Genomic DNA, 54,233 nt, shown 5'->3' with positions numbered 1-54,233 from the left:
GCGCCGCACTGGTGCTGATCGCCTTCGTGATGGCGCTCAACCTGGTCGCCAGGGCCATCGCCCGCTGGCGCTCGCCCAAGTCCGGTCACTGACACTCCGACTGACGCCCGAGAAGACACGAGAGAAGAACGATCATGGCCAAGCGCATCGACGTCAGCGGACTGTCCGCCTTCTACGGCACCACCAAGGCCATCGAGGACATCTCGATGACCGTCGAGCCCCGCTCGGTGACGGCCTTCATCGGCCCGTCCGGCTGCGGCAAGTCCACCTTCCTGCGCACCCTGAACCGGATGCACGAGGTGATCCCCGGCGCCCGGGTCGAGGGCAAGGTGCTGCTCGACGACGAGAACCTGTACGCCTCCGCGGTCGACCCGGTGGCCGTCCGCCGTACCGTCGGCATGGTCTTCCAGCGGCCGAACCCGTTCCCCACCATGTCGATCTACGACAACGTGGCGGCCGGGCTCAAGCTGGCCGGCGTGAAGAAGAAGTCCGTGCTGGACGGCGTGGTGGAGAAGTCGCTGCAGGGCGCCAACCTCTGGAACGAGGTCAAGGACCGCCTGAACAAGCCCGGCGCCGGTCTGTCGGGTGGTCAGCAGCAGCGGCTCTGCATCGCCCGTGCGATCGCGGTCGAGCCGCAGGTGCTGCTGATGGACGAGCCCTGCTCGGCCCTCGACCCGATCTCCACCCTCGCCATCGAGGATCTGATCGGCGAGCTGAAGTCGCAGTTCACCATCGTGATCGTGACTCACAACATGCAGCAGGCGGCCCGGGTCTCCGACCGCACCGCCTTCTTCAACCTGGCCGGGGTCGGCCAGCCGGGCAAGCTCGTCGAGCTCGACGACACCCAGCGGATCTTCTCCAACCCCTCGGTCCAGGCCACCGAGGACTACATCTCCGGCCGCTTCGGCTAGACCAAGGACTGCTCCGCGGCGCTGCATGGCGGTGCCGCCGCGGAGCCGGAAAAAGGGCCCGCCCCCGTGATGTGGGGGCGGGCCCTTGCCGTGTGTCGGGGCCGGTCAGCCGAAGACCAGGTGGATGGCCCAGTACATCAGCGCCGCGACGATCGCGGCGGCCGGCATGGTGATGAACCAGCCGAGCACGATGTTCTTGGCCACGCCCCAGCGCACCGCGCGGATCCGCTTGGTGGCACCCACGCCCATGATCGCCGAAGTGATCACGTGGGTGGTGGAGATCGGCGCCTTGAAGACGAACGACGTGATGTACATGATCGTCGCGGCGGTGGTCTCAGCCGCGAAACCCTGCGGCGGGTCCAGCTCGATGATCTTGCGGCCGAGGGTCCGCATGATCCGCCAGCCACCGGCGTAGGTGCCCAGCGAGAGCGCCGTGGCGCAGGAGATCTTCACCCAGACCGGGATGTCGCTGCCGCTCTGGTGTCCCGAGATGGTGAGCGCCATCACCACGATGCCCATCGTCTTCTGGGCGTCCTGCAGACCGTGCGCGAGCGCCATCGCGGCGGCCGAAGCCGTCTGCGCGACCCGGAAGTTGCGCTTGGCCCGGTGCGGGTTGGCCCGCCGGAAGATCCACAGGATGGCCAGCATCACCAGGAAGCCGGCCACCAGGCCGATGACCGGCGAGACGAACATCGGGATGACGATCTTGTCGAGCACGCCGGACCAGATCACCTCGGTGCCACCGGCCAGGGCCGCGCCCACCATTCCGCCGAACAGGGCGTGCGAGGAGGAGGACGGCAGACCGAAGTACCAGGTGGTCAGGTTCCAGGCGATCGCGCCGACCAGGGCGGCGAACAGGATGCCCATGCCCTGGTTGCCGGTCGGGGTCTCGATGATCCCCTTGGAGACGGTCTTCGCCACGCCGCTGCCGAGGAAGGCACCGGCCAGGTTCATCACCGCGGCCATCGCCAGGGCCACCTTGGGGGTGAGCGCCCGGGTGGAGACCGAGGTGGCGATGGCGTTCGCCGAGTCGTGGAAGCCGTTGGTGTACGTGAAGAAGAACGCCACCCCGAGGACGGCGATGAGTGCTGCCGTATCCACGCTGGTCAGGACTCCTTGACGGCGATGGTCTCCACCGTGTTGGCCACGTGCTCGAACGCGTCGGCCGCCTCTTCGAGGACGTCCACGACCTGCTTGAGCTTCAGCACCTCGATCGCCTCGTACTGACCGCTGAACAGGTGGGCGAGCAGCTTGCGGTGGATCTGGTCCGCCTGGTTCTCCAGCCGGTTGATCTCGATCCAGTACTCCGTCAGCTTCGTCATGGTGCGCAGCTTCGGCATCGCCTCGGCGGTCAGCTCGGCGGCCCGGGCGAGCACCTCGATCTGCTGCTCGACACCCTTCGGCAGGGTCTGGATGTCGTAGAGGACGACCAGGTCGACCGCCTCCTCCATGAAGTCCATGATGTCGTCCAGCGAGGACGCGAGGCTGTAGATGTCCTCGCGGTCGAAGGGCGTGATGAAGGAGGAGTTGAGCTGGTGGAACACCGCATGGGTGGTGTCGTCGCCGGCGTGCTCGGCGGCGCGCATGCGCTCGACGATCTCCGCGCGGGCCGACACGTCTGAACCCAGCAGTTCCAGCAGGAGCTTCGATCCCACGACCAGGTTCTCCGCGGCTGCGGCGAACATGTCGTAGAAGCTCGTCTCCTTCGGGGTCAGGCTAAAACGCACGGAAATCTCCGATGTGCGGGGTAGGGACTGAACGATGCTAGGCGCAAGGCGTCAGAAGTACGCAAACGGGGTGACGTTCGAGGAGCCGGAGCGTCCGGTTCCGCACTTCGGCCCGCAGCGGTTCGGTCGGGTCCGCACACCGGCGTGCGGACGTGAGCCATCAGTCTGACGGAACACCGCCCCGATTGCGCCCCTGCTGCGCTCGGAGATCGGTCGCGCCGCTCGTACGGAGGAACAGACCGGAGGTCCGTGGTGTTGGACACTTGAGCCCTACGGACAGGTGAGCACCGAGACATAGGCGGACGGGATGACCAGCGTCGGGACACAGGATGCCGAGCACCAGCAGGAGACCGGGCACGGGCCGCACGGGTACAGCTCGCAGAAGGCGGAGCACCTCAAGCGGCTGCGCCGGATCGAGGGTCAGGTGCGCGGCCTGCAGCGGATGGTCGACGAGGACGTCTACTGCATCGACATCCTGACCCAGGTCTCGGCCAACACCAAGGCGCTGCAGGCCTTCGCGCTCTCGCTGCTCGAGGAGCACCTGCGGCACTGCGTGGCGGCCGCCGCCGAGGCGGGCGAGGGGGAGCTGGACGCCAAGGTGGCCGAGGCCACCGCCGCCATCTCCCGCCTGCTGCGGACCTGAGAGTCAGTCAGCCGACTCCTCGTCACCCGCCAGCAGCACCTCGTCGATCCGCTCGGGGGCGAGCCGCTCGCACTCGCTGTCGGAGGCGGCGATCATCAGCTCACCGGTCAGCTCGATCTCGTCCAGGGCGGTCTGGTCGTGACCGCCGCCACGGGGCCCCGAGGACGCCATCACCCGTTCCACCCCCATGGACCCGTCCGACCGGTGGCGTGCCGCCCCCGACTCCAGCGTAGGGAGCCCGGGCACACGACCGCATGGCACGGACGGGCCATCTCTGCCCACCATCCGGGCGGTTACTTCGGTGGCGCGGACGGCTTCATCGAGTAGATCTCGTCCGGCGTGGGCTCCGCCGCCTGCACCGGCTTGCCGAAGTCGGACAGCGACAGCACCGAGACCACCCGCACCTGGTCCTTCGGCAGCTTCGAACCAGCCACCCCCGAGAACCCGAAGGTCTGCACCACCTTACGCAGCCGGCCCTGCCCGTCCAGCCAGGCCTCGTACGGGATCTCCTTCACCGTGAACGTCTGGGCGGCCATCCGCAGACCGTCCCCGCCGCGCCCACCGGTGGCCTCGGCGGCCTTGGCCAGGTCGAGCAGGCCCTTGTAGTGCTTGAGCTCCACCCCGCCGGCCGACTCGGTGCCGACCAGCTCGGCCTGCTGCGCCCCCCGCAGCGCCCCCGCCGCACTGGCCGGATCGGTCGCACCGCTGCTGACCAGGTTGCCGTCCGGGAGCTGACGGATGTCGAGCTTCACCCACTTGCCCTCGGGGATCTTCGCCCCGCTGTTCTGCAGGTAGACCGTGCCGGGCAGCACCACCTCGACGATCTTCCCGGTGGTGGCGGCGCCCGGCGGGACGGTGATCTCCAGCCGGCCGACCCGCTTCACGTAGTCGTAGCCGCCGGCGCCGTGGAACACCGCCTTCTTGTCGGCGGACTCGGTGGTCAGCTCGGTGACCGCCTGGGCGGAGCCGGTACGTCCGGTGATGTCGGCCGAGCTGCGGACGGCGGTCAGCGGATCGGCCGAGAGCTGGTCGGCGGAGCCACCGGCCGGGTGGCCCGAGCCGCCTCCGCAGGCGGTCAGGGCGGCGGCGAGCACCGCCGTGGCGGTAGCGGTACGAGCGGACTTCTTCACGACAGCGACAACCCCCTCGGGCCGGGGCCCGGCAAGCAGCCACCCCGGATGGGCAGAGCTCTTGCGTGGCAAACGAGTTGGCGGTTCGGGGGTTACGGGTGGACCGGCGCGCAGTGTTCATTTCGCGCCGGTCGGGGGAGCGGCTACCGTGGCAGGGTGTCCAGCGAGCATGAGGTGGCGGTCGTCGAACGCGGCTCCTTCGCCATCGCCCACTGCACCTGCGGCTGGTCCGCCCCGGCCCGCCGGTCCCGCGACCTCTCCCGCCGCGACGCGGAGGCACACGGGTCGGAGGACGGCGGACCGGAGACCCCGGACGCCGGGAACAGGGCCTAGACCCCGGGGCACCTCACGCGGCGAGGTCACGCTCGGCGTGGTTGCGGCTGCGGCGGCGGGGCTGAGGGGCGATCAGGAGCGGGCGCAGCGCGGTCCGTCCGAGCGCGTGGCAGAGCGGGACCAGCACGGCCATCGCGAGCGGGGCCAGCAGCAGCACCACGGCGGCGGCGAGCGCGTACCCGCCGAGCACGTCGGTCGGGTAGTGGACCCCGACGTACAGCCGGGCGAAGCCCTGGAACAGTGCGAGCACACCGGCGACCAGGCCCAGCCTGCGGTTGACCAGGAACAGGGCGATCGCGATGCCCATCGACATCGCCGAGTGGTCGCTGACGAAGGAGAGGGTGCCCTCCTTGCCCGCCACCAGGACGTCGAGGTCGGGGTGGTCGACGAACGGCCGGGGCCGATTCACCAGCGCGGAGATCGGCAGGTTGGCCAGCTCGCAGAGGGCGACGGCGAGCGGTGCCCAGAGCAGGCCCGCGATGGCGACCGGGGCGTCGGGGCGGCGGCGGGCCTGAAGCCAGGCGACCACGCCGATCATGGCCAGGCCGAGCAGGATGCCGTACTCGCCCAGCCAGGCGACGGCGCCGTCGATCCAATTAGGGGCGGATCTGGCCAGACCGTTCACCGCGCGCAGCAGCTCCAGGTCGGGCCCGGTCGTGTCGCCGAGCAGCGTCGACACGCCACACCTCCGTTGGGATCCGATTGTTCGCCACCGGACACAACGTCAGAACCGGGGTGCCGGGTTCCGGGGCCCGGGCGGAGTTATGAAAAATTGACTGACTGTCCACTTCACGGCCACAGACCTCTGAACCTGATCAGCTCCGCACGGTGCCCTGGCCGCTGCCGGTGATGGTGCCGTCCGCGTTCCGGACAGGGAGGGCGACCGCGCCGTCCGGGGTGACCCGGGTGGCGCCGAAGTACTTGGCGCGGTCGATGCTGTCGTAGCGGATCACCGCGCCGGTGTGCGGCGCGTTGATCATGTAGCCGCCGCCGACGTAGATGCCGACGTGGTCGATGGAGCGCGGGTCGCTCTGGTCGGTGGCGAAGAAGACCAGGTCGCCCGGGCGGAGTTGGTCCCGGCTGGGGTGCGGGCCCGAGTTCCACTGGTCGTTGGCGACCCGGGGTAGCTCGATGCCGACGCTGGCGAAGGCGGCCTGGGTGAGGCCCGAGCAGTCGAACCGGCCGTCCTGGGAGGCCCAGCCGTTGCCGCCCCAGAGGTACGGCGTGCCGAGCGTCTGCTGGGCGTAGTAGATCGCCCCGGCGGACTGGGCGGACATCGCGAGCGAGCTGCCGACCGCGGGCGCGGTGAAGCTCACCGCCAGCGACCTGATGCTGCGGACGTAGCCCTGGGTCTCCTTGTAGGGCGGGACGCCGTTGTACTGGATCACCGCGTACGGGCCGGCGTTGTAGGCGGCCAGCAGGTTGCTCTGGTGGTCGCCGGGAACCTTGGCGACCTCCTTGGCCAGCGCGCAGTCGTAGGTGGCGGCGGAGGCGATGGCGTCCGCCGCGTTCCAGATGTCGGCCTTGCCGTCGCCGTTGCCGTCCCGGCCGTAGGAGGCCCAGGTGCCCTCCAGGAACTGGGCCATGCCGTACGCCTTGGCGGGGCTGCGGGCCGCCGGGTCGAAGCCGCTCTCCTGGTAGAGCTGGGCGGCCAGCATCGGCGGCGAGATCTCCGGGCAGAGCGTGCCCCACTGCTCGATCAGCGGCTGGAACGCGGCCGGCACCGAACGGCTGGAGAGCGAGAGGTTGTTCGTGGCGGCGGAGGGGGCTCCGCTGGCGGCGTACGTGCCGAGCACGATCACGCCGACGAGGCCCGCGGCGAGTGCGCCGGTGGCGGCTGCGGCGGCCTTGGCCTTCCCGAGTAGCATCAGCACCGTCCCGACGAGGCGTCAGTTTCCTGTGTCCGAGAAGGCATTGCTCAGCGCAATCATCGCAGATACAAAGAGTGAGCGGTATCATTCGTACGGTGGACATCCTGGCGTACGTGTCCCATCCCCCACGACCAATCCGCGAGAAGCAGCCAAGTCGGCATCAGATCTGGCCAAGAATGGGTAGCGGCCCTTCGCGCAACCCTGGTCCGGGGCCTTGAATTTGCCTGATCGGGCGGTGAGATGGAATGAACCTGAGCAGCGTGCAGAGTGACCGGATCGGCTTCCTGGCCGATGACCCCAAGAAGGCCGGCATCGACACCATCATCGGCGGCATCGCCCCGGACTGGGGGCCGTTCGCCAGCCTCGGAGCCGAGGCCAGGACGATGGTCCAGGTGGTGATGGCGGTCGCCATCCTGTCCTGCCTGGGCATCGCCGTCTGGGGTGCGGCCAAGCAGCGGATCGGCGCGACCGCGATGCGGGACACCTTCGGGGCCGAACAGGGCAAGGGGCTGATCGTCGCGGGGCTGACCGGCGTGTTCATCATCGGATCACTCGGCACTCTGTTCACCATTGTGTACGGCATGGCCATCTGACGATCAGTAAGTCCTACCCCGGTGGTGCGGCCAGGTGGCCGTCGACCACCGGGCTGTCGCGCATCCGAACCCGTCCAGGGTCTCAGTCCACGCTCGGGCGCCCCCTCGGGCTCCCCGTACCAGGAGGGCCGCCGTGCCGGTGTCCGACGACCAGCCGCACACCCGTACGCGGTTGCCGGTCGGCGAGCAGTCCGTCTACCAGCCGACGGGCCGTCAGCCCCGGCCGCTGCGCACCCTCCTGACCGTGCTGCTGGTGGTGGCCCTGCTGGTGGTGGCGATCTCCATCGCCAACCGGGACAAGCCCGACCCGACCGGGACCACCTCGGCCGACCAGGCGGCCACCCCGCAGGCCGCCGCCACCGCGCCGACCGGCCAGCTGCCGGTCTCCACCGCCTCGAACGGCATCGGCGTCGGCCACCCGCACACCGACCAGGGCGCGCAGTCCGCCGCCGCCAACTACGCGGTGGCGCTGGGCTCGGCGGAGATGCTCCGCGCCGAGGGCCGTCGCACCGTGCTGGCCACCATCGCCGACAGCACCAGCCAGGCCGCGCTGGCCGCCCGGCTGGACGCGGCGTTCAGCAAGGAGACGCTGACCAAGCTCGGCCTGGACGACAAGGGCAAGGCCCCGAAGGGGCTGACCTTCGTCAGCCGGACGGTCCCGGTCGGCACGAAGACCACCAACTCCGCCGACACCGCCACCGTGGTCGAGGTCTGGTGCACCGGCCTGCTGGGGCTGGCCGGGCCCGGCTCGGTGCTGCCGGTCACCGAGAACTGGTACACGCTCACCGTCACCATGCGCTGGACGGGGGCCGACTGGAAGTTGACCGACTTCGCCCGGCGCACCGGTCCGGCCCCGCTGCCCGGCGACCAACAGGCCGCCACCGCCGAGGAGATCACCGGCGCCGTCCAGGACTTCGGAGGCTTCCGCTATGCCCGTTGACGGTCACCGACTCCGCCGGGCGGCCACGCTGCTCGGCACCCTCCCAACCCTGTTGCTGCTGACCGCCCAGCAGGCCTGGGCCGATCCGGTGGTGCCCTCGCCGACGCCCAAGTGCGACGTGCCGCTGCCAGGGGCGAGCAACGTCTGCACGCCGCCCTCCGGCGTCGCGGTGGTCCCTTCCGTCAACGGCGGCACCATCGGCGGCGGCATCACCGACCCGCTCGGCTCGCTGGCCAAGGGCTGCGCCCAGGCCGCCGCGTACGTGGTGCGGGCGCTGTCCGGTGCAATCGACGGCACCACCCAGGTGGACTTCACCAACGCCGCCTTCCTCCAGCAGTACGCGGTGGTGTTCGCGGCCTCCACGGTGATCACCCTGGTGCTCTGGCTGCTCGCGGTGACCAAGCGCGCGGTCCGCGGCGCCTCGCTGGCCGGCGCCATCTCGGAGGCGATCGGCTTCCTCTGGCTGACCGTCATCGCCTCCGCCTTCACCCCGCTGATCCTGTACACCCTGGTCTCCGCCACCGACGGCCTGACCGACGCAATCTCGGCCGGCACCAAGTCCGACACCGGCACCTACCTGGGCGGGTTCGCAGACACCCTGGAGAAGGGGTCGATCGGGGGCGGGCCGCTGATCCTGATCATCATCTCGCTGGTCGCGGTGCTGGCCGCGGCGGTGCTCTGGATCGAGCTGCTGATCCGGGCCGCGATGCTCTACGTCGGAGCGCTGCTCGGCACCGCCGTGTACGCCGGGCTGGTGGACAAGCAGCTCTGGAAGCACGTCCGGCGCTGGGCCGGGGTGATGCTCGCGGTCGACCTGGCCAAGCCGATCATCGTGATCATCCTCGGCCTGGCCGGTGCGGTGGCCACCGGCGCCGGGGCCACCGACGACTTCTCCAAGGTGATCTCGGGCCTCGCCATCCTGTTCCTGTCGATCTTCGCGAGCGCTGCCGTCTACCGCTTCGTCCCCGGCTTCGGCGACGAGATGATGCAGCTGCGGAACGCCCGGGCGAGCGCCGTCTCGGCCGGCTCGGCGATGATCAACGGGCCGGCCAACCTGGTCAAGCAGGGCATCTCCACCCACGGCTCGCGCGGCGGCCCGCAGACCGCCAACGCCTCCACCGGAGCCGGCGGCGGTTCGGTCGCCCCCGGTATCGCCGCGCACGCCTCCCGTACCCCGGCTCCGCCGGCCCAGGCCCCCGCCCCGACCACCAACCCCGTGAAGGGAGCGTGACCGGCCCGTGAGCAGCGAACAGTACGGCGGAGGTTCCTACGCCCAGCCGTACGTGCACCAGCGCCGCACCTATCTGATCGGCAAGTCCCGCCCGAACGCGCCGATCGGGCGCAACCGGGAGTCCGGGGAGATCGTGCTGATCATCTTCGGCGCCTTCCTCGGCATGGTGTGGGGCCTGGCGATGCCGGTCCTGCCGCTGCGGATCGCGGGCCTGATCGGCCTGCCGCTGCTCGCCGTGATGGCGGTCTACGTGCCCTACCGGCGCCGGACGTTCTACAAGTGGGTGGAGATCAACCGCACCTACCGCCGCACTGTGCGCAGCGGCCGGGGGCTCTGGCGGTCGGACGTGGTGGACGCGGGGACGCGGCTGGACGGCCGGGAGATCGAGGTCGGTCCGCCGCCCGGTGTCGGGCGGCTGCGCTGGCTGTCCGCGCCGTTCGGTCCTGACGAGGTCGGGGTGCTGATGCACCTGGAGCGCCGTACGGTGACGGCCGCGATCGAGATCGAGGGGCCGGGCGTCGGGCTGCGCGACTCGGAGGACCAGGAGGCGCTGGTCGACCGGTTCGGCACGCTGCTCAAGCACGTCGCCAACGGGGACGGCTTCGTGACGCGGCTCCAGATCCTGGCCCGCACCCTGCCCGCCGACCCGGACGCGCACGCCAAGGACGTCGAGCGGCGCGGCGATCCGGCCGCCCCCGGCTGGCTGCAGGACAGCTACGACCAGCTCCAGTCGATGGTCTCCACCTCCTCCGAGCAGCACCGGGCCTACCTGGTGGCCTGCATGCACTACACCCGCGACCTGGCGGCCGAGGCGCACGCGATGGGCCGTACCTCCGGTGCCCGGCGGGCCAGGGACGACGAGGGGCTGGCGGCGGTGATGGCCCGTGAGCTGACCGACATCTGCGCCCGGCTGGCCGAGGCCGACATCCGGGTCAGGCAGCCGCTCGGTCACGCCAGGCTGTCCTCGCTGCTGCACTCGATGTACGACCCGGACCACCCGATCGACCACATCCAGGCGATGAGCCAGCGCAACGCCTGGCCGGCCGAACTCGACGCCACCCACCCGCAGTTCCTCCAGGCCAAGACCCGGGAGTCGGCCACCAGGGAGCCGTGGTGCCACGCCACCGCCTGGGTCAAGGAGTGGCCGCTCACCCCGGTCGGCGTCAACTTCCTGGCTCCGCTGCTGGTGCACACGCCGGACGTGATCCGGACCGTCGCGGTCACCATGGACCTGGAGCCGACCGACGTCGCGATCGAGCGGATGCTCACCGAGAAGACCAACGACGAGGCGGAGGCCAGCCGGGCCGCCAAGATGAACCGCACCGTGGACCCGCGCGACCTGGCGCACACCGGCCGGGTGGACCAGCGCGGCGACGACCTGGCCTCCGGCGCGGCCGGGGTCAACCTGGTCGGGTACATCACGGTCTCCTCGCGCAGCCCCGAGGCGCTGGCCCGCGACAAGCGCACCATCCGCGCCTCGGCGGGCAAGAGCTACCTCAAGCTGGAGTGGTGCGACCGCGAGCACCACCGGGCCTTCGTCAACACCCTCCCGTTCGCCACGGGCATCCGCCGCTGACCTGCACCAGGGAGGACCACCGATGGCCATCGGAAGCCTGACCGACGCCTTCACCAGTCTGATGTTCGGCAAGGTGGAGACCGCCCGGCTGCCCGTGCGCACCTCCACCGGCCAGGCCCAGGCGGTGTACCTGCCCACCGCCGCCCCGGGGTTGGGCGACTCCGGCGTGATCATCGGCCGCGAGGTGTACAGCGGCAAGGGCTACGTCTACGACCCCTTCCAGCTGTACGGGCAGCAGCTGCCCGCGCCGCACTGGCTGGTGCTCGGCGAGTCCGGCAACGGCAAGTCGGCGCTGGAGAAGACCTACGTGCTGCGTCAGCTCCGCTTCAAGGACCGCCAGGTGGTGGTGCTGGACGCGCAGGGCGAGGACGGGGTCGGCGAGTGGAACCTGATCGCGAACGCGCTGGGGATAAAGTCCATCCGGCTCGACCCGATGGCCGCCAGGGACGGTGGCGTCAAGCTCAACCCGCTCGACCCGGCGATCACCACCACCGGCCAGCTCTCGCTGCTGCGTACCATCATCGAGGTGGCGATGGGGCGCGGCCTGGAGGAGCGGGCGGGCTTCGCGCTGAAGGCCGCGCACGCCCATGTGCTGGCGACCGTGACGGACCGTCAGCCGGTGCTGGACGACATCATCACCACCCTCCGCAGCCCCGAGCTGGGCTCCATCGCCTCGCTCGGGGTCGAGGTGCAGGACGTCCAGTCCTGGGGGCTGGACGTCGCGCTGGTGCTGGACCGGCTGGTCGACGGTGACCTGCGCGGCATGTTCGACGGCTCCACCACTGACGGCATCGACCTGGACGCGCCGTTGATCGTCTTCGACCTCTCGCACATCGACCGGAACTCGATCGCGATGCCGATCCTGATGGCGATCGTCGGGGTCTGGCTGGAGCACACCTGGATCCGTCCCGACCGGAAGAAGCGGATCTTCCTGGTCGAGGAGGCCTGGCACATCATCAACAGCCCCTTCGTGGCCCAGCTGTTCCAGCGGCTGCTGAAGTTCGGCCGCCGGCTCGGGCTGTCCTTCGTCGCGGTGGTCCACCACCTCTCCGACGTGGTGGATGGGGCGGCCGCCAAGGAGGCCTCGGCGATCCTCAAGATGGCCTCCACCAGGACCATCTACATGCAGAAGGCCGACGAGGCCAGAGCGACCGGCCGGGTGCTGGGCCTGCCGCGCTGGGCGGTGGAGATCATCCCGACCCTCTCGCCCGGCATCGCGGTCTGGGACGTGAACGGCAACGTCCAGGTGGTCAAGCACATCATCACCGACGCCGAGCGCCCGCTGGTGTACACCGACCGCGCGATGACCGAGGACGCGGTGGCGGAGCGGGACCGGGCCGAGCGACACCTGGAGGCCGAGCCACGGCGCTGATGCCGTGTCAGGCCCTCTCCCGGCCGTCTTCACGAAACCCTCTCGTTACCTCAGGGGTCCTGACAGCTACGCGCGTTGACTCTAGGCTGCATCGGGTCACACCACCCTCGGCTCCCCCACAGCGGAGCCCCAAACGGTGCAGGGGAAACCTCATGCCCAATGTCGGTCAGCTCGGCCGCTTCCGTCGGCCCGCGTACGCCGCGGCCGTCGCCGTCGGCCTCTTCGGGACGTTGCTGGTGCCGAGCGCAGCCCAGGCTCATGGCTGGGACTGGGACTGGAACTGGCACCAGCCGAAGACCGAGGACCTCCAGATCCTCGCCATCAACGACCTCCACGGGAACCTGGAGCCGCCGGCCGGCTCCTCGGGGAACATCAAGGAGGTCGACCCGGCGACCGGCAAGGTGGTGGACACCCCCGCCGGCGGCATGGAGTACCTGGCCACCGCACTGCGCCAGGCCCGCGAGGGCCACCGCAACACCGTCACCGTCGCGGCCGGCGACCTGGTCGGCGCCAGCCCGCTGGTCTCGGCGCTGTTCCACGACGAGCCCACCATCGAGGCGATGAACAAGATCGGCCTCGACGTCACCAGCGTGGGCAACCACGAGTTCGACGAGGGCTCCAAGGAGCTGCTCCGCCTCCAGAACGGTGGCTGCCACCCGACCGACGGCTGCTACGAGAAGGGCCGCAAGTTCCGCGGCGCCGACTTCGAGTACCTGGCCGCCAACGTCACCGACGAGAAGACCGGCCGCCCGATCCTCAAGCCGTACTGGGTGAAGAACGTCCACGGCGTCCGGGTCGGCTTCATCGGCGCGACCCTGGAGGGCACGCCGAACATCGTCACCGCCGAGGGCGTCAAGGGCCTCAAGTTCGGCGACGAGGTCGAGACCATCAACAAGTACGCCAAGGAGCTCAAGCGCCAGGGCGTGGACTCGATCGTGGCGCTGATCCACGAGGGCGGCTACCCGGCCTCCAGCACCTACAACTACGACTGCGGCGCGGCCGGCCAGGGCATCTCGGGCCCGATCGTGGACATCGCCAAGGGCCTCGACCCGGCGATCGGCGCCATCGTCACCGGCCACACCCACAACGCGTACGCCTGCGCCATCCCGGACCCGAACGGTGTGCCGCGCTCGGTCACCAGCGCCGCGTCGTTCGGCCGCCTGTACACCGAGATCGACCTGAAGCTGGACAAGCGGACCGGCGCCATCGTCCGCCCGTCGGTCACCGCCGCCAACCACGTGGTGCGCCGCACCGTCGAGAAGGCGCCGGACATGACCGCGCTGATCAGCCGGTACAGCAAGCTGGCGGCCCCGATCGCCAACCGCTCGCTCGGCTTCATCGGTGCCGACATCAACGGCCGCGGCTCCAGCGCCTTCGAGAAGCCGCTCGGTGACGTGATCGCCGACGCCCAGCTCGCGGGGCTCGCCCCTGCCGACAAGGGCGGCGCGCAGATCGCCTTCATGAACCCCGGCGGCATCCGGTCGGACCTGGTCTACAAGGCCAGCGGGACCGAGGGCGACGGCGTGGTGACCTACGGCGAGGCGTTCACCGTCCAGCCGTTCACCAACATGATGCAGGTCAAGACCCTGACGGGTGCTCAGGTCGTGCAGCTGCTCAAGGAGCAGGTCAGCGGCGGAAACACCGCCGCCCCGAAGATCCTGCAGAACTCCAAGGGCCTGACCTACACCCTGGACCTCAACAAGGCCGGTGCCGACCGGGTGCTCGCCGACTCGGTCAAGCTGAACGGCGCCCCGATCAACCTGACCGCCAACTACCGGGTCGCGGCCAACGAGTTCCTGGCCGGCGGCGGTGACGGCTTCCCGACCTTCGCGGCGGGCACCGACAAGCTGGTCGGCGTCTCCGACCTCGACCTGTTCGCCGCCTACCTCGGCGCGAACTCCTCCGCGACCGCCCCGCTGGCGGTCCCGGTGCAGGACCGGATCAAGATCATCGGCGTCGGCGAGGACCTCGACTAGTCGCCGTCCGATCGACGCCGAAGGGCAGGGCTCCCACCGGGGGTCCCGCCCTTCGGCGTGCTCAGGGTCGGTCCGACTGACCGGGGAGGCGGACGGTGGCCAGCGTGCCGAGCCCGTCCGGGGGTGCGCCGAGGGCCACTTCGCCACCGGCGTCGCGGACGGTCTGGGCGACGATCGACAGCCCGAGCCCGGAGCCGGGCAGCTGGCGGGAGGACGGGGAGCGCCAGAACCGGTCGAAGACGTACTGGAGTTCGTCCTGCGGGATGCCCGGGCCGTGGTCGCGGACGGTCAACCTGCCTTGCTGGAGGGCGACTTCGACGGTGCCGCCGGGTGGCGAGTACTTGACCGCGTTGTCCAGCAGGTTGATCACGGCACGTTCCAGCGCGGGGGCGTCACCGTGGACGTACCAGGGGTCGATCGCGAGCTCGAAGTGCAGCCCCGGCCCGCGGAGCCGGGCCCGTTCGACCGCCCGGTCGGCGATCTCGTGCAGCGCCACCACGGTGGGGTTCTGCCCGGGGCGGGGCGAATCCGGGCGGGAGAGCTGGAGCAGGTCGCCGATCAGCAGGGTCAGTTCCTGCATCTGCGCCTTCATGTTGCCGAGCAGCTTGGTCCGGGTCGCCTCGGGGAGGGGGCGGCCGGTGTCGTTGGACCGGATCAGCAGGTCGACGTTGGTCCGGAGGGAAGTGAGGGGAGTACGGAGCTCGTGCCCGGCGTCGGCGATCAACCGGGTCTGCCGGTCCCGGGAGTTGGCGAGGGCGGTCGACATCGAGTTGAACGAGGAGGAGAGCCGGGCGATCTCGTCGTCCCCGTGCACGGGGATGGTGGTGCCGACCTCCTCGGTACGGGCGATGTGCTCCACCACGTCCGTGAGCCGGTCGACGGGCTTCAGCGCCGAACGCGCCACCAGGCGACCGGTGACGCCGGCGCCGACCACGCCGAGGGCGGCGACGCCGAGCAGCAGCAGGGCCAGCTGCTGTAGCGACTCCTCCACGTTGTCGACCGACACGGCGGTCAGCAGGGTGACGGTGTGCCGCCTGCCGTCGACGTTGACCGTTCGCAGGTCGAGACGCACCATGGCGGGTTCGCCGTCGGAGTAGCTGCCGTCGCGGTAGGTGGTGTCGGTGATGGTGAAGTCGGACGGACGGGTCTTGATGACGCGGTCGGCGCCACTCGGGAAGCAGACGAGACCGTCGGCGTTGGCCAGTTGTACGTCCCACTTGTTGCCGGGGAACCGGCCGGCGTTCGGGGCTGCCTGCGCCTGGGAGAGTGCCCCCGTCACGGAGGAATCGCAGTAGACGAGGGGATTCGGTGGGAGGTTGGCTCCGACCAGGGTGTCGTGGACTTGCTGGTACAGCCGGTCCTTGACGACGAACCAGCACGCCAGTGCCGACAGCGCGATCGCGACAGCCACCGCGGCGGCGGTGAGCATGGCGAGCCGGCTCCGGAGGGAGCGGCTGCGGAACCAGCTCGTGAGTCGCTTCACGCTGCGGTGCCGGTCGGGGACCGGAGTGCGTAGCCGACGCCGCGGACGGTCTGGATCAGGCGGGGCATGCCGCCTTGTTCGGTCTTGCGTCGCAGGTACATCACGTACACGTCCAGCGAGTTGGAGGAGGGCTCGAAGTCGAAGCCCCAGACCGCCTTGAGGATCTGCTCCCGCGTCAGCACCTGGCGCGGGTGGGAGAGGAACATCTCCAGCAGCATGAACTCGGTGCGGGTCAGCTCGATCGGCTTGCCCTCGCGGGTGACCTCGCGGGTGGCGGTGTTCATCCGCAGGTCGGCGAAGGCGAGCACCTCGGTGTCCTCGGCCTCGACCGCCGCGCGGGCTGCGGCCTCGGAGGCGAGGGCGCTGCGGCGGAGCAGGGCCCGTACCCGGGCCAGCAGTTCGTCGAGTTCGAACGGCTTGGCCAGGTAGTCGTCGGCGCCGACGTCCAGGCCGGTGACCCGGTCGCCGACCGCGTCGCGGGCGGTGAGCATCAGGACCGGGGCGGTGTCGCCCCTGGCCCGCATCCGGCGGACGGCGGTGAGGCCGTCCATCCGGGGCATCATGATGTCGAGCAGGACCAGGTCGGGGTGATCGCGTTCGACGGCGTCCAGCGCCTCGAAGCCGTCGGTGGCGGTGGTGACCTCGTAGCCCTCGAAGGCCAGGCTGCTCTCCAGGGCGTCCCGCAGGGCGGGCTCGTCGTCGACCACGAGGAGCCGGGCCGTGCCGGCCGGGGTCTCGGCAGAGGTACGGTCGTCGGCGGGGGGTGTCATCGGGGCGGGACCTTTCCTAGTCCGGTCGTACGGTCATTGTCCGGCTCAGAGCCGCTGGCCGGCCTGCAACTTCGGCAGCACGTTCTTGATGTCGTCGATCGGGATGGCGAAGCCGAGGCCGACGCTGCCCGCCGTGCCGGAGCCCGCAGTGGAGCTGGAGCCGCTCGCCGAGTACATCGCGGAGTTGAGGCCGATCACCTGGCCGGCGGCGTTGATCAGCGGGCCGCCGGAGTTGCCGGGGTTGAGCGCGGCGTCGGTCTGCAGGGCGTGGTAGCTGGCTGTGTCGCCGGACGGCGCGGAGCTGCGCCCGCCGGGCAGGTTGGGGAAGCCGAAGCCGCCGTTGCCGCTGGTGGTGGGCTCGTCGACCTGGACGGTGACCGGGCGGTCCTTGGCGCTGATGATGCCGGAGGTGACGGTGCCGGTCAGGCCCTCGGGGTTGCCGATGGCGACCACCGAGTCGCCGACCTGGACGCCCGCCGAGTCACCGAGGGTGGCGGTGGGCAGCCCGCTGACCCCGGACGCGGTGATCACGGCGACGTCCAGCTTGGCGTCGGTGCCGGTCACGGTGGCGCTCTTGGTGGAGCCGTCCTTGAAGGTGACGGTGAGCTGGCCGCCGCTCACGGCACCCGCGATGACGTGGTAGTTCGTCAGGATCTGGCCGTTCGCGGTGAGCACCACGCCGGTGCCGGTCGCGGTGCCCGAGCCGGACGTGACGGTGATCTGGACGACGCTCGGCGAGACCGCCGAGTTGATCGACGCGACGTTCGCGGTGCCGTCGGAGTTCGAGGAGACCGGGCTGACCAGGGTGCTCGAACCGCTGGAGCGCTCACCGGCGGCGACCACCCCGCCGGTGACGCCGCCGAGCAGCGCGGCCACCGTGGCCACCGCCGTGACCAGGGCGAGCCGGCCCTTGAGGAAGCTCCTGCGGGCCTGGCTCGCCGGCGGCGCGGGCACACCGGGCGGCGCGGTGAAGTCCTCGCGGTACGGGCCGTGCGGGAGCACGGTGCCCTCGATCGCGTGGGCGGTCGGCGGTTCGGTCGGCTGCGGCGGGGTCCAGCCCCGGGAGCCGTACGGACCCTGGTCTTCGGAGGTGCGGTGCTGGTCGCTCATGGATCCAACGTCCGCCCGGCCGATGAGAGCCGGATGAGAGCGCGGTCAGAGCCACCCGAGAAGCCCGTTGACTTCTCATAAAGCCTGGTCAGCCCTCGGAGGGCGCTCCGCAGCCGCAGGAACGGCGGATGACCAGCCGGGACGGGAACTTCCGCACCCGCTCGGTGTCCGAACCGGGGACCATCAGCGAGTCGTCCAGTACCAGGTCGACGGCGGCCCTGGCCATCGCGTCCCGGTCCGAGGCGACGGTGGTCAGCGGCGGGTCGGCCAGCGCGGCCTCGGGGATGTCGTCGAAGCCGGCCACCGCCAGGTCCTCCGGCACCCGCAGGCCGACCTCGCGGGCGGCCCGGAGCACGCCGATCGCCTGGTCGTCGGTGGAGCAGAAGATGGCCGGGGGGCGCTGCGGGGAGCGCAGCAGCGCGACCGCGACCTCGTAAGCGCCGTAGCGGTGGAACGGGGCGTCCACCAGGTTGGGTTCGACCGGCAGGCCGTGCGCGTCCATCGCACGCTGCCAGCCCTCGACGTGGTCGATCACCGGGTCGCCGGGAGCGGGCTGCTCGACCGGGCCGCCGAAGCAGACCACGTACGGGTGCCCGTGCACCTCCAGCAGGTGGCGGACGGCGGTCTCGGCACCGCCCACGTCGTCGGTGACCACCGCGACGTCGTCGATCGCCTCGGGACGGCGGTGCAGCAGCACCACCTTGGCCCCCTCCATCGCGGCGAACTCCTCGGCGGCCCGCTGCGAGGGACCCTGGCTGACCAGGATCAGCCCGGATACCCGCATGCCGAGGAAGGCGCGGACGTAGTGCACCTCGCGGTCGTCCACGTAGTCGGAGTTGCCGATCAGCACCAGCTTGCCGCGCTCGGAGGCGGCCCGTTCGACCGCGTGCGCCATCTCGGCGAAGAACGGCTGCCGGGCGTCGGGCAGGACCATGCCGACCAGGTTGGTGCGCCGGGAGGCCATCGCCTGGGCGACGCTGTTCGGCCGGTAGCCGAGCTGCTCGATCGCCGCGAGCACTTTCTCCTTGGTCGCGGGCGCGACCGGGCGCGGCCCGTTGTTGATGACGTAGCTGACGACCGCGGTCGAGGTCCCAGCCAGTCGGGCTACATCGTCACGCGTCACCTTGGCCACGGGGGGAGTCTACGCGGGTGGCGCAAGGGGGGTGCGGGGCATACCCGCACGGTGCCCGACCCGCCCCGGACAGGCCGGGGCGTAGTCGGACAAGCCGGACCGGAGGTCAGAGCTCCTGGGTGGCGGCGGACCGCTGCTCCAGGCCGGGCCGCTCGCCCTTGTCCGGCTTCTCCGGGATCACGAAGCGGTAGCCGACGTTGCGGACGGTGCCGATCAGCTGCTCGTTCTCGACGCCGAGCTTGGCCCGCAGTCGCCGGACGTGCACGTCCACCGTCCGGGTGCCGCCGAAGTAGTCGTAGCCCCAGACCTCCTGGAGCAGCTGGGCCCGGGTGAACACCCGGCCCGGGTGCTGGGCCAGGTACTTCAGGAGCTCGAACTCCTTGAAGGTCAGGTCGAGCACCCGCCCCTTGAGTTTGGCCGAGTAGGTGGCCTCGTCGACGGTGAGGTCGCCGTTGCGGATCTCCAGCGGGCTGTCGTCCGAGGTCACCTGGAGCCGGCCCGTCGCCAGCCGCAGCCGGGCCTCGACCTCGGCCGGGCCTGCGGTGTCCAGCAGGACGTCGTCGATGCCCCATTCGGCGGTGACGGCGGCCAGGCCGCCCTCGGTGACCACCAGGATCAGCGGGCAGCCGATGCCGGTGGAGCGGAGCAGCTGGCAGAGGCTGCGGATCTGCGGCAGGTCCCGTCGGCCGTCCACCAGGATGACGTCGGCGCTCGGGGTGTCGACCAGGGCGGAGCCCTCGGCCGGGGCCACCCTGACGGTGTGCAGCAGCAGGCCGAGGGCCGGCAGCACCTCGGCGGAAGGCTGCAGTGCGTTGGTGAGCAGGAGGAGAGAACTCATACCCGGTAGTCCCCTTTCCGGGTCGTCGCGGTCGCAGCCGGCCGGCCGGAAGGCCGGTGGGTGGCTGCGGAGAAGGTGGGGGAGCGGACGTCCGAAGCGTGAGATCCGACCGGTTCGTGAGCGCGCAGCACGGGCCGGGGCGTATGGCCGGGGTCCCGCAACCCCTCACGCTCCGTCTCAGTCCTGCTCATCCGCGAACCTTCCGGTCTGCTCCCGCTGTACTGCCGCCCGGCCGGGCTCCCGCACACCGTTGTGCGGCTCCGGTCGAACGGTCCTCGCCGAGGGCGGTGCGGGTGGCGCACCGTTCGGGGAGGCCGTCGTACGTGGCGTCCTGAAAGCACAAAAGGACCCGGGGGCGACTCTGCCCAGGTCCCTCACGCCACGAGAATAGCCGACCACTCCCCGCACGGGGAGGCCCTCGTAGCGGGGGTTGGCCACATCGGGCCACTCCGGGCGTGACTCCCGCCACGTCCGGAGCGTTCACCCAGGGGCAGGACCACCAGGGTCGTTGCGGCATCCGGGGCCGTCCGGTCCATCATGGGAGCCGCACCGGCCGCACACCGTACGTGTACACCTTTGGCGTGGGTGCCCCGGCAGCAGAGCCGGCGCACCGCACCGGGCGAGGACGACGAGGAGGGCTGCCATGGCAGCGAACACTTCCACCGCACGAGCGACGGCAGCGGACGGCATCCGGGTGACCGGCACCATCCGGTACTGGGCCGCGGCGAAGGCCGCCGCCGGCGTCGCGGAGGAGCCGTACGAGGCCGCGACGCTCGGCGAGGCGCTCGCCGAGGTGCGGGCGCGACACGCGGACAATCCGAAGCTGCTCCAGGTGCTGGCGCACTGCTCCTACCTGGTCGACGCGCAGCAGGTGGGCTCCCGTGACCACGCCACCGTTCCCCTCACCGAGGGGGGCACCATCGAGGCCCTCCCGCCCTTCGCCGGTGGCTGAACCAGTCGGCATCCGGTGCACCAGGGGCCGGCCGAGCGCCTGCCAGCAGCACTGCCCAGATTGGAACCCCCGATGGTTTTGACCGCCGCCCCCGCGAAGAGCGGCTCGCCGATCGTTGCGCCGGGTTTGCGGCCGGCGCTGCTCACGGCCGGGCTGTGCGCCCTGCTCGCGGTGGCCACCCGCCACGGCCTGACGCCCGCGCTGATGGTGGCTCAGGCGCTGACGGCGGTGGGCTGGTTCAGACTGCACGGGATGTGGCCGGCCCGGCAGGGGATCGCGGGGGTGGCGGTGGCGGGCTTCGCCGCCGACGCCGGTGCCCTGGCGGGCGGCACCGCCGGGCTCGCCGCAGCGCTGGGCGCGGGTCTCGTGGTGGTGCTGGTCTGGCAGACGTTCCGGCCGGCCGATCGTTCGGAGCGGTTCTACGCGCTGACCGTGCTCGGTTCGGGCGTGCTGCTGACCGGGCTGATGGCGTCGCTGCTGCTCGCGTCGCACGTACCGGCCGCCGTGCTGGTGGTCGCGGTCACCGCGCTGCTCGCGGCGGCCCCGGTCCCCGGGGTGGTCGGGCCGGCCGCCGCGCTGCTGCTGGGGGCGGCCGCCGGAGTGCTCGCGGGTGCTCCGCCGGCCTTGGCGGGGCTGGTGGCGGTCGGTGCGCTGACCGGGCGCCGGGTGGCCTCGTACGACTTCCCGTCCCGGTTCGTGCACTTCACGGCGGGGGTGGCGCTGCCGCTGGCGGTGGCCGCGCCGCTGGCCTGGATCGGGTCCCGGCTGATCGGCTGATGTCCGCTCCGCGAGACGCACTGTCCAGCAGGGCCACCTGATGGCCGGGGCGCCAGGGCCCCCGCACGGGGGCGGAGCAGGCGCCGACCCGGCGGGAAACCGGTAAATCTCAGCATTCGATCTGAACCGTCTCAGTATCCGACACGCTGATGACAGCAGCCCGTCCGAGTCCCTAGCATCGTCGGCATGAAGCGACAGGCGGACCTCACGAAGCGGCGGGCGGTAGACCTGTGCCGCGTGGCCGCCTGCCTGTGTCGAATGCGCTGAACGGGCGGTTCTGACCGGTACTTCCGGCCCTGCCCACTCCCTGCCGATGGCTCTGACCAGGCAGCTTTATGCCTTGGACCGCCTCGGCGCCCCTGACTCCAGCTCGATCCCGGCCACCCCGCGCCGTCTCGGTATTCGGACAGAATTCCGAAACGACCGGTGCCGGGCACCTCGCACCCCCTTCCGCAGTACCGCCCCCGGATGGAGACAACCACCATGAGCCGCAGTGACGTCCTGGTCGACGCCGACTGGGTCCAGGAGAACCTGGACAACCCGAAGGTCGTCGTCGTCGAGGTTGACGAGGACACCGCCGCGTACGAGCTGAACCACATCCGCAACGCCGTCCGGATCGACTGGAAGCAGGACCTCCAGGACCCGGTCCGCCGCGACTTCGTGGACCAGGCCGGCTTCGAGGCGCTGCTCTCGAAGAAGGGCATCGCCAACGACGACACCGTGGTGCTGTACGGCGGCAACAACAACTGGTTCGCCTCGTACGCCTACTGGTACTTCAAGCTCTACGGCCACGGTGACGTCCGCCTGCTCGATGGCGGCCGCAAGAAGTGGGAGCTGGACGCCCGCGAGCTGGTAACCGAGGTGCCCGAGCGCGACACGACCGACTACAAGGCGCAGGAGCAGGACAAGTCGATCCGCGCCTTCCGCGACGACGTGGTGAACGCGATCGGCACCCTCAACCTGGTCGACGTCCGGTCGCCCGACGAGTTCGCCGGCCGCCTGCTCGCCCCGGCCCACCTCCCGCAGGAGCAGTCGCAGCGTCCGGGCCACGTCCCGTCCGCCCGCAACATCCCGTGGGCGAAGAACGCCAACGACGACGGCACCTTCAAGTCGGACGAGGCGCTCAAGGAGCTCTACTCCGCCGAGGGCGTCGACCTGGCGAAGGACACCATCGCGTACTGCCGGATCGGCGAGCGCTCCGCGCTCACCTGGTTCGTGCTGCACGAGCTGCTCGGCCAGGAGAACGTCAAGAACTACGACGGGTCCTGGACCGAGTACGGCAGCCTGGTCGGCGTGCCGATCGCCCTCGGCGACAACTGAGCCGCGAACCGTAGGAAGAGGGAAGACATCATGTGCGGTGCGAAGGCCGGTGGCCCCGATCTGGCAGGAGTTGACGTGGCCAAGGAGACGATCATCCAGGGTTCGGTGACCCGCGACGGCGAGCCCGTCAACGGTTACGTCCGGCTGCTGGACGAGGGCGGCGAGTTCACGGCCGAGGTGCCCACCTCGGCGACCGGGCAGTTCCGCTTCTTCGCCCGTCCGGGCAAGTGGACGCTGCGCGCGCTGGTCCCGGGCGCGACCGTGGACCGGGTCGTGGTCGCCTCCCAGGGCGCCCAGACCGAGGTCGCGATCGCGGTCTGACGACCCGACAGCTCCCCGACGTACGACCGAGGGCCCCCTGCCGCGCAGGGGGCCCTCGGTCGTACCGTGGAAGAGTGCAGCAGCGGCGGAGGCATCTCTACTACTTCGTCATGATGGGCGTCTGCCTGACGATGTTCGTCCTGGCGTGGGGAGTGGTGCGGTTCTTCTCGGTGGGCGCCGCGATCGGGATGTGCGTGGTCGCCATGGTGATCCCGCCGACCGCCGCGATCTTCGCCAACAAGCGCGACCCCGAGGACGACTGGTGGCGGGACCCGCGCTGGGACGACCCGGAGTGGGACGAACCCGGCCACGACCGGGACCGCCCGGATCAGTAGACCAGCGCCTGCACGTCCTCGGCCATGATCTCCTGGACGAAGAGCTGCGCCCCGGCGATCCTGGCGCCCTCGATCAGGTCCTGCTCGACGATGCCCCGGCGCACCGCGCACTGGGTGCATACGGTGACCTGCCCGGACGCGAGCACCGCCGCCAGCAGGTCCGGCAGCGGCGCGGCGTGCGGCAGCTCGAAGTCCGCCGCCCGGCCCGGCAGCGCGAACCAGGTGGACTCGCCGGTGAGCCAGAGTGAGACCTCCACCCCGCTGGCGACCGCGACGGCGGCCACCGTGAAGGCCTGCGAGCAGCGCTCCGGCGCGTCGGCTCCGGCGGTGACCTTGACGACCAGCTTCTTCGGCATGGTGACACCTTATAGACGACGTGGCGGGGCTCACCGAGACCGGCCCATACCGGGCCGATAGACTCAGCCCGTCCTGCTCTGTACCGCAATGCCGCAATGGGAGCGCCCCGTGTCTCTGGAATACTTCTTCGACGGTCTGCTCATCCTGATGGCCGTGTTGATCACCTGGTTCGCCATCTTCGCCGTGATGAAGCTCTACCAGGGCCAGCGCTGACCCCGACTGCCGTACGGTTGACGCAGTCCCCCACCGACGACAGCGACCAGGAACATGATCGAGATCCCTTCTGACCTCCACAAGGACGTCGTCCCGTTGGCCTTCCTCCTCGGCACCTGGGAGGGCGCGGGCGTCTACGACTTCCCCGGTACCGAGAAGTGCAACTTCGGCCAGGAGATCGTGTTCCGGCACGACAGCCGGCCGTTCCTGGAGTTCCGTTCCCGTAGCTGGGTGCTGGACAACGAGGGCGAGAAGGTGCGCCCGCTGGAGACCGAGCACGGGTTCTGGCGGATCACCAGCAACCAGCACGGCACCAGCGGCGAGCGCGAGATCGAGGTCTCCTCGGTCCGCGACGACGGCACCGTGGAGATCTGGTACGGCAAGCTGCACGACGGCAAGCCGCAGATCGACCTGGCCACCGACGCGGTCGCCCGGATCGAGGGCGCGGCCCCGTACACCGGGGGCAAGCGGCTGTACGGCATGGTCGCCGAGGAGCTGCTCTGGGTCGGAGAGAAGGCCGCCCCCGAGGTCCCGCTGCGGCCCTACATGTCGGCGCAGCTGAAGAAGGTGCTGAACCCGGCGAAGCTGATCCAGGACATCGCGGACCTGCCGGACGACGGCATCGCCTTCTTCCGCTGAGCCAGTGGTGCAACGTAGGGGCCGGCCCGGGGGTCGGTCCCTACACTTGTCGCACGACCTAGACCCGGGCAGGCATCGTGGCGAACACCGAGACCCCCTCCGACTGGAAGGCCGACCTGCGCGAGCGCGGGTACCGGCTCACTCCGCAGCGCCAGCTGGTGCTGGAGGCCGTGGACGCGCTGGACCACGCCACCCCGGACGAGCTGCTGCACGAGGTCAGGAAGACCGCCAGCGGCGTCAACATCTCCACCGTGTACCGGACCCTGGAGCTGCTGGAGGAGCTCGGACTGGTCTCGCACGCCCACCTGGGCCACGGCGCCCCGACCTACCACCTGGCCGGGCGGCACACCCACCTGCACCTGGTCTGCCGGGACTGCGAGAGCGTCACCGAGACCGACACCGCGATCGCGGCGCCGCTGGTCGACAGCCTGCGCGCGGAGCACGGCTTCGACACCGATCTCAAGCACTTCGCCATCTTCGGCCGCTGCGCCGACTGCACCGCGAAGCTCCAGGAGGAGCAGTCGTAAGCTTGCTGTCATGAAGAGTCCGCTGCTTGCCCTGCCCGGTGCCGTCCCCGCCGAAGGAGCCGACGAAGGGGTGGCCGCGCACTACGGCGGCCTCTTCCCTGAGCAGCGTGAACTGGCCGCGGGCCGGGGCTTCGTGGACCTGTCGCACCGGGGCGTGCTCACCGTCACCGGTCCGGACCGGCTGTCCTGGCTGCACCTGCTGATCACCCAGCACGTCAGCGCACTGCCGCCGCAGCAGGCCACCGACGCGCTGGTGCTCTCACCGAACGGGCACGTCGAGCACGCGCTCTACCTGGTGGACGACGGCGAGACCACCTGGGCGCACGTCGAGCCGGGCACCCAGCAGCCGCTGATCGCCTACCTGGAGAGCATGAAGTTCTTCTACCAGGTGGAGGTCGCCGACGCGACCGGGGACTACGCCGTGGTGTTCCTCCCGGCCGGCTCCGAGGTCTCCGCCGAGGGCGCCGCCGCCGTCCGTGAACTCCCGTACGGGCGGGACCTGTTCGTGCCGCGTGCGGAGCTGGCCGTGCTGACCGCGGGGTACGGGCCGGCGGCCGGGGTGTGGGCGTACGAGGCGCTCCGGATCGAGGGTCACCGGCCCCGGCTGGGCTTCGAGACCGACCACCGGACGATCCCGCACGAGGTGGACTGGCTGTCCACGGCGGTGCACCTGCAGAAGGGCTGCTACCGGGGCCAGGAGACGGTCGCCCGGGTGCACAACCTGGGGAAGCCGCCGCGCCGGCTGGTGCTGCTCAACCTGGACGGCACCGAGGAGAAGCTCCCGGCGCACGGGGCCGAGGTCCTGCGGCCCGGCCAGGACCGCCCGGTGGGCTTCGTGACCTCCTCGGCCAGGCACCACGAGCTGGGCCCGATCGCGCTGGCCCTGGTGAAGCGGAACACCCCGGTGGACGAGGTGCTGCTGGCGGACGGCGTGCCGGGCAGCCAGGACGTGATCGTTCCGGCGTAGCACCCCGCCGGGCGCGGTACTAGATCTCCAGCAGGACGGTGAACGGGCCGTCGTTGACCAGGGACACCTTCATGTCGGCGCCGAACCGGCCGGTCTCCACCGTGGCGCCGAGCGCCCGGAGTTCGGTCACCACGGTGTCCACCAGCGGCTCGGCCAGCGGGCCCGGGGCGGCCGCGTTCCAGGTGGGGCGGCGGCCCTTGCGGGCGTCGCCGTAGAGGGTGAACTGACTGATCACCAGCAGCGGGGCGTTCAGGTCGGAGCAGGACAGTTCCGTCTCCCCGTTGTCGAAGAGCCGCACCGACCAGAGCTTGCGGGCGAGTTGGGCCGCGTTCTCGGGGGTGTCCTCGTGGGTCACCCCGACCAGGACGCAGAGCCCGGGGCCTTCGATCGCGCCGACCGTCTCGCCGTCCACCGTCACGGCCGCCTCGGCGACCCGCTGCACCACTGCTCGCATGGCCTCATTCTGCCGGAGGGCCGGGGCCGTTCCGGCGGCGCGTTCCTGGCACCGTTCCAGGGGCGCGCGGCAGGGGCGTACGCGCCGGGGGTGCGTTGTGTGCGCCGTCGGCCGGGTGGTGCGGCCTGCGGATTGTTCCCGTCGTATCAGCCACCCCCCTTCGCCAGGGGGCCGTTCGGGTGCACGGGCGGTGCGCCCGCCGGTCCCGGATGGCACGCTGTGGGCGACGCGTGGACGAGCACCCATGCGGGGGTTCGGAATTCCGGGGTCGCTCGCACGGGTGGAGTCGCTGCCCGGTGGGAACCCCCGGCGCCGGGCGGGCGTGCACCAGACGGGGCGTCCGGCGGCGGAGAGCCAGCGGGGGATTCAGTGACCGGTACAGCGGCAGGTGGTTGGTTGATGGACGCGAGCAGCACGGCCCACGAGCGGGAGTACGGCCTCACCGGCCTCGGGTTGGACCAGCTCCGGCTGCTCCGCCGGGACGCACAGGACCAGGAGGCCGACCTCTCGTACCTGCGCCGGCTGCTGCACGGACGGCTGGACATCCTGCGGGCCGAGCTGGCCCGCAGGATGTCCAACGAGCCCGGGGCCGACGGACTGTCGGACGCCCTGCTCGACCAGCTCCCGGCGATCCTGGCGGACACCCCGTCACCGGTCCGCCGCCCGGCTCGCCACCTGCGGCTCGGGCCGCCGCGCGGGGAGCGCTACCAGCGGGAGGCGGACGCCCTCATGGGTGACGTCCAACTGGCCGATCTGGAGGCCCACCAGACCGTCGAACTGGTGGCCGCCGTCGAGCGCCTGACGGTGCATGAGCGGGAGGTCTCCGGGCGGCGGCAGGCGCTCCAGCGGCGGGCGGACGATTGCAGCGCGGAGATCACCCGGCGCTACCGCGAGGGCGAGGCCAGGGTGGACGACCTGCTCACCGGCGGGTGAGCGTGCGGGAGCCGGCCGGCTGGGGCACGGTGGACCGGGGACGCATCGATGGGAGACAGCCATGAGCGAACACGTGTACCGGGTCACCGAGATCGTCGGCTCCTCGACCGAGGGGGTCGACGCGGCGATCCGCAACGGGGTCGGCCGCGCCTCACGGACGCTGCGCAACCTCGACTGGTTCGAGGTGACCCAGATCCGCGGGCACATCGAGGAGGGCGGGATCGCGCACTTCCAGGTGGGGCTGAAGGTCGGGTTCCGGCTCGACGACGAGGACTGAGCAGGGCCCGGGCCGGGGGAGCGGAGTACGGAACCGGCCGGGGCGGGCATCTCTGCCCGCCCCGGCCGGGGTGGCCCACAGGGCCGTTCGCGGTGCCGGGCTCAGTGGCCGGCGTCCGCGAGGCGCTTGATCGAAGCGGTGATCTCGGCCTCGGCCTCGGCGCGGCCGACCCAGTCGGCGCCCTCGACGGACTTGCCGGGCTCAAGGTCCTTGTAGACCTCGAAGAAGTGCTGGATCTCCAGGCGGTCGAACTCCGACACGTGCTGGATGTCCTGCAGGTGCTCCCAGCGCGGGTCCGTCGCCGGGACGCAGAGCAGCTTGTCGTCGCCGCCGGCCTCGTCCGTCATCTTGAACATACCGATGGCGCGGCACTTGATCAGGCAGCCGGGGAAGGTCGGCTCCTCCAGGATGACCAGCGCGTCCAGCGGGTCGCCGTCGTCCGCGAGGGTGCCCTCGACGTAGCCGTAGTCGGCCGGGTAGCGGGTCGAGGTGAAGAGCATCCGGTCCAGACGGAGGCGACCGGTCTCATGGTCGACCTCGTACTTGTTCCGCGAGCCCTTCGGAATCTCGATCAGGACGTCGAACTCCAACGGTTCCTCCAAGGTAGGGACTGACAGAATCCAAGTGTCTCCTACGGGAGGGTGTGCTCAGGAAAGGGGCCGGTCGGTGCAGCGAGGTGCAGGGGTGGGGCGGGGCCGCAGGGTGGCGGTCGCCGGGATGCTCGGGGTGGCGCTGACGGCGGGCGGGCTGAGCCCCGCGTGGGCCGAACCCAGTCCGGGCCGGACCGGCAGCGGTGCGCCGCAGCCGCCGACTGCCCTGGGGCACAAGGCGATCGCCACCGGTGGGGCCGTCCTCGGGGCCGGCACGACCGGGGCGGAGGGCCTGCCGACGACCGCCGGGCTCCAGCGTGACCTGGCCGCACTGCTCCAGGACAAGGCGCTCGGCACCCTCAACTTCGCCGTCACCGACGGCGCCACCGGGCAACTGCTGTACGGCGCGGGCGAGAACACCCCGGCCACCCCCGCCTCCACCACCAAGCTGCTCACCGCACTGGCCGCACTCGAACTGATCCCCGGCGATGCCCGGCTCACCACCAAGGTGGTCAAGGGCGCTGCGGCGGACGAGATCGTGCTGGTCGGGGGCGGTGACCCGACTCTGTCCACGCTCCCGGCCGACCAGGTCAGGGTCGGCGGCCTGCCGGTCGACACCGAGACCGCCCCCGCCACCGTGGCCGACCTGGCCAGGCGCACCGCCGCCGCCCTCAAGGCCGCCGGGGTGGCCTCGGTCAAGCTCGCCTTCGACACCTCGATGTACACCGGCCCGCTGAACCATCCACAGCACGACGCGATGAACATCGCCACCGTCGTCCCGCTGATGGTCAACGAGGGCCGGGTCGACCCGAAGTCCACCGACGAGGGCCCGGCGCGGGTCTTCGACCCGGCCGGCCAGGCCGCCGACGCCTTCGCCGCGGCGCTGGGCGCCGAGGGTGTGACCGTGCAGGGCAAGCCGAAGCCGGGCGCGGCCGCCGCCGGGGCCCAGCAGCTCGCCGCCGTCGAGTCACCCACCGTCGCCCGCCTGATCGAACGTCTGCTCACCACCTCGGACAACACCCTGAGCGAGGCGATGGCCCGTCAGGTCGCGATCGCCGCCCAGCAGCCGGCCAGCTTCGACGGTGCCTCCGCCGCCACCCGGCAGACCCTGGAGAAGCTCGGGGTGCCGATGGCGGGCGTGGTCCTGCACGACGGCAGCGGCCTGCACACCGGCAACCAGCTCTCCCCGCTGGTGCTCTCCAAGGTGCTCGCGCTCGCCGCCTCGCCCGAACACCCCCGGCTGCGGCCGGTGCTCACCGGCCTGCCGATCGCCGGCTTCACCGGGACGCTGCTCAGCCGGTTCGGCGCCGCGACCCGCGCCCAGAACGGCATCGGCATCGTCCGGGCCAAGACCGGCACCCTGGGCAGCAGCGGCATCCACACGCTGGCCGGCACCGTGCTCGACGCGGAGGGCCGGGACCTCACCTTCGCCCTGATGACCCACACCACCGCCACCCCGGACGCGGCCCGCGCGGCGGTCGACCGCATCGTCGGGCAGCTGGCCACCTGCGGCTGCCACTAGGTCCTGTCGACCGAGTACACCTAGGGCCTGCCTTTTGAATCCCGCCGGGCGGGCGGCGCCCGGCCACGTGCCCTCCTGCCCGGTATCGGGCAGGAGGGCACGTGGCCGGGCTGTCGTCGGTCGCCGATGCGCTGCATCAGGCTTCCTCCTCCGCACCGCGGATGCACGCACCCGAACACCGCCCGCTGATCCGACGGGATTTCAAGAGGCAGGCCCTGGGCGGGTGCCTTCGCGGTACTGCGGGGCAGTTCCCCGAGCCCCTGACCGGTGACCGCTCACGCAGTACGGTGAGGGCATGACGAGCGCGAGCGGCGGGGCTGGGATGGTCGACTGGGATCTCGCGGTCGCGACGGCGACCCGGTTGGCCCGGTCGGGTCCCGAGGTGACCCGGGGCGAGGCGCGGGAGGTGGTCTCGGAGCTGCGCCGGCACGCGCTGGAGGCGGAGGAGCACGTCCGCGCCTTCACCCGGATGGGATCCACCAGCCTGCTGACGGCGGACGCCACCCCGGTGCTGGTGGTGAACCGGCCGGGCTGGATCAGGGCCAACGTGGCGGGCTTCCGCACCATCGTCCGGCCGCTGATGGAGAAGTTGCAGGCGCGCCGCTCGGAGCTGCCCGGTTCGGCCGCGTTCGGCTCGCTCGGCGAGAAGGCCACCGGCGTTGAGGTGGGCGCGGTGCTGGCGTTCCTGTCGGGGAAGGTCCTGGGTCAGTACGAGACCTTCGCCGCGGCCGAGTTCCCCGGTGCGCTGCCGGAGGCGCCGGACACGCCGGCGGGCATCCTGGACACGCCGCGCCGGGCCCTCCGGCCGCCGACGCCGGGGCGGCTGCTGCTGGTGGCGCCCAACATCGTCCAGGTCGAGCGCGAGCTCGACGTGCACCCGCACGACTTCCGGCTCTGGGTCTGCCTGCACGAGGAGACCCACCGGACCCAGTTCACCGCCGTGCCGTGGCTGCGCGACCACCTCCAGTCCGAGGTGCAGTCGTTCCTCGGGCAGATCGACGTCGATCCGGCGGCGCTGCTGGAGCGGGCCAGGGACTTGCTGTCCGGACGGGGTGAGGAGCGCCGGGGCTCGCTGCTGGAGGCCGTCCAGTCGCCGCGGCAGCGGGAGACGCTGCACCGGCTGACCGCGGTGATGTCCCTGCTGGAGGGGCATGCCGATGTGGTGATGGACGGGGTGGGACCGGCCGTGGTGCCGAGCGTGGCGGAGATCCGGGAGAAGTTCCAGCGGCGGCGGGCCGGGGGTGCGGGCCGGCTGGACCTGGTGGTCCGGCGGCTGCTCGGGATGGACGCCAAGCTGCGCCAGTACCAGGACGGCGCGGTCTTCGTCCGGAGCGTGGTGGACCGGGTCGGGATGGACGGCTTCAACCGGGTCTGGACCTCGCCGAACACGCTGCCCACCCCTGAGGAGATCCACGACCCGGCCGCGTGGGTGGCCCGGATGACGTCCTGAGGCCGTCCTGCGCCGACCCTGAGCCCGTCCCGGGCCGGTCCTGAGCGAACCGCCTCGTCCGCGCGTTCGCACTGGTTGCGCCGTTGGCTGCGGATGAACGTTTCTTCATTCACTCGTACGTGGGACGGTGGTCGTACCGGTGGCGCGGGTGGCGTAGCCGGTGCCCGGATTCTGCGACCATCTGTGAGCACCCGGTGACCGTGAGCTGACGCCGCGTCACCATCTGCTCCGCCTCTCCGCCAAGGAGTGCATACCCGTGGGACCACACCCCGCTGTCGCGGCGATACGCCTCGCCGTCCGCCGTACCCTCGCCGAGCTCGCCGCCGATCTGGGCGAGACCACCCCGGCCGCCCGGGCGCCCCGCGGCCGCCCGTCCGAACTCGCCCTGAGCGGCGCCGCCGGCGCCACCACCCTGATCGGCAACGCCCGCCGACACCCCTCGGGACTGCCCCGTACGCCCGCAGCTCCCGGCTCCCCACTGGTGCTGGTCGCGGTCAGCGGCGGTGCCGACTCGATGGCGCTGGCCATCGCGACCGCCTTCGAGGCGCCCAAGCTCGGCCTCCGGGTCGGTGCGGTGACGGTGGATCACGGCCTGCAGGCCGGTTCCGCCGAGCGGGCCCAGCAGGTGGCCGAGCGGCTGCGCGAGCTGGGCCTCGACCCGGTCGAGGCGGTCCAGGTGCTGGTGGGCCGCCAGGGCGGCCCGGAGAATGCCGCCCGGGAGGCCAGGTACGCCGCGCTGGACGAGGCCGCCGACCGGCTCGGCGCCGAGGCCGTCCTGCTCGGCCACACCCGGGACGACCAGGCGGAGACCGTGCTGCTCGGCCTGGCCCGCGGTTCCGGCTCCCGTTCGCTGGCCGGGATGCCAGCGCAGAAGGGCCGCTACCGCCGCCCGCTGCTGGAGCTCGACCGGGCCGCCACCCGGCAGGCCTGCTCCGCCCAGTCCATCCCGGTCTGGGACGACCCGCACAACAGTGATCCCGCGTACACCCGCTCCCGGGTCAGGCACGAGGTGCTGCCGGTGCTGGAGAAGCACCTCGGCGCCGGCGTGGTCGAGGCGCTGGCCAGGACGGCCCGGCTGTTCCGGGACGACGCCGACGCGCTGGACCAGTGGGCCGCGCTGGCCGAGCGCGACCTGCGGACCGCCGACGGGGCGCTGGACGTCGCGAAGCTGGCCGAACTGCCCTGTGCCGTCCGCCGTCGGCTGCTCCGCCGGGCCGCGCTCCGGGCGGGCTGCCCGGCCGGGGATCTGTTCGCCCGCCACCTGGAAACGGTGGACCTGCTGGTGACCGGCTGGCGCGGCCAGGGGCCGTTGCACCTACCCGGTGGCGTGGAGGTCACCCGTAGGTGTGGCACGCTGGTGTTTCGGCGACAGAGCGACTGACGAGTGAACACCAGGTCGCAGGGCCGCCGCCGACACAGGACCCCGAACGTTTGAGGACGTATCCCCGGTGGATCACAACGACATGGGCGCCGACCTGGCGAAGGTGCTCATCAGCAAGGACGAGATCGACGCCAAGCTGCTTGAGCTGGCCGAGCGGATCGACCGGGACTACGCCGGGCGGGATCTGCTGATCGTCGGCGTGCTCAAGGGCGCCGTGATGGTGATGGCCGACCTGGCCCGCGCGCTGCACTCGCAGGTGACGATGGACTGGATGGCGGTCTCCTCCTACGGGATGGGCACCAAGTCCTCCGGCGTGGTCCGCATCCTGAAGGACCTCGACACCGACATCGCCGGCCGCGACGTGCTGATCGTCGAGGACATCATCGACTCCGGCCTGACGCTCTCCTGGCTGCTGGGCAACCTGGGCTCGCGCGGCCCGGCCTCGCTGGAGGTCTGCACGCTGCTCCGCAAGCCCGACGCGGCCAAGGTCGAGATCGACGTCAAGTACGTCGGGTTCGACATCCCGAACGAGTTCGTGGTCGGCTACGGCCTGGACTACGCCGAGAAGCTCCGCAACCTGCCGTTCATCGGCACGCTGGCCCCGCACGTCTACGGGGGCTGACGGACCGTCGGAAGACAGCTGCCCCAATCGGGCGACGGGCGGGAACAGTGCGATGTTCCCGCCCGTTGTGCCGGGGTAGGAAAATACGTCGTAGTCGTGGTGCTCCCGCCTCGGGCGGAGAGGACTGCGGTACGGTCCCATTAACCGCTCTTCTGATGAGCACATACCCGGAATGCGCCGACGGCCCCCAGCCGTGCAGCGCCGTTGAGTGGCAGGAGGGACGGGGCGGCAACGCCCCGCATGGATGGACGTCAAGCGATACTTCCGTGCGCCGATCATGTGGATCGTGCTGGCCGTCCTAGCCGTCATTGTGCTGATGCAGGTCGTCTCCGACTCGAGCGGCTCCAAGACGGTGGACACCAGCCAGATCGTGGCTGCGATCAACAACAATCAGGCGAAGTCGGTGCAGATCACCACCGGCGACTCGAATCTGATCAAGGTCGAGCTGAGGGACGGTCAGAAGCTGCCCGTGGGCAGCAATGGCAAGGTTCCCTCCGGCTCCAAGTTCCAGGCCTCGTACATCGGAGACCAGGGCGCCGCTGTCGCGGCCGACCTGAGCAAGAACACCGGCCTGGTTCCCAACGGTTACACCGTCGTCCCCGAGAAGCAGTCCACCTTCGTCAGCGTGCTGCTGTCGATGTTGCCGATCGTCATCATCGTGCTGGTCTTCCTCTTCCTGATGAACCAGATGCAGGGTGGCGGCTCGCGGGTCATGCAGTTCGGCAAGTCCAAGGCCAAGCTTCTGACCAAGGACACCCCGAAGACCACCTTCGCCGATGTGGCGGGTGCCGACGAGGCGGTCGAGGAACTCCACGAGATCAAGGAGTTCCTGCAGGAGCCGGCCAAGTTCCAGGCGGTCGGTGCCAAGATCCCGAAGGGCGTGCTGCTGTACGGCCCGCCCGGGACGGGCAAGACCCTGCTGGCGCGTGCCGTGGCCGGCGAGGCGGGCGTCCCGTTCTACTCGATCTCCGGCTCGGACTTCGTCGAGATGTTCGTCGGTGTCGGTGCCTCCCGGGTCCGTGACCTGTTCGAGCAGGCCAAGGCGAACGCCCCGGCGATCGTCTTCGTCGACGAGATCGACGCGGTCGGCCGCCACCGCGGGGCCGGCCTCGGCGGCGGTCACGACGAGCGCGAGCAGACCCTCAACCAGCTGCTGGTCGAGATGGACGGCTTCGACGTGAAGGGCGGCGTCATCCTGATCGCCGCCACCAACCGCCCGGACATCCTGGACCCGGCGCTGCTGCGCCCCGGCCGCTTCGACCGCCAGATCGCGGTCGACCGTCCGGACCTGATGGGCCGCCTGGAGATCCTCAAGGTGCACCAGAAGGGCAAGCCGGTCGCGCCGGACGTCGACCTCAAGGCCGTCGCCAAGCGCACCCCCGGCTTCACCGGTGCCGATCTCTCCAACGTCCTCAACGAAGCCGCCCTGCTGACGGCCCGTTCGGACAAGAAGCTGATCGACAACAACATCCTGGACGAGGCCATCGACCGGGTGGTCGCCGGACCGCAGAAGCGTACCCGGATCATGTCCGACAAGGAGAAGAAGATCACCGCGTACCACGAGGGCGGTCACGCCCTGGTCGCGGCGGCTTCCCCCAACGCGGACCCGGTGCACAAGATCACCATCCTGTCCCGCGGCCGGGCCCTGGGTTACACCATGGTGCTCCCGGACGAGGACAAGTACTCGACCACCCGTAACGAGATGCTCGACCAGCTGGCGTACATGCTGGGCGGGCGCGCGGCGGAGGAGCTGGTCTTCCACGACCCGACCACCGGCGCCTCGAACGACATCGAGAAGGCCACCGCCACGGCCCGCGCCATGGTCACCCAGTACGGGATGACCGAGCGGCTCGGGGCGATCAAGTTCGGCACGAGTGACTCCGAGCCGTTCCTGGGCCGCGAGATGGGCCACCAGCGCGACTACTCGGAAGAGGTCGCCGGGCTGGTGGACGAGGAGGTCAAGAAGCTGATCGAGAACGCGCACAACGAGGCCTGGGAGATCCTGGTCGAGAACCGCGACGTGCTCGACAACCTGGTGCTGGAGCTCCTCGAGAAGGAGACCCTGAACAAGGAGCAGATCGCCGAGATCTTCCGCTCCATCGTCAAGCGCCCGGCCCGGCCGGCCTGGACGGGCTCGTCCCGTCGTACGCCGTCCACCCGCCCGCCGGTGCAGTCCCCGAAGGAGCTGGCGCTCACCAACGCCGCTCAGCCGGAGATCGCGACCCCGGTGGTCGACACGGTCAAGCACCCGGAGTCCCCGGCCGAGAGCTGACCGACCGGTACGGAATGGATGCCGCGCCGCCAGGGTTTGTACCCTGGAGGCGCGGCATCCGTGCTGCTCGGCCCTTCACCCTTGAACCAAGCGAGGCACGCATGATCGACCCGGTGACCCTGGAGCAGGACGCCACCGCCATCGGGACGTTCGACCAGAAGCGTGCCGAGAACGCGGTCCGCGAGCTGCTCATCGCCATCGGCGAGGACCCGGACCGCGAGGGCCTGCTGGAGACCCCGGCCAGGGTCGCCCGCGCGTACCAGGAGATATTCGCCGGGCTCTGGCAGGAGCCGGAGGACGTCCTCACCACCACCTTCGACCTCGGCCACGACGAGATGGTGCTGGTCAAGGACATCGAGGTGTTCTCCACCTGCGAGCACCACCTGGTGCCGTTCCGCGGCGTCGCGCACGTCGGGTACATCCCGTCCGCCAGCGGCAAGATCACCGGCCTCTCCAAGCTGGCCCGCCTGGTCGACGTCTACGCCCGCCGCCCCCAGGTGCAGGAGCGGCTGACCAGCCAGGTCGCCGACTCGCTGATGCGGATCCTGGAGCCGCGCGGGGCCATCGTGGTCATCGAGTGCGAGCACATGTGCATGTCGATGCGCGGCATCCGCAAGGCCGGCGCCAAGACCATCACCTCCGCGGTCCGCGGGCAGCTTCGCGACCCGGCCACCCGCGCCGAGGCGATGAGCCTGATCATCGGGCGGTAACTGCTCCGCTGGTGCTCAGCCGTCTACGGCCAGGGGCTCGGGCCCTGCCGATGTGCGGCTCCGCCGCGTGGGCGAAGCCGACCCTTGCAAGGTGATCATCGCGTAGGTGGTCAGGCACTTCTGCCCGTGACCCCGGCGCCAGATCTCCTCGCAGTTCCCCGGGCCCCTGGCATGTGCCACTCGGGCATGTGCCTAGCCCAGGGCGTTGCGTTTGGCGGGCATGGTGAGGGAGACCATCCGGCGCCAGCCGACGGCGCGTTCGTAGAGGTAGAGCACGTGCAGGCCGGCCGCCAGCAGGAGGCGCTGGTAGCGGGGCCAGCCGAGGATGCGGCCCATCGCGGCCATCACGGCCAGCCCGACGTCGCGGTGGGTGCGGATCTCGGCCCGGGCGATGGACTCCAGGGTCCGGCGGATGTACGGCCCGTGGCCGGCCGCCGCGAGCCGGAGCAGCTCCTCGTGGCAGTAGGCGAGGTGGTTGTCCTCGTCGGCAGAGATCATCCGCAGGGCCTTGTCGAGCTCGGGGTTGGCCTCGTACGCCTTCACCAGCTGCCGCATCTGCTCCGAGGCGCGCTGCTCGGTAACCCGGCTGTGGGCCAGGTACGTGATGATCTCCCGGTCGTCGAGCGGGGCGGTGGACCTGAGGCGGCTGTGGGAGAGGCCGATGCCCTGGCGTTCGAGCAGCATGCAGTAGTCGGTGTCGAGCGGGATCGAGACCTTGCTCAGGCCGCGCTTGCTGAGCAGCTGGGTGAAGATCCGACCGTGCTTGCGCTCGTCCGCGCCGTGCCGGGCGATCTTGGGGGCCAGCACCGGGTCGGTGGTGAGTTCGGTGATCCGCTCGTTCTCCCAGCCGCCCTGGTCCTCGCCGCCCGCCGCGACGCTGCAGAAGAGCTGGTACGCCTCGTCGTGGTCGTAGATCTGCTGGAACAGTGCGCGGGTACTGAGCATGGTGCTCTCCTACTGAACGTCCGTCAGCGCGGCGGGGGTCACCGACCATCGTGCTGCGGGCGGCCGGGGCCGAGCCACCGGGCCTGCGCCGGACGGGTAGCCGCCGAGGGTGCTCCTGGGCCGCAACCGAGGGCCTAGAATGCGGCGTCCACCGTGTGCGGCGCCGACCCGCGCCCCGCGTGCTCCACCCAGCCGTACCCGCCGTTCGGCGGGTGCGGCACACCCGTCCCCAGGGCTGTGCCGTCGCCGGGCGCTCCGCCAACTTCGGTTGCGGGGCTCCAACTTGACGGTCCGATTGCCAGATCAAGGATTTGTCATGAAGGTTCACCACGACTCCTCCTCCGGAGTGACAGAACGGACCGCAACAGCATCTACGCTGACTCTCCATGAGCGTTCCCGTGCCCGTTGAGCCGTCCGCCGAGGCGCCCCAGGAACAGCCGCGCCGTCGGTTCCAGAACCTGCGCAACCAAGCCGCTGCGGTGCCCCGCGCCTGGCTCCCCGGTGCGGTGGGGTACGCCGCCCTGCTGATCGGCCTGGTCGACATCGCCTGCGCGGTGTTCCCCAAGCTGCGCAACACCCGGATGCACTGGCTGGCCGGGCAGCTCCCGGGCGGCACCACCACGCTGGCCGCGGCGGGCACCCTGATGGTCGGCCTGCTGCTGGTGATACTGGCGCACGCGCTGCGCCGCCGGAAGCGCCGGGCCTGGCGGGCGGTCTGCGTGCTGCTCCCGATCGGCGCCGGCCTGCACCTGCTGCGCTGGCACCAGGTGGGCCCGGCGGTGATCTCGCTGGTGCTGTTCGCCGTGCTGCTGGTGCACCACCGCGAGTTCTACGCCAAGGCCGACCCGCGCACCCGCTGGCGCGCGGTGGTCGCGTTCGTCCTGCTGACCCTGGTCAGCGTCGGGCTCGGACTGCTGATCGTCGGGGTCAGGCAGGGCGCCGAGCTCGGCGACCCGAGCCTGTTCGAGCGGCTGCAGCACGTGGCGTACGGCCTGTTCGGCTTCGAGGGACCGATCGACTACCGCTCGGAGAAGGTCGCCTGGTACGTCGGCTACTCGCTCGGCGCGCTCGGGCTGCTCACCGCGGGCACCACGGCGTACCTGGCCCTGCGGCCGGAGAAGCCCCAGCCCGAGCTGACCGCCGAGGACGAGGTCAGGGTCAGGGCTCTGCTCGCGAAGCACGGCGAGCGGGACTCGCTGGGCTACTTCGCGCTGCGCCGGGACAAGAGCGTGCTCTTCTCGCCGACCGGGAAGGCGGCGATCTCCTACCGGGTGGTCTCCGGCGTGATGCTCGCCTCCGGTGACCCGGTCGGCGACTACGAGGCCTGGCCCGGGGCGATCAAGCTCTTCATGGCCGAGGCCCGCGAGCGGGCCTGGGTGCCGGCCGTGATGGGCTGCAGCGAGCTGGGCGGTGAGATCTGGACCCGCGAGGCGGGCCTGGACGCGATCGAGCTCGGCGACGAGGCGATCGTGGACGCCACCACCTTCTCGCTCTCGGGACGGGCGATGCGCAACGTCCGCCAGATGGTGAAGCGGATCGAGCGCAACGGCTACTCCTGCCAGGTCCGCCGGGTCGGTGACCTGACGCTGGAGGAGAAGCGCCGGATCGGCGACGCCGCGGCCCGCTGGCGCGGCACCGACACCGAGCGCGGTTTCTCGATGGCACTCGGCCGCTTCGGCGACCCGGGCGACGACGACTGCGTGGTGGTCACCGCCCACAAGGCACCCGAGGAGGGCGAGAGCGGTGACGACCTCAAGGCCTTACTGCACTTCGTGCCTTGGGGGTCCGACGGGATCTCGCTGGAGCTGATGCGACGGGACCGGGCGGCCGATCCGGGGCTGAACGAGCTGCTGATCGTGGCGGCGCTGCAGGCCGTGCCGGCGCTCGGGGTGCGGCGGGTCTCGCTCAACTTCGCGATGTTCCGCTCGGCACTGGCGCGTGGTGAGCGGATCGGGGCCGGGCCGGTGCTGCGGGCCTGGCGGGGGCTGCTGGTGTTCTCCTCGCGGTGGTTCCAGATCGAGTCGCTGTACAAGTTCAACGCGAAGTTCCAGCCGGAGTGGGAGCCGCGGTTCCTGGTGTACCCGCAGACCAGGGACCTGCCGCGGATCGGCTTCGCCGCGATGCAGGCGGAGGCGTTCATCACGCTGGGGATGCCCAGGTTCGGGCGCAAGCGGCAGCGGCAGGGGCTGATGCAGGAGCCTGCGGCGCTCACGCAGGCCGCTTAGGCAGCAGGGCAAGCTGCGATATCCAGGGGCTCGGGGAACTGCGAGGAGGTCTGGCGTTCGGGTCACTGCGAAAGTTCCTGACCAGCTACGCGACGATCGCGTTGCAAGGGTCGGCTTCGCAGTTCCCCGAGCCCCTGGTGGCTGATGCGTGCGTCGATAATGGCGGCATGAACAACCTGCCCGGCCTCCCCGACCTTGACCGCTGCGCCGTGATGGGGGTGGTCAACGTGACCCCCGACTCGTTCTCGGACGGGGGGCTGTGGCTGGACCCGGCGGCGGCCGTGGCGCACGGGTTGGCGCTGACCGCACGGGGGGCCGACCTGGTCGACGTCGGGGGCGAGTCGACTCGGCCGGGGGCGCGGCGGGTGACCGAGCAGGAGGAGCTGCGGCGGGTGATCCCGGTGGTCCGGGAGCTGGCGGCGGCGGGGGTGGTGGTGTCGGTGGACACCATGCGGGCGGCGGTGGCCGAGCAGGCGGTGGCGGCCGGGGCCCGGTTGGTGAACGACGTCTCGGGCGGCCTGGCCGATCCGGAGATGGCGGGGGTGGTGGCGGCCACCGGGGCGCCGTTCGTGGTGATGCACTGGCGCGGGCAGTCCGAGGACATGGACCGGCTCGCCGTCTACCAGGACGTGGTGGACGACGTGGTGGCCGAACTGACCGTCCGGGTGGCGGCGTTGACCGCGGCGGGGGTGAAGGAGGAGCAGCTGGTGCTCGATCCGGGCCTCGGCTTCGCGAAGACTCCGGAGCACAACTGGGCCCTGCTCGGGCGGCTGGACGAGCTGACCGCGCTCGGGCGCCCGGTGCTGGTGGCCGCTTCGCGCAAGCGGTTCCTGGGTACGCTGCTGGCCGACCCGGAAACCGGGGAGCCGCGCCCGGCCAGGCAGCGGGACGACGCCACCGCGGCGGTCTCGGTGCTGTCGGCCCAGGCGGGCGCTTGGGCGGTCCGGGTGCACGACGTGTCCGGCACCGCGGACGCCGTACGCGTGGTCGCGGCCTGGGAACGGGCCGCGCGGAGGGGGCGCTGAGACGGGCCCCGGAGAGGACGCTGGTTTGGCATTCCGGAGGAAGCATGGCGGGTGACGGCAGGTCGACCGATGACCGGGCGACGGCGGCGGCGTTGGACCGCGAAGCCGTGCTGGCGGCCAATCAGGCGCTCTACGAGGCACTGGAGAACGGGGACCTGGAGGGCGTCGAGGCGGCCTGGCTGGGCCCCGGTGAGGCGGACGACAAGACCGGGGCGGTCTGCGTGCACCCTGGCTGGCCGGTCCTGCGCGGTCGGGCCCAGGTGACCCGTTCGTACATGTTGATCATGATGAACACGGAGTACATCCAGTTCTTCCTGACCGACGTGGAGTGCGAGGTGCAGGGCGATGTGGCCCTCGTCACCTGTACCGAGAACATCCTCTCCGGCGGGGAGGCCGAGGAGGAGGGCGAGCTCGGTCCGCTGGTCGGCGGGAAGGTGGTCTCGACGAACCTGTTCCGCCGGACGCCGGCCGGCTGGAAGCTCTGGTCGCACCACGGATCACCGGTGCTGACCAGCGGTGACGACGAGGACGAGGACTGACAGCGGGTCAGGGCGGCCGGGAATCCGGCCGGGGTCGGGAGTGTTGCCGCGACGTGCACCTGATGTTCACGTCAATGGCCGTTCCGGCGTGCGTGGCGCCGCGCGGTGCCGGGTAGGACGGTCGGGGTTCGTCGCCGCCCGCAGGTAGATTCGAAGGTCGCGGGCGACGAGGCCCGGTGCCCCGCCCTGTGCGGGGCCTGTTCACATGGGAGAAGTGACTTGCTGGACCGCGTCACACTGCGGGGCCTCCGCGCCCGGGGCCACCACGGCGTCTTCGAGCGTGAGCGGATCGAGGGCCAGACCTTCGTGGTCGACCTGGTGCTCTACCTGGACACCCGCCCGGCGGCCTCCGGCGACGACCTGACCCGTACCGCGCACTACGGCGTGGTGGCCGAGGAGGTCACCGCGATCATCTCCGGCGAGCCGGTCGACCTGATCGAGACGCTGGCCCAGCGGATCGCCGACCAGTGCCTCGCGCACGACGCCGTCGAGGAGGTCGAGGTGACGGTGCACAAGCCGGACGCCCCGATCACCGTCCCGTTCGACGACGTCACCATCACCATCCACCGGGGCCGCGCGTGACGTCCGTGGCCCGTCCCGCCCCCGAAGCCGCAGAGGGATCTCGATGAGCACCAGCGACCCGACCGCCTCGCCGACCACGTTCGACCTGGAACGCCGGGTCGACTCCGCCGACTCGACCCTGCACGACCCGCGCCGCGCCGTGGTCGCCCTCGGCAGCAACTTGGGCAACCGCCTGGAGACGCTGCAGGGGGCGGTGGACGCACTGGAGGACACTCCCGGGATCCGGATCACCGCCGTCTCCGCGGTGTTCGAGACGGAGGCGCTGGGCGGCCCGGACGAGCAGCCCAGCTACTTCAACGCCGTCGTGGTGCTGCGCACCACCCTGCCGCCGAGCTCGCTGTTGGAGCGGGCCAACGCCGTCGAGGACGCCTTCGGCCGGGTCCGCACCGTCCGCTGGGGCCCGCGCACCCTGGACGTCGACATCCTGGCGTACGAGGGCGTCACCAGCGACGAACCCGAGCTGCTGCTGCCGCACCCCCGTGCGCACGAGCGGGCCTTCGTGCTCGCCCCCTGGCAGGATGCCGACCCGGATGGCGAGCTGCCCGGTCGGGGCCGGGTGGAGGACCTGCTCAAGGAGATCGCCGACCAGCCGGGCCAGGGCGTCCGCCGCCGGGACGACATCCAGCTCCGGCTGCCGGAGTAGGAACTTCCCGATCCCGTCGGCCGTCCGACCGGGTGGGCGCCGGTACGGTGGGCTGACCGGCCGTCAGGATCCCGTGCCGCCCGCCCACCCACCCGGGGAAGGACCTCAGTGAAGCCGCTCCGCCTCCGCCTGCTGCTCGCCATCGCCGCCGTGGCGACGGCGCTCGCCTGGGCCGGTGCCCGGCTGTGGGACTCGCTGGGCCATCTGCCCGGCGTGCCCACCGCCGCTCCGATCGTGCTCGCGGCCGTCGCGGTCGTCCTGTTCGCCACCGCGTTCTCGCTCCGCTCCCGGCTCAAGGCGGTCCGCGAGCGGCAGCCGGGCGCCAAGGGCGTGGACCCGCTGGGTGCCGCCAGGGCGGTGGTGCTGGCGCAGGCCAGTGCCCTGGTGGCGGCCCTGATGACCGGTGTGTACGCGGGCACCGGCATCCACCTGCTGAGCCTGCTGGACAACCCGGCGCGTTCCTCGCAGGCGATCACGGCGGGTTTCGCCGTGCTGGCGGGCGTGGCGGTGGTCGCGGCCGCGCTCTGGCTGCAGCACGTCTGCCGGCTCCCGGAGGACCACGAGGGTCCGACCGGGCCGACGCCCTCGCCGCGCTGACGGGGTGTCGGCCGGTGGTCACCAGCGGTGGCCGTGACCAACTGTCAAGAGCCGAAACCCGACCCAGGCTGACAGCGCCCCGATTCGCACGCTAGTTTCTTTGGCATGTCTCGCGGACGCCACCGGCACTCCTCCGTCCTCGGCCGCTCTGTGCCGCCGATCGCCATCGGCGTACTCGTCGTCGCCGCCCTCGGCGCACTCGCGGCCAGTCCGGACACCCTCGTGGTGCGTTCGGTCGGGATCGCGGCGGTGCTCGTCGCGGTCGGCATCGGCGTCGTGCTGCGCCAGCGCGACCGCACCGCCCGGGTGGCCGCCGAACTGGCCGCCACCCGCCGGATGCGGTCCGAGGAGCGCTTCGAGGAGCAGCTCGCCGAGGCCGAGTACGCCGCCGAGGTGGCCGAGGAGCGGGCCACCCGCTTCGGCCGCCGGCTGACCGCGGAGAAGTCCCGGCTCGCCAAGGCCGAGACCGAGATCGCCCGGCTGCTCCGCGAACGGGCCGTGAGCGTCGCGGAACAGGCCCTCAAGGAGGCGGAGGCGCACCAGCGGGCCCTGGCCGCCGCCCGCCCCAAGTACCCCGCCTCACCGGCCGCGTACGTCCGCGCCGCGTCCGTCCTGCGGCAGCTGGAGCGGGAGGCCGAGCGGGCCGAGGCCCGTCGCGAGAGCAACGAACGGGCCGCCGTCGCGCTCCGCCCGGCGGCGCTGCCGGAGACCGTCCCGACGGTCCGTCAGCTCGGCGCCGCGCCGGAGCGTCCGGTGCTGTCCGCGCCCGGTGCGGCGGCCGACTCGGTGGTGGCGATCCGGCAGCGGGCCAGGCCCGCCTCGCGGGTGCCGAACTTCAGCTTCTTCGGCCGCAGCGGTGCGGCCGGCGCCGCCGTACGGGCTGCCGCCCCGGCGCCCGCGGTCGGCAGCGTGACCGAGCTCGGCGCCCAGGGCGACCTGGCGGACGTGCTCGGCGACGAGGCGCTCGCCGAGAGCGCCCGGTACGCCGCCCGGCAGCAGCCGGTCGAGCAGCCGGTGGCCGCCCCTGAGCCCGAGGAGCAGCACGCACGGCCCGAGGTGGTCGACCTGACGCCGCACGACGACACCGAGATCATCCACGTCGCACAGCTGCGGGCCGAGCTGAGCTGACGTCAGGCAGCTGACGTCGGAGGGCTGACGTCGGACACGAGTGAGGGGCGCGGGGATCGATCCCCGCGCCCCTCACTCATGGTCGGACCGTCAGATGCTGACGCCGAAGTCCTGGGCGATGCCCGCCAGGCCCGAGGCGTAGCCCTGGCCGATGGCGCGGAACTTCCACTCGGCGCCGTTGCGGTACAGCTCGCCGAAGATCATGGCGGTCTCGGTGGCCGCGTCCTCGCTCAGGTCGTAGCGGGCGATCTCCGCCTCGCCGGCCTGGTTCAGCACCCGGATGTAGGCGTTCCGGACCTGGCCGAAGCTCTGGCCCCGGGTGGTGGCGTCGTAGATCGAGACCGGGAAGGTGATCCGGGCCGCCTCGGCCGGCAGGGCCGCCAGGTTGACCTTGATGACCTCGTCGTCGCCGGCGCCCTCACCGGAGCGGTTGTCGCCGGTGTGCACGACGGTGCCGTCGGGCGCGCTGGTGTTGTTGAAGAACACGAAGTGCCCGTTGGACAGCACCTTGCCCTCCGCGTTCAGCACGATGGCGCTGGCGTCCAGGTCGAACTCGGCACCCGTGGTGGTGCGTACGTCCCACCCGAGGCCCACGTTGACCGCGGTGAGGCCGGGGGCCTCCTTGGTGAGCGAGACGTTGCCGCCCTTGGAGAGGCTCACTGGCATGGTGTGGTGTCCCTTCGTTGCTTCTGTCGGAAGAACGCGAGCGGCGGGGCCGGTGGTTCCAGCCGCGGCCGCCAATTTCTCATGCCAGGAGGCTGACGAGCGCTCAGACCCGGGGAAACTTCCCCTGAACCGTCCAGATGTTCGGGTTGTCGGCCAGCCCTTCGTGCAGGTCGAACAGGTCGGCCAGGACGTCCTGGAGGAAGTCCCGGGCCTCCCGCCGGAGGTCGGCGTGGCGGACCACCGCGATGGGTTCGTCCGGCAGCCAGGTCGCGCTGATCTCCACCAGGCCGAACCGGCGGGCGAAGCGGAGCAGCTCGGTGTTCTGGGTGAAGTCCAGATCGAAGGTCTGCACGGCGGCGGAGCGGCTGCCGCGCGGGTCCTGGTCGAGCTGTTCGACGGTGTCGCAGAGCGCCCAGGCGAAGTCCAGCACCGGCACCCATCCCCAGGCTGTGGACAACTCCGCGCCGTCCGCGTCCAGGTAGACGTCGCCGCAGAACAGGTCGTGCCGCAGGCTGCGGACCGGCGCGGTCCGGTAGTCCGTCTGCGGAGGGTCGGGGAAGCGGTTGGAGAGGGCGTAGCCGAGCTCGATCACACGCTCATTCTCCCAGGCGTAAACCTGGTGACCGCGCCGCACCGGCGCGAGATGATGGGCTCATGCCCGAGCCCATCCGCGTCCGGGGATCGGTCGTCGTCCCCGACGCCGAGCTCGTCTGGCGCTTCTCCCGTTCCTCCGGCCCCGGTGGCCAGCACGTCAACACCTCCGACACCCAGGTCGAGCTCCGCTACGACCTGGCGGCCTCGGACGCCCTGCCGCAGGTCTGGAAGGACCGCGCCCTCGAACGGCTCGCCACCCGCCTGGTGGACGGCCGCATCCTGGTGGTCCGGGCCTCCGAACACCGCTCGCAGTGGCGCAACCGCGAGGTCGCCGCGGCGCGGCTGGCCGCCCTCCTCGGCGAAGCCACCGCCCCGCCGCCCAAGACCCGCCGCAAGACCAAGCCCACCCGCGGCATGATCGAACGCCGCCTCTCGAACAAGCGTCACCGCTCCGACCTCAAGGCGGGCCGCAGCAGGCCAGCGGCGGACTAGCTGTGGTCCGGGCGCTGCTGTGGGCAGGCGGCTCAGTGGCACGACCCAGGGGCTCGGGGCTCTGCTGATGTGCGGCTCCGCCGCGGGGGCGAGGAGATCTGGCGTTCGGGTCACTGCGAAAGTGCCTGGCCGTGTGCGCACGGGTGATCTTCTCCGAGGTCGGCTTCGCAGTTCCCCGAGCCCCTGGGTCGTGCCACTGTGCCGCGTGCCTCGGGTGCGGCCCCGAGCCCCGGGGGCGGTGGTTCAGGCGAGGTGGTGGTAGCTGCCGCGGTGGTAGAGCAGGGGCCGGGCACCGGGGGCGGTGACCTCGGCGGCGAGGACGTGGCCGAGGAGGAGGACGTGGTCGCCGGCCGGGATGCGTTGGACGGTGCGGCACTCGACCGTGGCCAGTGCTCCGTCGATCAGGGGTGCCCCGGTGTGTGGTCCCGGGTGGTGGGCGGTGTCGGCGAACAGCAGACGGTCGCTCAGCCGGCCCTTCATGGCGAACCGCGAGGCGATCGTCCGGTGGGCCTCGCCCAGGAGTGAGACGGCCCACAGGTCGGTGCGGGTCAGCAGTTCGTCCATCCGGGAGTCCTCGCGGACCGAGACCAGCACCAGGGGCGGCTCCAGCGAGACCGACAGGAAGGAGGTCGCCGTCATGCCGGCGTCCTCCTCGTCCTCGGGGTCGTGGACGGTGACCAGGGCGACGCCGGAGGCGAGCTGGCCGAGGGCCGCGCGGAACTCCTCGGGAGTCGCGGCCGGGCTGGTGGTTGGGGACTGCGGGGACGTCTGCACGTACCGCACGGTAGTCGGCCCGGCGGGTGGGCGGCATCGGGCCGTGGTCGTAGGTCCCGCTGGGCCGAAGGGCTGAGCCGGTCCCACCCGGCCGGGCGTCGCCCTCACCCGTGGGGGTGACGGTGCGCGGCCTCCCGGCTCTCGGCGGCCTTCAGCTCCGGCCGTGGACGACCGAACACCCATTGGTCGCGATTGTCCGGAGATGTCATCGCCAGGGGGCATGAGCTGCGGTTTCGGTCATGTGCATTGTGTGATTTGGGTCACAAGTGGTGACCTATTGTTGACCGAGCGTGCCGAACGTTGTGCTCCCTGTGATTCAGTTCTTCTGGCAATCGGACGATAACCATCAAGAACTATCCGAAGCAGCCGGGGAGCCCCCGCATGGAAGCCGAGTCGGAGCCCTACGTCCGCCTCGCGACCCTCCGCACCTTGCACCGGGTCGTGGCGGACCTCAACGCTGCCCGCAGCCTGGCCGGGACCCTCCAGGCCGTGGTCGAGGGTGCCGTGCACGGGCTCGGCTTCGACGCGGCGGCGGTCAGCCTGGTGCGGCCGGACGGCGACCTGGTGGTGGCGGCGGTCTGGGAGCTGGAGGAGAGCGCCTTCGGCGGCCCCGCCGTCCTGCTCGGCCAGGTCGGCTCGCGGGAGTCCTGGGAGCGGATGCTGAGCGTCAGCGACCACTGGGGCACGCTGCGCTTCCTCCCGTACGACCGGGGCTGGGCTATCGGCAGCGACATCCCGACCTGGACCGGGGACGGCCCGCTGCCGGTGTACACCAACGACTGGCACCCGCAGGACATCCTGCTCGCGCCGATGTACAGCGCCGGGGGAGACCTGCTCGGCGTCCTGTCGGTGGACCGGCCGCGCAGCGGCAAGCGGCCCGGCGCGTGGACCAGGGAGGCGCTGGAGATGTTCTCGCTCCAGGCGTCGATCGCGATCGGCAACGCCCGGCTGCGGGCCGAGATGCAGCGGGCACTGGCCCGGTTGGAGAAGGAGCAGCAGGCGCTCAGGGCCAGCGAGGAGAGCTTCCGGCAGGCGTTCGAGTACGCGCCGAGCGGGATGGCCATCACCGAGCTGCACGGGGCCGGGACCGGCCACCTGACCAGGGTGAACGACGCGCTCTGCCGACTGCTCGGCCGCCCGCGGGCCACCCTGCGGCAGCAGCGGTTCGCCGACCTGGTGCACCCCGACGACCTGGAACTGCTGAGACGGACCAGCGCCGAGGGCGGCCGGGCCGAGCTGCGGCTGTCCCGGCGGGACGGCGGCTACCAGTGGGTCTGCCTGCGCAACTCGGTGGTCGCGGACGCGGCGGAGGGCCCGAGCTTCCTGCTCACCCACGTCGAGGACATCGAGGAGCGCAAGCGGCACGAGTTCCAGCTTGCCCACCGGGCCAGCCACGACGCCCTCACCGGCCTGCCGAACAGTGCCGAGCTGCGCACCCGGCTGGGTCGCCGGCTCTGTTCCCAGGCGCCGGGCACGCCCGCCGCGCACCCGGAGCGGGAGCGGCACGACACAGAGCCCGCGTACGCCGGTCAGGCGGCCTCGTACGGAGCGCACAGCGCGTTCGAGGGTCAGGGGAGTCAGGTCGCGCTGCCGCACGGCTATGGGACGCCTGACGGCTTCGGGCTCGAGCCGGGCCCGGATCCGGAGCAGCTCGGCCGGCCGCGGGAGTGCTCCGAGGTGCCGGCCGACCACGTGCACGCGCTGATCCCGGCCGAGCTGCCGGGTGGGGGCGAGCTGTGGGGCGGCTCCGCCAGGCCCGGGGCGGCGGAGAAGGGACTCGCGGTGATCTTCTGCGACCTGGACGGTTTCAAGTCGATCAATGACCGGTTCGGTCACAAGGCCGGCGACGGGGTGCTGATCGAGGTGGCCAGACGGCTCCAGCAGGTGGTCCGTGAGGGTGACACGGTGGCCCGGCTCGGCGGTGACGAGTTCGTGGTGCTGGCCGACGGGATCGGCCGCGAGGAGGCCAAGGACCTGGCAGGACGGCTGCGCAACGCGATCATCCCGCCGATGCGGATCGACAACAGGACCGCCCGGGTCGGGGTCAGCCTCGGCATCGGCTGGGCCGGCTGCGGGATGAGCATCGAGGAGGTGCTGCACGTGGCCGACGAGCGGATGTACGACGAGAAGCGGGCGCGCGGCGGCCCCGCCAGGGGCGCCCGGGGAGAGCGTTCGCACCGGCGCGCGGGGTGAACCGGCCGGTATGGTTCCGCCGTCGGTACCACTGACCGTCCGGGCTCCGAACCGTCTTTCCACCGGGTCCTCCCCGGCAGGTAGGGTTCCCCCGGTACGAGCGTTCACTTGCCCGTACGGCGTTCGGTCGCCGTACGGTGTGCTGCTGCGATGGGGAGTTGACCACCGGTGACAACGGCCGGCAGTAACGGAGCGCCCGAGGACGCGGCGCAGGACGACCCGTTCGCGTACCTCTACCGACCTGCGGAGGGCGAGCAGGCGGCCAGCCAGCCCCGCGACTCGTACTCCCGCCCGGTCGAGGTCGGCCGCGCCCAGTACGGCCAGCAGGCCGCGCGGCCGCCCCGGGCGCCGCTGCCGCCGATGGAGCCCACCGCGCAGCTGCCGCAGCAGCACACCAGGTACGCCGAGCACTCCCGCCCCCAGCCGGGCGAGCAGCAGCCGGCCGGGCGCAGCAAGGGCGTGGTGATCGGCGCCGTCGCGGTGGTCGCCGCGATCGCGATCGGCGCGGGGGTGGCCCTCTCGATGGGTGACCCGAACAAGCCCGCCGACAAGGCCGCCGGCAGCACCGCCGCCCCGGTCGTCAGCCCGAGCGCGTCCCCCTCGCCCTCCGCCTCGGCCACTCCGACGGCGAGCACCGACCCGATCGCCGACGCGAGCAAGCTCCAGGGCCAGAACGCCCCCTCGGGCAACAGCGTGAAGGGCGCCAAGTCGGCGGACGGCGGCTACCTGACGCTGACCAACGGCTCCTCGGTGTCCTGGACGGTCTCGGTGCCGACGGCGGGCACGTACAAGTTCTGGCTGCACTTCAACAACACCGGCCAGAACCTCAAGGGCAGCGTCACGGTGAACGGCAAGCCCCGGGACGGCGGCATCTCGCTCAACAACTACTCGGGCACCGGGGTGGACCCGGCCAGTGCCTGGTACAGCACCAACATATGGCCGGAGCTGCAGGCCGGAGCCAACACCATCACGGTGTCGGTCCCGGCCGGGGGCAGCGACTCGATCCTGGTCGACCAGGTCGCGCTCACGCCGATGAGCGTGAACTCCTACCCGGGGAGCTGACCACCGCCGCCAGGCGGGCTACGGCCCCGGTCATCGCCGTGCGGGCCGGGGCGAGGTACTTGCGCGGGTCGGTGACGGCCGGGGCCTCGGCGAGGTGCTGGCGGACCGCCGGGGTGAAGGCGGTGTTCAGTGCGGTGCCGATGTTGACCTTGACCAGGCCGGCCGCGAGGCCGGCCGACAGTTCGTCGTCGGCCACGCCCGAGCTGCCGTGCAGCACCAGCGGGACGGGGACGGCCTCGGCCAGACGGCGGATCAGGTCGTGGTCCAGCAGGGCCGTCCGCGTGGTCATCGCGTGTGAACTTCCGACCGCCACCGCGAGCGCGTCCACCCCGGTCTCGGCGACGTAGCGGGCCGCCTCGGCGGGGTCGGTGCGGGCGCCGGGCGCGTGCGGGGAGAGCGGCGGTTCGCCGTCCTTGCCGCCGACCCGGCCCAGTTCGGCCTCCAGGTGCAGGCCGTGCCGGTGTGCCCACTCGGCGGCCTCGGCGGTGCGCTTGACGTTCTCGGCGTGCGGGAGCGCGGAGGCGTCGTACATCGCGGAGCTGAACCCGGCGGCGGCACTGGCCCGCAGCAGGTCGAAGTCCTCGACGTGGTCGAGGTGCAGCGAGACCGGGACCTTCGCGGCGGCGGCGATCTCGGCGCAGGCCCGGGCCAGCGGGAGCAGCCGCCCGCCGTGGTAGGCGACGGCGTTCTGACTGATCTGCAGCACGACCGGGGAGCCGGAGAGTTCGGCCCCGGCGGCGATCGCCTCGGCGTGCTCCAGGGTGATCACGTTGAAGGCGGGCAGGCCCCGGCCTTCGGCGACGGCGGCGGCGAGCAGGTCGGCGGTACGGGCAGCGGGCATGGGTGTCCCCCAGGGGTAAGTGGGCAGCGGGGACGCGGAACCGCTGCTCACCTACCCGGTGGGTGACCGGGGGTCAGGCCGCGTGGGCCTTGGCGAGACGGTCCGCGCCGACGATCCACTCGCCGCGGCGCATCACCGCGACGAGATCGTGGGTTTCGGAGTCGAGTACGACGAGGTCGGCGTTCTTGCCGGTCTCCAGGGAGCCGATCGAGTCGGCCAGGCCGAGTAGCCGGGCCGGGACGGTGGACAGCGAGGTGACGGCCTGGTTGAGCGAGAGGCCGTTGACGGTGACGGAGCGCTTGAAGGCGACGTCCAGGGTCAGGGTGGAGCCCGCGATGGAGCCGCCCTCGACCAGCCGGGCGACGCCGTCATCGACCCGGACCTGGAGCGGGCCGAGCGGGTAGAGCCCGTCGCCCATGCCGGCCGCGCCCATCGCGTCGGTGATCAGCGCGACCCGCTCCGCACCGGCGGTGCGGTAGGCGAGGTCGAGCACCGAGGGGTGCAGGTGCACGCCGTCGTTGATCAGCTCGACGGTGACCCGCTCGTCCTCCAGCAGCGCGACGATCGGGCCCGGGGCGCGGTGCTGGATGCCCGGCATCGCGTTGAACAGGTGGGTCGCCACGGTGGCACCCGCCTCGACGGCCTCCAGGGTCTTGGCGTAGTCGGAGTCGGTGTGCCCGACGGCCGCGATCACGCCGAGGTCGGCCAGCATCCGGACCGACTCCAGACCACCCGTCAGCTCCGGTGCCAGGGTGACCATCCTGGCGGCGCCGCGGGCGGCGTCCACCAGCTTGCGCACCAGCGCCGGGTCCGGGTCGCGGAGCAGGTCGGGGCGGTGCGCGCCGCAGCGGTGGTGCGAGATGAACGGTCCCTCGAAGTGGATGCCCGCCAGCACGCCGTCCTCGACCAACTCCGAGAGCACGGAGGCCTGGTGGCAGAGCTCGTCGATCTCGCCCGTGACGGTGGAGGCGACCGTGGTGGTGGTGCCGTGCGCCAGGTGGGTCCGGGCGACGGTGAGCGCCTCCTCCGCGATGCCGGAGGCGTATGAGGCGCCGCCACCGCCGTGCACGTGGAGGTCCACGAAACCGGGGACGACCGTGTAGCCGGTCAGGTCGACGTCACCGGGCCTGGCCTCACCGCCGAGTCCCGCGATCCGCGAACCCTCGACCGCCAGCCGGCCGTTCTCGACGACGCCGCCCGGCAGGACCAGCCGGGCGCCGGCCAGTGCAGTACCCCGCGGCGCAGCCGCCGATCCTTCGCGTGCGGTCACGCGGTCACCTCCATGGAGAGCAGATCCCAGGCGAGCAGGCCTGCGCCCAGGGATGCGGCGGTGTCTCTGAGCATGGCCGGTACGACCTTCGGGGGCATCTGGAAGGTCAGCCGCTCGGAGACCGCTGCGCGCAATGGTGTGAAGAGCGTGTCACCGGCTTCGGCCAGGCCGCCGCCGACGATCACCGTCGAGGGGTCGAGCAGGCTCTGGGCCAGCACGATCCCGTCGGCGAGTGCCTCGACGGCGTTCCGCCAGACCGCGATCGCGCGTTCGTCCCCGGCGTCGACGGCGGTGGCGCAGGCCGCCGCGTCGGCGTCCGGGTCACCGCTCGCCTCGGCCCAGGCCCGGGAGACCGCGGAGGCCGAGGCCAGCGTCTCCAGGCAGCCCCGGGCGCCGCAGCCGCACCGCGGTCCGCCGGGGCGGACCACCACGTGGCCGATCTCGCCGCCGTAGCCGTGCGCGCCCGCCTCGATTCCCCCACCGATGCCGATGGCCCCGGCGATGCCGGTGCCGAGCGCGATGAAGAGGAAGCGGTCCACGCCCTGCCCGGCGCCGATCCGCCCCTCGGCCAGGCCACCGGAGCGGACGTCGTGGCCGAGGGCGACCGGGATGCCGCCGAGGCGCTCGCCGAGCAGCTTGCGCATCGGGAGGTCCCGCCAGCCGAGGTTGGCGGAGAAGACCGCGATCCCGTTCTGCTCGTCGATCGTCCCCGGTACGGCGACGCCGGCGGCGAGGGGAGCGCTGCCGAGGCGGGCGCGTCCCTCGTCCGCCAGTTCGGCGGCGAAGTCGAGGATGGTGGCGACGACGGCATCGGTGCCGTGCTCCCGCCCGGTCGGTCGGCGTGCCTCGAACAGCACGGAGCCGTCCTGGGCGAGCAGCGCGGCCTTCATGCCGGTGCCGCCTACATCGAGTGCGATGACGTGCTTCACGGGGGACAGTTTCCCTTGACGATGTCGGAGAGGTCTAGTCCAGTTGCGTGATTGGTCTGGTCCAGGGTGGTGAGGTTATCGCGTTGAGGGTGGTTTGCGGGTGTTTGGTCGGCGCCTTCCTTTCCTCGGGTCGGGACCCTCCCTCAGGCCAGGATGATCGAGCGGGTCAGCGCGCGCGGCCGGTCCGGGTCCAGGCCGCGGGCCTCGGCGGTGGCGACGGCGAGCTTCTGGGCCCGGATCAGGTCGGCCAGCGGGTCCGAGCCCGGTTCGTGCACCAGTGCCGCGCCGGTCGCCGCGACCTGCTCGGCCAGTCCGTCGGGGAGCTCGCCGAAGGCCCAGACCGCCCGGCCGGGGGCCGCGATCGCGATCGGGCCGTGCCGGTACTCCATCGCCGGGTAGGACTCGGTCCAGGCGCCGGCCGCCTCGCGCATCTTCAGCCCGGCCTCCTGGGCCAGGCCGTACGTCCAGCCCCGGCCGAGGAAGGTCACCTGCTCGGCCGCGACCAGCTCGCCCGGAACCTCCCAGGCGACCGCCGCCTCGGCGTCCTCGGCCGCTTCGGCGATCCGCTTGGTGCCGGCCGGCAGCGCCCCCGCCAGCTCAAGGTGGGCCCGCAGCAGCGCGAGCGCGGTGGTGGCGAACCGGGTCTGCACCACCGAGCGCTCGTCGGCGAAGTCCAGCAGTACGGTCTGCTCGGCCGCCTCGAACACCGGGCTGCCCGCGGTGCCGGTGAGCACCGTGGCCGGCGTCTTGAGCCGCTCCAGCAGTTCGAGCACCTCGGTGGTGGTGCCCGAGCGGGTGATCGCCACCACCCGGTCGTACCGGCGGCCTGCCGGGAACTCCGAGGCGGCCAGCGCGTCCGTCTCGCCGTGCCCGCCGCTCTCGCGCAGCGCGGCGTAGGACTGCGCCATGAACCAGGAGGTGCCGCAGCCGATCACCGCGACCCGCTCGCCGCGCTGCGGCAGGACGGGTGCCGCGGCAGGCGCGAGGGCGGCGGCCTGCCGCCAGTTCTCGGGCTGGGTGGCGAGTTCCTCGGCGGTCAGTGAGGAGGAGGGCATGCGGGCTCCTTCGGAAGTGCTCCGGAGTAGAATGCGTGAAGCTGTTTGATTTATAGAGGTTTCGAGCACGATTGCGCAAGACCGGTTCGCTCGGTGGAACCTGTGGGAAGCTGACCCCGCCGTCGCACGGCGGCTCCGGACTGGAAGGGACGGCCTCTGCGTGTCCAGGTACGAGCGGTGGAACGCGCTGCTGGAACTGCTCACCGAGCACGGCAAGTTGGAGGTCGAGGAGGCCGCCGAGGCGCTGGAGGTGTCGGCCGCGACCATCCGGCGCGACCTCGACCAGCTGGCCCGCCAGCAGATGGTCACCCGGACCAGGGGCGGGGCGGTGGCCCACAACGTCAGCTACGACCTGCCGCTGCGCTACAAGACCGCGCGCAACGCCGACGCCAAGCAGCGGATCGGCGCGGCGGTGGCC

General features: G+C 71.5%; 60 protein-coding genes (2 of these 60 cut by a window edge). 38 read left to right on the top strand and 22 right to left on the bottom strand.

What is annotated here, in order from left to right; all coding sequences use genetic code 11:
- Together pstA and pstB are read left to right on the top strand one after the other, a co-directional pair.
- Positions 1–92 carry the final stretch of a phosphate ABC transporter permease PstA gene (gene pstA, locus ACKUU6_RS14820; protein ID WP_407989005.1) on the top strand. It extends 982 nt beyond the left edge of the window, so 92 of the gene's 1,074 nt are visible here — the last part of the coding sequence; the start codon falls outside the window, past its left edge; it ends in the stop codon at positions 90–92.
- A 42-nt stretch (positions 93–134) separates the two neighbouring features.
- Positions 135–911 carry a phosphate ABC transporter ATP-binding protein PstB gene (gene pstB / locus ACKUU6_RS14815; RefSeq protein ID WP_407989003.1) on the top strand — a complete coding sequence of 259 codons (777 nt, stop codon included), beginning with the start codon at positions 135–137 and terminating at the stop codon, positions 909–911.
- A 105-nt stretch (positions 912–1,016) separates the two neighbouring features.
- Here the strand turns inward: pstB and ACKUU6_RS14810 are convergent, their stop codons facing one another.
- Positions 1,017–2,012, bottom strand: coding sequence for an inorganic phosphate transporter (locus ACKUU6_RS14810; protein ID WP_407989002.1), 996 nt, complete (start codon positions 2,010–2,012; stop codon positions 1,017–1,019).
- Between the two features lie 5 nt (positions 2,013–2,017).
- The gene (locus tag ACKUU6_RS14805; protein ID WP_057227898.1) at positions 2,018–2,638 is read right to left on the bottom strand and encodes a DUF47 domain-containing protein; all 621 of its coding nucleotides are present in this window, start codon (positions 2,636–2,638) and stop codon (positions 2,018–2,020) included.
- A 307-nt stretch (positions 2,639–2,945) separates the two neighbouring features.
- Between ACKUU6_RS14805 and ACKUU6_RS14800 the strand changes: the two genes are divergently transcribed.
- Positions 2,946–3,281: a metal-sensitive transcriptional regulator gene (locus ACKUU6_RS14800; RefSeq protein WP_407989001.1), complete on the top strand. Its 336-nt coding sequence runs from the start codon at positions 2,946–2,948 to the stop codon at positions 3,279–3,281.
- A gap of 3 nt (positions 3,282–3,284) precedes the next feature.
- Here the strand turns inward: ACKUU6_RS14800 and ACKUU6_RS14795 are convergent, their stop codons facing one another.
- Together ACKUU6_RS14795 and ACKUU6_RS14790 are read right to left on the bottom strand one after the other, a co-directional pair.
- Positions 3,285–3,470 (bottom strand): hypothetical protein, encoded by a 186-nt coding sequence (locus tag ACKUU6_RS14795; protein ID WP_407989000.1) that lies wholly within the window; start codon positions 3,468–3,470, stop codon positions 3,285–3,287.
- 104 nt (positions 3,471–3,574) lie between these two features.
- Positions 3,575–4,411 (bottom strand): hypothetical protein, encoded by an 837-nt coding sequence (locus tag ACKUU6_RS14790; RefSeq protein ID WP_407988999.1) that lies wholly within the window; start codon positions 4,409–4,411, stop codon positions 3,575–3,577.
- Positions 4,412–4,567: 156 nt separating this feature from the next.
- Here ACKUU6_RS14790 and ACKUU6_RS14785 point away from each other — a divergent pair, with 156 nt between their 5' ends.
- Entirely contained in the window at positions 4,568–4,744 is a 177-nt protein-coding gene (locus ACKUU6_RS14785) for a hypothetical protein (protein ID WP_407988998.1), read from the top strand.
- 13 nt (positions 4,745–4,757) lie between these two features.
- On the opposite strand, the gene ACKUU6_RS14780 is transcribed toward ACKUU6_RS14785, so the two are convergent.
- Together ACKUU6_RS14780 and ACKUU6_RS14775 are read right to left on the bottom strand one after the other, a co-directional pair.
- On the bottom strand, positions 4,758–5,423 hold the full coding sequence (locus tag ACKUU6_RS14780) for a phosphatase PAP2 family protein (protein WP_407988996.1): 666 nt from the start codon (positions 5,421–5,423) through the stop codon (positions 4,758–4,760).
- 136 nt (positions 5,424–5,559) lie between these two features.
- A complete protein-coding gene (locus ACKUU6_RS14775; protein WP_407988995.1) occupies positions 5,560–6,612 on the bottom strand; it encodes an NlpC/P60 family protein in 1,053 nt (350 codons plus the stop codon).
- 248 nt (positions 6,613–6,860) lie between these two features.
- Here ACKUU6_RS14775 and ACKUU6_RS14770 point away from each other — a divergent pair, with 248 nt between their 5' ends.
- The 6 genes from ACKUU6_RS14770 to ACKUU6_RS14745 all read left to right on the top strand — a co-directional run bounded on the left by ACKUU6_RS14770 (position 6,861) and on the right by ACKUU6_RS14745 (position 14,303).
- Positions 6,861–7,208, top strand: a complete 348-nt coding sequence (locus ACKUU6_RS14770) for a hypothetical protein (RefSeq protein ID WP_407988994.1) — start codon at positions 6,861–6,863, stop codon at positions 7,206–7,208.
- 133 nt (positions 7,209–7,341) lie between these two features.
- Positions 7,342–8,148 (top strand): hypothetical protein, encoded by an 807-nt coding sequence (locus ACKUU6_RS14765; RefSeq protein WP_407988993.1) that lies wholly within the window; start codon positions 7,342–7,344, stop codon positions 8,146–8,148.
- The gene (locus ACKUU6_RS14760; protein ID WP_407988992.1) at positions 8,138–9,379 is read left to right on the top strand and encodes a hypothetical protein; all 1,242 of its coding nucleotides are present in this window, start codon (positions 8,138–8,140) and stop codon (positions 9,377–9,379) included. Before ACKUU6_RS14765 ends, ACKUU6_RS14760 begins: the two co-directional genes overlap by 11 nt.
- Before the next feature lie 7 nt (positions 9,380–9,386).
- The gene (locus ACKUU6_RS14755; RefSeq protein WP_407988991.1) at positions 9,387–10,955 is read left to right on the top strand and encodes an SCO6880 family protein; all 1,569 of its coding nucleotides are present in this window, start codon (positions 9,387–9,389) and stop codon (positions 10,953–10,955) included.
- A gap of 22 nt (positions 10,956–10,977) precedes the next feature.
- The gene (locus tag ACKUU6_RS14750) at positions 10,978–12,327 is read left to right on the top strand and encodes an ATP-binding protein (protein WP_407988990.1); all 1,350 of its coding nucleotides are present in this window, start codon (positions 10,978–10,980) and stop codon (positions 12,325–12,327) included.
- Between the two features lie 152 nt (positions 12,328–12,479).
- Positions 12,480–14,303, top strand: a complete 1,824-nt coding sequence (locus tag ACKUU6_RS14745; protein WP_407988989.1) for a bifunctional metallophosphatase/5'-nucleotidase — start codon at positions 12,480–12,482, stop codon at positions 14,301–14,303.
- Between the two features lie 61 nt (positions 14,304–14,364).
- Here ACKUU6_RS14745 and ACKUU6_RS14740 read toward each other — a convergent pair whose 3' ends face one another.
- The 5 genes from ACKUU6_RS14740 to ACKUU6_RS14720 all read right to left on the bottom strand — a co-directional run bounded on the left by ACKUU6_RS14740 (position 14,365) and on the right by ACKUU6_RS14720 (position 19,636).
- Entirely contained in the window at positions 14,365–15,786 is a 1,422-nt protein-coding gene (locus ACKUU6_RS14740; RefSeq protein WP_408649632.1) for a HAMP domain-containing sensor histidine kinase, read from the bottom strand.
- A complete protein-coding gene (locus tag ACKUU6_RS14735; RefSeq protein WP_407988987.1) occupies positions 15,783–16,556 on the bottom strand; it encodes a response regulator transcription factor in 774 nt (257 codons plus the stop codon). Before ACKUU6_RS14735 ends, ACKUU6_RS14740 begins: the two co-directional genes overlap by 4 nt.
- A 45-nt stretch (positions 16,557–16,601) precedes the next feature.
- Positions 16,602–17,666, bottom strand: a complete 1,065-nt coding sequence (locus ACKUU6_RS14730; RefSeq protein ID WP_407988986.1) for a S1C family serine protease — start codon at positions 17,664–17,666, stop codon at positions 16,602–16,604.
- Positions 17,667–17,754: 88 nt separating this feature from the next.
- Positions 17,755–18,798: a LacI family DNA-binding transcriptional regulator gene (locus ACKUU6_RS14725; RefSeq protein ID WP_407988985.1), complete on the bottom strand. Its 1,044-nt coding sequence runs from the start codon at positions 18,796–18,798 to the stop codon at positions 17,755–17,757.
- 106 nt (positions 18,799–18,904) lie between these two features.
- On the bottom strand, positions 18,905–19,636 hold the full coding sequence (locus tag ACKUU6_RS14720) for a response regulator transcription factor (protein ID WP_407988984.1): 732 nt from the start codon (positions 19,634–19,636) through the stop codon (positions 18,905–18,907).
- A 706-nt stretch (positions 19,637–20,342) separates the two neighbouring features.
- Between ACKUU6_RS14720 and ACKUU6_RS14715 the strand changes: the two genes are divergently transcribed.
- From ACKUU6_RS14715 to ACKUU6_RS14690, 6 genes are all read left to right on the top strand, one after another.
- Positions 20,343–20,588 carry a MoaD/ThiS family protein gene (locus ACKUU6_RS14715; protein WP_407992130.1) on the top strand — a complete coding sequence of 82 codons (246 nt, stop codon included), beginning with the start codon at positions 20,343–20,345 and terminating at the stop codon, positions 20,586–20,588.
- Between the two features lie 72 nt (positions 20,589–20,660).
- A complete protein-coding gene (locus tag ACKUU6_RS14710) occupies positions 20,661–21,365 on the top strand; it encodes a hypothetical protein (RefSeq protein ID WP_407988983.1) in 705 nt (234 codons plus the stop codon).
- Positions 21,366–21,551: 186 nt separating this feature from the next.
- A complete protein-coding gene (locus ACKUU6_RS14705; RefSeq protein ID WP_369405619.1) occupies positions 21,552–21,632 on the top strand; it encodes an Ms5788A family Cys-rich leader peptide in 81 nt (26 codons plus the stop codon).
- 216 nt (positions 21,633–21,848) lie between these two features.
- Positions 21,849–22,685: a sulfurtransferase gene (locus tag ACKUU6_RS14700; RefSeq protein ID WP_407988982.1), complete on the top strand. Its 837-nt coding sequence runs from the start codon at positions 21,849–21,851 to the stop codon at positions 22,683–22,685.
- 30 nt (positions 22,686–22,715) lie between these two features.
- Positions 22,716–23,006 carry a DUF1416 domain-containing protein gene (locus tag ACKUU6_RS14695; RefSeq protein WP_057227860.1) on the top strand — a complete coding sequence of 97 codons (291 nt, stop codon included), beginning with the start codon at positions 22,716–22,718 and terminating at the stop codon, positions 23,004–23,006.
- Positions 23,007–23,080: 74 nt separating this feature from the next.
- Positions 23,081–23,341, top strand: a complete 261-nt coding sequence (locus ACKUU6_RS14690; protein ID WP_407988981.1) for a DUF3099 domain-containing protein — start codon at positions 23,081–23,083, stop codon at positions 23,339–23,341.
- On the opposite strand, the gene ACKUU6_RS14685 is transcribed toward ACKUU6_RS14690, so the two are convergent.
- Complete coding sequence (locus ACKUU6_RS14685; RefSeq protein ID WP_407988980.1) at positions 23,335–23,697, bottom strand: DsrE family protein; 363 nt, start codon at positions 23,695–23,697, stop codon at positions 23,335–23,337. The genes ACKUU6_RS14690 and ACKUU6_RS14685 overlap by 7 nt on opposite strands.
- Before the next feature lie 268 nt (positions 23,698–23,965).
- On the opposite strand from ACKUU6_RS14685, the gene ACKUU6_RS14680 reads away from it, so the two are divergent.
- From ACKUU6_RS14680 to ACKUU6_RS14670, 3 genes are all read left to right on the top strand, one after another.
- The gene (locus ACKUU6_RS14680) at positions 23,966–24,550 is read left to right on the top strand and encodes an FABP family protein (protein ID WP_407988979.1); all 585 of its coding nucleotides are present in this window, start codon (positions 23,966–23,968) and stop codon (positions 24,548–24,550) included.
- A gap of 77 nt (positions 24,551–24,627) precedes the next feature.
- Entirely contained in the window at positions 24,628–25,077 is a 450-nt protein-coding gene (locus ACKUU6_RS14675; RefSeq protein WP_407988978.1) for a Fur family transcriptional regulator, read from the top strand.
- A gap of 10 nt (positions 25,078–25,087) precedes the next feature.
- Complete coding sequence (locus tag ACKUU6_RS14670) at positions 25,088–26,044, top strand: YgfZ/GcvT domain-containing protein (protein ID WP_407988977.1); 957 nt, start codon at positions 25,088–25,090, stop codon at positions 26,042–26,044.
- A gap of 19 nt (positions 26,045–26,063) precedes the next feature.
- Here ACKUU6_RS14670 and dtd read toward each other — a convergent pair whose 3' ends face one another.
- Positions 26,064–26,498: a D-aminoacyl-tRNA deacylase gene (gene dtd, locus ACKUU6_RS14665; RefSeq protein WP_407988976.1), complete on the bottom strand. Its 435-nt coding sequence runs from the start codon at positions 26,496–26,498 to the stop codon at positions 26,064–26,066.
- Between the two features lie 399 nt (positions 26,499–26,897).
- Between dtd and ACKUU6_RS14660 the strand changes: the two genes are divergently transcribed.
- The gene (locus tag ACKUU6_RS14660; protein WP_407988975.1) at positions 26,898–27,431 is read left to right on the top strand and encodes an ABC transporter substrate-binding protein; all 534 of its coding nucleotides are present in this window, start codon (positions 26,898–26,900) and stop codon (positions 27,429–27,431) included.
- Positions 27,432–27,492: 61 nt separating this feature from the next.
- Positions 27,493–27,708 (top strand): dodecin, encoded by a 216-nt coding sequence (locus ACKUU6_RS14655; protein ID WP_407988974.1) that lies wholly within the window; start codon positions 27,493–27,495, stop codon positions 27,706–27,708.
- 101 nt (positions 27,709–27,809) lie between these two features.
- On the opposite strand, the gene ACKUU6_RS14650 is transcribed toward ACKUU6_RS14655, so the two are convergent.
- Positions 27,810–28,298 carry an inorganic diphosphatase gene (locus ACKUU6_RS14650; RefSeq protein ID WP_184915710.1) on the bottom strand — a complete coding sequence of 163 codons (489 nt, stop codon included), beginning with the start codon at positions 28,296–28,298 and terminating at the stop codon, positions 27,810–27,812.
- A gap of 76 nt (positions 28,299–28,374) precedes the next feature.
- Between ACKUU6_RS14650 and dacB the strand changes: the two genes are divergently transcribed.
- From dacB to folE, 6 genes are all read left to right on the top strand, one after another.
- The gene (gene dacB / locus ACKUU6_RS14645) at positions 28,375–29,820 is read left to right on the top strand and encodes a D-alanyl-D-alanine carboxypeptidase/D-alanyl-D-alanine-endopeptidase (RefSeq protein WP_407988973.1); all 1,446 of its coding nucleotides are present in this window, start codon (positions 28,375–28,377) and stop codon (positions 29,818–29,820) included.
- A 295-nt stretch (positions 29,821–30,115) separates the two neighbouring features.
- Positions 30,116–31,270: a zinc-dependent metalloprotease gene (locus ACKUU6_RS14640; RefSeq protein ID WP_407988972.1), complete on the top strand. Its 1,155-nt coding sequence runs from the start codon at positions 30,116–30,118 to the stop codon at positions 31,268–31,270.
- 256 nt (positions 31,271–31,526) lie between these two features.
- A complete protein-coding gene (gene tilS / locus ACKUU6_RS14635) occupies positions 31,527–32,651 on the top strand; it encodes a tRNA lysidine(34) synthetase TilS (RefSeq protein WP_407988971.1) in 1,125 nt (374 codons plus the stop codon).
- Between the two features lie 67 nt (positions 32,652–32,718).
- Positions 32,719–33,273 carry a hypoxanthine phosphoribosyltransferase gene (gene hpt / locus ACKUU6_RS14630; protein WP_407988970.1) on the top strand — a complete coding sequence of 185 codons (555 nt, stop codon included), beginning with the start codon at positions 32,719–32,721 and terminating at the stop codon, positions 33,271–33,273.
- 244 nt (positions 33,274–33,517) lie between these two features.
- Positions 33,518–35,545, top strand: coding sequence for an ATP-dependent zinc metalloprotease FtsH (gene ftsH / locus ACKUU6_RS14625; RefSeq protein ID WP_407988969.1), 2,028 nt, complete (start codon positions 33,518–33,520; stop codon positions 35,543–35,545).
- 101 nt (positions 35,546–35,646) lie between these two features.
- The gene (gene folE, locus ACKUU6_RS14620) at positions 35,647–36,255 is read left to right on the top strand and encodes a GTP cyclohydrolase I FolE (RefSeq protein WP_407988968.1); all 609 of its coding nucleotides are present in this window, start codon (positions 35,647–35,649) and stop codon (positions 36,253–36,255) included.
- A 192-nt stretch (positions 36,256–36,447) separates the two neighbouring features.
- Here folE and ACKUU6_RS14615 read toward each other — a convergent pair whose 3' ends face one another.
- Positions 36,448–37,200 (bottom strand): ferritin-like domain-containing protein, encoded by a 753-nt coding sequence (locus ACKUU6_RS14615; RefSeq protein WP_407988967.1) that lies wholly within the window; start codon positions 37,198–37,200, stop codon positions 36,448–36,450.
- Positions 37,201–37,586: 386 nt separating this feature from the next.
- Here ACKUU6_RS14615 and ACKUU6_RS14610 point away from each other — a divergent pair, with 386 nt between their 5' ends.
- The 7 genes from ACKUU6_RS14610 to ACKUU6_RS14580 all read left to right on the top strand — a co-directional run bounded on the left by ACKUU6_RS14610 (position 37,587) and on the right by ACKUU6_RS14580 (position 43,939).
- Positions 37,587–39,425 (top strand): phosphatidylglycerol lysyltransferase domain-containing protein, encoded by a 1,839-nt coding sequence (locus tag ACKUU6_RS14610; RefSeq protein ID WP_407988966.1) that lies wholly within the window; start codon positions 37,587–37,589, stop codon positions 39,423–39,425.
- Between the two features lie 167 nt (positions 39,426–39,592).
- Positions 39,593–40,450, top strand: a complete 858-nt coding sequence (gene folP, locus ACKUU6_RS14605; protein ID WP_407988964.1) for a dihydropteroate synthase — start codon at positions 39,593–39,595, stop codon at positions 40,448–40,450.
- Positions 40,451–40,494: 44 nt separating this feature from the next.
- The gene (locus ACKUU6_RS14600; RefSeq protein ID WP_407988963.1) at positions 40,495–40,989 is read left to right on the top strand and encodes a nuclear transport factor 2 family protein; all 495 of its coding nucleotides are present in this window, start codon (positions 40,495–40,497) and stop codon (positions 40,987–40,989) included.
- A gap of 222 nt (positions 40,990–41,211) precedes the next feature.
- The gene (gene folB, locus ACKUU6_RS14595; RefSeq protein WP_057228077.1) at positions 41,212–41,571 is read left to right on the top strand and encodes a dihydroneopterin aldolase; all 360 of its coding nucleotides are present in this window, start codon (positions 41,212–41,214) and stop codon (positions 41,569–41,571) included.
- Between the two features lie 43 nt (positions 41,572–41,614).
- Positions 41,615–42,214 carry a 2-amino-4-hydroxy-6-hydroxymethyldihydropteridine diphosphokinase gene (gene folK / locus ACKUU6_RS14590; protein ID WP_407988962.1) on the top strand — a complete coding sequence of 200 codons (600 nt, stop codon included), beginning with the start codon at positions 41,615–41,617 and terminating at the stop codon, positions 42,212–42,214.
- Between the two features lie 108 nt (positions 42,215–42,322).
- Positions 42,323–42,811 carry a DUF3180 domain-containing protein gene (locus tag ACKUU6_RS14585; RefSeq protein WP_407988961.1) on the top strand — a complete coding sequence of 163 codons (489 nt, stop codon included), beginning with the start codon at positions 42,323–42,325 and terminating at the stop codon, positions 42,809–42,811.
- A gap of 105 nt (positions 42,812–42,916) precedes the next feature.
- Positions 42,917–43,939 (top strand): hypothetical protein, encoded by a 1,023-nt coding sequence (locus ACKUU6_RS14580; protein WP_407988960.1) that lies wholly within the window; start codon positions 42,917–42,919, stop codon positions 43,937–43,939.
- A gap of 90 nt (positions 43,940–44,029) precedes the next feature.
- Here the strand turns inward: ACKUU6_RS14580 and ACKUU6_RS14575 are convergent, their stop codons facing one another.
- Entirely contained in the window at positions 44,030–44,605 is a 576-nt protein-coding gene (locus ACKUU6_RS14575; protein WP_407988959.1) for a TerD family protein, read from the bottom strand.
- 103 nt (positions 44,606–44,708) lie between these two features.
- On the bottom strand, positions 44,709–45,197 hold the full coding sequence (locus tag ACKUU6_RS14570) for a hypothetical protein (protein ID WP_407988958.1): 489 nt from the start codon (positions 45,195–45,197) through the stop codon (positions 44,709–44,711).
- A gap of 62 nt (positions 45,198–45,259) precedes the next feature.
- Between ACKUU6_RS14570 and arfB the strand changes: the two genes are divergently transcribed.
- Positions 45,260–45,691: an alternative ribosome rescue aminoacyl-tRNA hydrolase ArfB gene (gene arfB / locus ACKUU6_RS14565; protein ID WP_407988957.1), complete on the top strand. Its 432-nt coding sequence runs from the start codon at positions 45,260–45,262 to the stop codon at positions 45,689–45,691.
- Positions 45,692–45,934: 243 nt separating this feature from the next.
- Here the strand turns inward: arfB and ACKUU6_RS14560 are convergent, their stop codons facing one another.
- Entirely contained in the window at positions 45,935–46,465 is a 531-nt protein-coding gene (locus ACKUU6_RS14560) for a flavin reductase family protein (protein WP_407988956.1), read from the bottom strand.
- A 381-nt stretch (positions 46,466–46,846) separates the two neighbouring features.
- On the opposite strand from ACKUU6_RS14560, the gene ACKUU6_RS14555 reads away from it, so the two are divergent.
- Together ACKUU6_RS14555 and ACKUU6_RS14550 are read left to right on the top strand one after the other, a co-directional pair.
- Positions 46,847–48,658 (top strand): diguanylate cyclase domain-containing protein, encoded by a 1,812-nt coding sequence (locus ACKUU6_RS14555; protein ID WP_407988955.1) that lies wholly within the window; start codon positions 46,847–46,849, stop codon positions 48,656–48,658.
- Positions 48,659–48,826: 168 nt separating this feature from the next.
- Complete coding sequence (locus tag ACKUU6_RS14550; protein ID WP_407988954.1) at positions 48,827–49,720, top strand: hypothetical protein; 894 nt, start codon at positions 48,827–48,829, stop codon at positions 49,718–49,720.
- Here the strand turns inward: ACKUU6_RS14550 and ACKUU6_RS14545 are convergent.
- The 4 genes from ACKUU6_RS14545 to ACKUU6_RS14530 all read right to left on the bottom strand — a co-directional run bounded on the left by ACKUU6_RS14545 (position 49,683) and on the right by ACKUU6_RS14530 (position 53,815).
- A complete protein-coding gene (locus ACKUU6_RS14545; RefSeq protein ID WP_407988953.1) occupies positions 49,683–50,561 on the bottom strand; it encodes a class II fructose-bisphosphate aldolase in 879 nt (292 codons plus the stop codon). The genes ACKUU6_RS14550 and ACKUU6_RS14545 overlap by 38 nt on opposite strands.
- Positions 50,562–50,634: 73 nt before the next feature.
- Positions 50,635–51,831: an N-acetylglucosamine-6-phosphate deacetylase gene (gene nagA, locus ACKUU6_RS14540; RefSeq protein WP_407988952.1), complete on the bottom strand. Its 1,197-nt coding sequence runs from the start codon at positions 51,829–51,831 to the stop codon at positions 50,635–50,637.
- On the bottom strand, positions 51,828–52,760 hold the full coding sequence (locus tag ACKUU6_RS14535; RefSeq protein WP_407988951.1) for an ROK family protein: 933 nt from the start codon (positions 52,758–52,760) through the stop codon (positions 51,828–51,830). The genes nagA and ACKUU6_RS14535 overlap by 4 nt, the downstream gene beginning before the upstream one ends.
- A gap of 143 nt (positions 52,761–52,903) precedes the next feature.
- Positions 52,904–53,815, bottom strand: a complete 912-nt coding sequence (locus tag ACKUU6_RS14530; protein WP_407988950.1) for an SIS domain-containing protein — start codon at positions 53,813–53,815, stop codon at positions 52,904–52,906.
- Positions 53,816–53,975: 160 nt separating this feature from the next.
- Here ACKUU6_RS14530 and ACKUU6_RS14525 point away from each other — a divergent pair, with 160 nt between their 5' ends.
- On the top strand, positions 53,976–54,233 hold the start of the coding sequence (locus ACKUU6_RS14525) for a DeoR/GlpR family DNA-binding transcription regulator (RefSeq protein WP_407988949.1). It continues 522 nt past the right edge of the window; the window shows 258 of its 780 coding nt (coding positions 1–258); its start codon is at positions 53,976–53,978; its stop codon lies beyond the right edge, outside the window.

The organism is Kitasatospora sp. CMC57, from assembly GCF_045866025.2.
GTDB lineage: Bacteria > Actinomycetota > Actinomycetes > Streptomycetales > Streptomycetaceae > Kitasatospora.
The sequence above is the reverse complement of the archived record's forward strand: the minus strand, read 5'-3'. Positions and strand labels throughout refer to the sequence as shown.

What these genes read in the sequence shown, in the direction of transcription:
- pstB (WP_407989003.1), top strand. Translation starts at nt 135, where the DNA reads ATGGCCAAGCGCATCGACGTCAGCGGACTGTCCGCCTTCTACGGCACC.
- ACKUU6_RS14800 (WP_407989001.1), top strand. Translation starts at nt 2,946, where the DNA reads ATGACCAGCGTCGGGACACAGGATGCCGAGCACCAGCAGGAGACCGGG.
- ACKUU6_RS14795 (WP_407989000.1), bottom strand. Translation starts at nt 3,470, where the DNA reads ATGGGGGTGGAACGGGTGATGGCGTCCTCGGGGCCCCGTGGCGGCGGT.
- ACKUU6_RS14775 (WP_407988995.1), bottom strand. Translation starts at nt 6,612, where the DNA reads ATGCTACTCGGGAAGGCCAAGGCCGCCGCAGCCGCCACCGGCGCACTC.
- ACKUU6_RS14770 (WP_407988994.1), top strand. Translation starts at nt 6,861, where the DNA reads ATGAACCTGAGCAGCGTGCAGAGTGACCGGATCGGCTTCCTGGCCGAT.
- ACKUU6_RS14760 (WP_407988992.1), top strand. Translation starts at nt 8,138, where the DNA reads ATGCCCGTTGACGGTCACCGACTCCGCCGGGCGGCCACGCTGCTCGGC.
- ACKUU6_RS14750 (WP_407988990.1), top strand. Translation starts at nt 10,978, where the DNA reads ATGGCCATCGGAAGCCTGACCGACGCCTTCACCAGTCTGATGTTCGGC.
- ACKUU6_RS14745 (WP_407988989.1), top strand. Translation starts at nt 12,480, where the DNA reads ATGCCCAATGTCGGTCAGCTCGGCCGCTTCCGTCGGCCCGCGTACGCC.
- ACKUU6_RS14735 (WP_407988987.1), bottom strand. Translation starts at nt 16,556, where the DNA reads ATGACACCCCCCGCCGACGACCGTACCTCTGCCGAGACCCCGGCCGGC.
- ACKUU6_RS14730 (WP_407988986.1), bottom strand. Translation starts at nt 17,666, where the DNA reads ATGAGCGACCAGCACCGCACCTCCGAAGACCAGGGTCCGTACGGCTCC.
- ACKUU6_RS14720 (WP_407988984.1), bottom strand. Translation starts at nt 19,636, where the DNA reads ATGAGTTCTCTCCTCCTGCTCACCAACGCACTGCAGCCTTCCGCCGAG.
- ACKUU6_RS14710 (WP_407988983.1), top strand. Translation starts at nt 20,661, where the DNA reads ATGGTTTTGACCGCCGCCCCCGCGAAGAGCGGCTCGCCGATCGTTGCG.
- ACKUU6_RS14705 (WP_369405619.1), top strand. Translation starts at nt 21,552, where the DNA reads ATGAAGCGACAGGCGGACCTCACGAAGCGGCGGGCGGTAGACCTGTGC.
- ACKUU6_RS14700 (WP_407988982.1), top strand. Translation starts at nt 21,849, where the DNA reads ATGAGCCGCAGTGACGTCCTGGTCGACGCCGACTGGGTCCAGGAGAAC.
- ACKUU6_RS14695 (WP_057227860.1), top strand. Translation starts at nt 22,716, where the DNA reads ATGTGCGGTGCGAAGGCCGGTGGCCCCGATCTGGCAGGAGTTGACGTG.
- ACKUU6_RS14685 (WP_407988980.1), bottom strand. Translation starts at nt 23,697, where the DNA reads ATGCCGAAGAAGCTGGTCGTCAAGGTCACCGCCGGAGCCGACGCGCCG.
- ACKUU6_RS14680 (WP_407988979.1), top strand. Translation starts at nt 23,966, where the DNA reads ATGATCGAGATCCCTTCTGACCTCCACAAGGACGTCGTCCCGTTGGCC.
- ACKUU6_RS14670 (WP_407988977.1), top strand. Translation starts at nt 25,088, where the DNA reads ATGAAGAGTCCGCTGCTTGCCCTGCCCGGTGCCGTCCCCGCCGAAGGA.
- dtd (WP_407988976.1), bottom strand. Translation starts at nt 26,498, where the DNA reads ATGCGAGCAGTGGTGCAGCGGGTCGCCGAGGCGGCCGTGACGGTGGAC.
- ACKUU6_RS14660 (WP_407988975.1), top strand. Translation starts at nt 26,898, where the DNA reads ATGGACGCGAGCAGCACGGCCCACGAGCGGGAGTACGGCCTCACCGGC.
- ACKUU6_RS14655 (WP_407988974.1), top strand. Translation starts at nt 27,493, where the DNA reads ATGAGCGAACACGTGTACCGGGTCACCGAGATCGTCGGCTCCTCGACC.
- ACKUU6_RS14640 (WP_407988972.1), top strand. Translation starts at nt 30,116, where the DNA reads ATGACGAGCGCGAGCGGCGGGGCTGGGATGGTCGACTGGGATCTCGCG.
- ftsH (WP_407988969.1), top strand. Translation starts at nt 33,518, where the DNA reads ATGGACGTCAAGCGATACTTCCGTGCGCCGATCATGTGGATCGTGCTG.
- folE (WP_407988968.1), top strand. Translation starts at nt 35,647, where the DNA reads ATGATCGACCCGGTGACCCTGGAGCAGGACGCCACCGCCATCGGGACG.
- ACKUU6_RS14615 (WP_407988967.1), bottom strand. Translation starts at nt 37,200, where the DNA reads ATGCTCAGTACCCGCGCACTGTTCCAGCAGATCTACGACCACGACGAG.
- ACKUU6_RS14610 (WP_407988966.1), top strand. Translation starts at nt 37,587, where the DNA reads ATGAGCGTTCCCGTGCCCGTTGAGCCGTCCGCCGAGGCGCCCCAGGAA.
- folP (WP_407988964.1), top strand. Translation starts at nt 39,593, where the DNA reads ATGAACAACCTGCCCGGCCTCCCCGACCTTGACCGCTGCGCCGTGATG.
- ACKUU6_RS14600 (WP_407988963.1), top strand. Translation starts at nt 40,495, where the DNA reads ATGGCGGGTGACGGCAGGTCGACCGATGACCGGGCGACGGCGGCGGCG.
- folK (WP_407988962.1), top strand. Translation starts at nt 41,615, where the DNA reads ATGAGCACCAGCGACCCGACCGCCTCGCCGACCACGTTCGACCTGGAA.
- ACKUU6_RS14580 (WP_407988960.1), top strand. Translation starts at nt 42,917, where the DNA reads ATGTCTCGCGGACGCCACCGGCACTCCTCCGTCCTCGGCCGCTCTGTG.
- ACKUU6_RS14575 (WP_407988959.1), bottom strand. Translation starts at nt 44,605, where the DNA reads ATGCCAGTGAGCCTCTCCAAGGGCGGCAACGTCTCGCTCACCAAGGAG.
- arfB (WP_407988957.1), top strand. Translation starts at nt 45,260, where the DNA reads ATGCCCGAGCCCATCCGCGTCCGGGGATCGGTCGTCGTCCCCGACGCC.
- ACKUU6_RS14555 (WP_407988955.1), top strand. Translation starts at nt 46,847, where the DNA reads ATGGAAGCCGAGTCGGAGCCCTACGTCCGCCTCGCGACCCTCCGCACC.
- ACKUU6_RS14545 (WP_407988953.1), bottom strand. Translation starts at nt 50,561, where the DNA reads ATGCCCGCTGCCCGTACCGCCGACCTGCTCGCCGCCGCCGTCGCCGAA.
- ACKUU6_RS14530 (WP_407988950.1), bottom strand. Translation starts at nt 53,815, where the DNA reads ATGCCCTCCTCCTCACTGACCGCCGAGGAACTCGCCACCCAGCCCGAG.